The following is a 54,287-nucleotide window of genomic DNA, read 5'->3' on the forward strand; positions in this document are numbered from 1 at the left end:
GCGAGCAGGACCTGCTCAACCCGATCGGCGTGAACTGCGTACGGGCCTTCCCCGGCCGGGGCATCCGGGTGTGGGGCGCCCGCACCCTCTCCTCCGACCCGGCCTGGCGCTACCTGAACGTGCGCCGGCTGTTCAACTACCTGGAGGAGTCGATCCTCCTGGGCACCCAGTGGGTGGTCTTCGAGCCGAACGACGACCGGCTCTGGTCGAGCATCCGGCGCAACGTCACGGCGTTCCTCACCGAGGAGTGGCGCCGGGGCGCGCTGTTCGGCCGCACCGCCGAAGAGGCGTTCTACGTCAAGTGCGACCGCGACAACAACCCGCAGGAGTCCATCGACCAGGGCCGGGTCGTCTGCGAGATCGGTGTCTCCCCGGTCAAGCCCGCGGAGTTCGTGGTGTTCCGGCTGGCCCAGTTCTCCGACAGCACCAGTCTCATCGACGAGTGAGACGAGCCAGACCAGTGACCCGCGGGTCAGCAACGGAAGGTGACAGACAGTCATGGCAACGGGCGATGCTCTTTCCACCCACGTCTTCGGCGTGCAGCTCGGTGGCTACCTGGTCGAGTCGATCCAGGAGATCAGCGGACTGACCGTCGAGGAGGACGTCGTCGAGGTCAAGCAGGTCACCGCCGAGGGCAAGCAGATCATCCGCAAGCAGCCCGGCGGCCGGCAGGCAGGCGAGATCACGATCACCCGGGGACTCGACCAGAGCAGCGAGTTCACCAAGTGGATCAAGGAGACGCTGAACAACGGCGCCGTGAACACCGCGCGCCAGAACCTCACCATCGAGATCAAGGACACCGAGGGCAACACGGTCCGCCGTATCCAGCTCATGCAGGGCTGGGCCTCCAAGTGGGAGGGCCCGTCCCTGAAGGCGGGCGAGTCGGCGGCGGCCACCGAGTCCGTCACGATCGTGTTCGAGGAGATCGTCGTCGAATGAGGCGCCGTACGGTGACGGCGGGCAACCTGGACGAGATCCTCCAGCTCACGACGCCCGCCCAGGGAACCGAGCAGCCGGCGGCACCTTCTCCTGCCGCCGCGCCTGCTCCCGCCCCCGCGCCCGTCCCGCCGCCCCGGGAGGAGGGCGGGCTGCGCACCGAGTTCGAGTTCGAGCTGCCGCGCGGCTACGTCGACGAGGCGGGCACGGTGCACCGGCACGGCACGATGCGCCTGGCGACGGCCCGGGACGAGCTGCGGCCCCAGATCGACCTGCGGGTCAAGGAGAACCCGGCGTACCTGAGCGTGGTGCTGCTGAGCCAGGTGATCACCCGGCTCGGCTCCATCACCGACGTGCACGCCGGGATCGTGGAGCGGATGTACGCCACCGACGTGGCCTTCCTCCAGGACTTCTACCGCCGCGTCAACAGCGAGGGCCACACCCGGGCCGCGGTGACCTGCCCGCACTGCGAGGGCGGCTTCGAGGTCGACCTCTCGGGTGGGCGCCTGGGGGAATCGTGACGTACGCCCTTCCCCGGCTCCGGGAGGAGATCGCGTACATCGCCTACCACTTCCACTGGGCGCGTGAGGAGATCCTCGATCTGACCCACGACGAGCGGCGGCAATGGGTGGCCGAGATCGCCCGTATCAACATCCGCGTGAACGAAGGCGGCTGAGCACATGGCATGGCGGGACAGGCTGCGCCGCCGGGCCGCCGTACCGTCCGCCGCCGACGGTACGGCCGGCACTCCCGGCGCGTCCGCGGCCGGCGGCGGGAACGGCACGGGCCCGGACCACGGCGTGTCCGGCGTCCCGGCCGCCACCGTGCCCGGCGACTGGGACGGCGGCTGGCGCCGTACGGCACCGCCGGACCTCACCGTCTCCCGCGCTCCGCTCGGAGTCAGCGACGGTCTCGCCTTCCGCGCGCGCCTCGCCTCCTGGCAGAACCCGTCGTTCGACGCCGGCCTCGGCCACGCCCTGCTGCCCACGGCCCCGCCCGGCCTGGTGCGCGGCGTCGCCCGGCCCGCCACACCGCAGGCCGCCCCGGCCGGCGGCGGCCCGCTGCTGCTGCGGGCGCTGCGGCCGGCGGGCGCCGAGGTCCCCGAGGCGGCGGACGGACCGCAGGGCGGCGCACGCTCTGCCGGGGCGGCGGGCGGCTCCGGACGGCCGTCGGGCGCCCGCGCGTCCACGTCCACGTCCTCGCGCCGGGCCGCTCCGGCAGAGCGCGCGCCGTCCGTCCAGCCATCGCCCGGTCCGGCGTCGTCCGGTCCGGCCGCTCCGGTCGTACGGCCGTCCCGTGCCGGTTCCGCCGGTGCGGACGCGGACTCCGGTGCGCGGCCCGTGGTGGCGCGTCCCGGCGGCAGCGGAGCAAAGGGCCGCCAGGGCGAGGCTCCGCCCAGCCGCGGCATCACGTCCGCGGACTCTCCCGCCGTGCTGTCCGCCTCGTCCCCCGCCGTCCAGCGGGCGGCCGAGCCGGGCACCGGCCCGGTCGTCACGCCCGCGTCCGCCGGTCCCGGCCACCGGCCGCCTGCCCCCGCGATCCCGCTGGTACGACGGGTGGCGGTGGTCCCCGGCACGGTCGCCGGCGGAGCCGTGGCCCGGCCCGCCGCCGAGCGGACCGTGGCCGGACCCGGCGCCCGGCCCCCGGCCGGCAGCGGCGGGCGGACCCCGTCCGGCCCGGCCGCCCGGCAGACCGCGACGGAAACCCCGGACGCCGGCACGTCCCGCCCGGCCGTCCGGCCCCGCCCGGCAGGGCCGTCGCTGACCGTCGCCCGGCGCCCGGCACCCGTGCGCCGCGTCACCGCCCTGCGGCCCGCCGCCCCGCCCGCACCCGCCTCCGCGCCCGCCGCCACCCCGGCTCCCGGCGCGGCCCCCGACGCACCCGGCCGCCCCGCAGCGACCGCGCCCGCCGCCCCGACCGCCCCGTCCGCGCCGGCCGGGACGAGCACGCCCCCGGCCGCCCCGGCGCAGGGCGCGCCCAGCCGTGCGCCGCTCGGTGCTCCGCTGACCGAACTGCCGCCCACGGCCGTGCCGTTGGCCCAGGACGCCCCCGTGGCGCAGCGCACTCCCGCGACCGGTGCCGCGTCCGGCCCCGCGCTCCCCGTCGTCCAGCGCCGCGCCGACGATCCGGCCGGCACCTCGGGACCGCACGGCGGCGGAACGCCGGGCCCGGCGCGCGGTGCCGCGAACGGCCCGGCCGCACCGGCCCCTGCGACTCCACCGTCCGGTACCGGCCGGCGCGCCGGGGCCCGCGCGCGCGGCGGCCTGGGCGCGCCGCTGCCCGCGCTGCCGCCGACCGCCGGCCTGCCGGATGCCGCCGCGTCCGGTCCGGGCGACCGGACCGCTCCGGTACGACGCGAGGACCGGCCCTCCGGTGCCGCTCCGGCGGCGTCGCCGGCCACGGCACCTCCCGGCCGGACACCGTCCGGGCCCGCGTCCCCCGCGACGGGCGGAAACGGGCCGGACGCCCCCTTGCTGGGGACGGCCGGGGTACAGCGCCGTCTCGCGGCCGGCACCCCCGCGCCGGCGGATCCCGTGCGGCACACGGACGGCCCCGCCACGCCGCTGGTGACACCGGCCCCGGCCACCGCGTCCCGGGCAGCCGAACCGGCGCCCGCCGTCGGCACGGCGGGCGGGGCGGGCCACGCGCGGCGGCCCGGCACGGCGTCCGGCACCGGCCCGGTGCCCGGCGGACGGCCCGAGCGGGGCACCACCGCCCCGGTCCCGGTCGTCGTCGCCCGGTCCGTGGCCGGCGGCACGCCGGGGACCACGGGAACCGGCGGAACCCCGGGTGTCCGGGCCCCGGGCGCGGCCGACGCGCCCCCGCTCACCGTGACCCGCTCCGCGGCGCGCCCCGCCGCGACGGCGTCCCGCACCCTCTCGCTGCTCGCCGCGCGCCCGCTCACCCTGAGCACCCGGCTCCCGGAAGGCGCCGCACCGGCGGCCGCCCGCCCCACCCGCCCCGTGGTGGCGGCGCGCTGGCCCGGCACACCAACCGTCGCCCGCGCCACCGGTCCGGCCCGGCCGGACCCCGTCCCCGCCCCGGGCACCCCGCAGCCGGGCCCCGGGTCCGCGCACCCGGTGCCGCGCCGGTCCACGGGCGCCCCGGTGCCGCCCCACGTCCAGCGGGCCGCGGCCGCACACCCCGCGCCGGGGAGCCCGGCCGCCCCCGGACCGGGCAGCCCGAGGTCCCACGGAGCGGACACCCGGCGAGCCCCCGGCCCGGCGGACCCGGGGCCCCACGGCCCGGCAGGCCCCGTGGCCCACGCCCATGCCCCGGCAAGCCCCGTGACATACGGTCAGGCAGGTCCCGTGGCCCACGGTCACGCGGGCCCCGTCGCCCACGGCCAGACGGCCTCCGCGGCCCACGCCCCGGCGGTCCGGGAGGCGCGGGCCGCCGTGCCCGCGTCCGCGCCCTCCGTCCAGCGGGTCCCGGTCGTCCGGCCCGCCCCGCCCCGGCCGCCGGCACCCGCGTTCGGGGCGCCCGCCCCGTCCGGTGCCGTACCGGCGCGGCCGCTGCCGGTGACCGCCCCGCAGGCCCCGCCGCTCGCCGACCGCCCGCCGGTCGTGCCGGCACCGGCACCGGCGGTGACCGTGCCCGTGGTCCGGCGCACGAGCGCCGGTCCGAACGGCCGGACGGCGCCCTCGGTGCAGCGCACCGGCGCCGGTGACGCCGTACGCCCGGACACGTCGGCCGGGACCACGCCGGGCCGCAACCGCCCCCGGTCGGCGTCCGTGTCCGGTACCGCCTCCACCACCGGCAAGACCGCGGCCCGGCACACCGAACCGGCAACCGCACCGGATCCCGGTCTCGACCTGGACGACCTGGCGCGCCGTCTGCTCGACCCGGTGGCCCGGCTGCTGCGCGCCGAACTGCGGCGCGGCCGGGAACGCACGGGGCGCCCCCACGACGGGCGCCGCTGAGGCCACGCGACGGACGGGAACAGGAACCAATGAGGTCAGGGAACGGATGACGGACGGATGACGGACAGCATCTTCGCGACGAGCGTGTTCTTCCGGCTCGCGATCGGCGGCAGCGACCTGGGTGCTTTCAACACCTGCTCGGGCATGGGCGCCGAGGTCGAGATGGAGACCTACGCCGAGGGCGGCAACAACGGTTTCACCTGGCAGCTCCCGGGGCGGGTGACCTGGTCGAACATCACGCTCACCCGGCCGGTCACCGCCGACACGGCGAAGATCGGCCGCTGGCTCGACGAGACGCTGAAGCGGGTGGAACCCAAGGACGGCGAGATCGTGGCGCTGAGGCCGGACATGACCCCGATCATCAGCTGGCAGGTGGCCGGTATCGTCCCGGTGCGCTGGCAGGGGCCGTCCTTCGACCCGAGCAGCTCCGAACCGGCCGTGGAGACCCTGGAGATCGCCCACGAGGGTCTGCGCTGGTCCTGACCCGCCGTACCCGACCGCTCCCGCCCCGCACCGCCCACGACGACCGTTCCACCCCGCACCCGCCGCACGGAAAGGAGGTTCCGGCATGGCTCCAGGCGTCCGCTCCAGCCGGGCCCGGGCCCAGCTCACCCTGAAGGAGCCCCCGACCTCCGTCGGCGCCAAGCCCGGCGGCACGATCGCCCGGCTCGACCTCCAGTTCAACCCCTCCACCCTGGAGCTGCGCAAGACCACCGAGTGGCGGCGCACCCCGTCCCGGATGGCCGGGCAGTCGGCGCTGCCCGAGTTCGTCGGCAGCGGTCCGCGCGAGCTGAGCCTGGAGGTGTTCCTGGACGCCACCGCCACCCACGACAACTCCGTGGAGCAGGCGGTGGAGAAGCTGATGAAGGCGTGCGTGCCGACCCCGGCCAGCCTGGGCCGCAAGAAGCCGGCCAGCCCGTGGGTGCGGTTCGAGTGGGGCACCGCGCGGACGACCTCGTTCGACGGCGTGCTCTCCAGCCTTTCGGTGACGTACACCCTGTTCGACGTGGACGGCAAGCCGCTGCGGGCCACCTGCGCGCTGTCCATCGAGGAGGCGAGCGTCGACCCGCCGGGCCAGAACCCGACCTCCGGCGCGCGCACCGCACGCAGCACGCACACCGTGGTGGCGGGCGACAGCCTGGCCATGCTGGCCTGGCGGGAGTACGGCGACGCGACGGCCTGGCGGGTCATCGCGGAGGCGAACGGAATCGACGACCCGATGGCGCTCGTGCCCGGCACCGAACTGGTGGTGCCGGGGCTGCGGGACGCGGGCGGTGAGGAGGAGCGGTGACCACACCCGAGGCTCGGGGCGGCCGGTCGTTCGCGGCGGACCCCGTCATCGAGACGCCCGGCGAGCTTCCACCGGTCTGGGCCGCCCAGTTGGTCAGCTGCGTGGTGGACGAGAACGTGGGGCTGCCGGACACGGCACAGCTCACCTTCCGCGACCCCGACCACGAGTTCCTGCGGGCGGTCGGCATCACCATCGGCACCCCGCTGCGGGTGTCGGTGGTGACCGTGTCCGGGCAGGCCCGCGAGCGGCTGTTCAACGGCGAGGTGACGGCCCTGGAGGTGGACCGGGACCGCACCGGCTCCTTCACGGTGGTGCGCGCCTACTCCAAGGCCCACCGCCTCCAGCGGGGCCGCAAGGTGGTGGCGTACCGGAACATGACGGCCGCGGCGATCGTCCGCAAGGTGGCCGCCGGGGCCGGGCTGGCCTGCGGGACCGTGGAGGCGGCGCCGGTCACCTACCGGCAGCTGTCGCAGGCGAACGTGTCCGACTGGGACTTCCTGCAGTACCTGGCGGCCGAGAGCGGCGCCCAGGTGCGCGTCGACGACGAGGGGCTGCTCCAGTTCACCCGGCCGCGGAAGGCGTCCGGGGCGCCGGCGCCGTCGACCCCGGCCACCCGCAACCCCATGGTGCTGGAGTACGGACGGAACCTGCTGGCGCTGCGGGCCTCGCTGTCGGCCGCGGACGGCGCGTCGCAGGTCGAGGTGCGCGGCTGGGACGTCACCACGAAGCGTCCGCTGGTGGCCCGCCAGCCGTCGGTGGACAGCGACACGGTGGTGCCTGGCCTGAGCCCGGCCTTCGCCGCCCGCTTCGGCAAGGCGGTGAAACTGACCGTCACGGACACGCCGTACCGCACGCAGGCGGAGACGACGGCGGTCGCGGACGCCGTGGCCGCCCAGGTCAGCGCGGGTTTCGGCGACCTGGAGGCGGTGGCCGAGGGCAACCCGCGGCTGCGGGCGGGCAAGCCGGTGACGCTCGGCAACGTCGGGCAGGCGTTCTCGGGCAAGTACACGGCGACGGCCGTGCAGCACGTCCTGGAGCCGCACGGCGGGTACCGGACGACGGTGTGGGTGAGCGCCAGCCCGGACCGCTCGCTGGCCGGCCTGGTCACCGGTGCCAACGCGCCGAGCCGGGGACCGCGCATGCCGGGGCTGGCGATCGGCGTGGTGACGGACGTGCGGGAGCCGGGCGGCGCCGAGAGCGGCGCGGTGAGGCTGAAGTTCCCCTGGCTGGACGACACGTACACCACCGACTGGGTGCGCTCCGTGCAGTGGGGCGGCAAGGGCGGCGGCGGCGTGGTGAGCCCCGAGGTCAACGACGAGGTCCTGGTCGGCTTCGAACAGGGGCTGCTGGACAGCCCGTACGTCATCGGCGGGCTCTACAACGGCGTGGACAAGCCGTCCCCGCACGACGTGCCGCTGGTCGACCAGACCACCGGCCGGGTCAACCGCCGTTCCTTCGTGTCCCGTTCGGGGCACCGGGTGGAACTGCTGGACGCGCGGGCGCCGGGTCCGTCCGGTCTCCGGCTCCGGACCGGTGACGAGCGCCTCGAAGTCTTCCTCGACGACCGGCGGGACCGGATCGAGCTGACCGTGTACTCCGGGAAGGGACGGCAGGCCCTCACCTCCGTCCTGCTCGACCGCGACGGCATCACCCTGGACGCGGGCCGGGGCGACGTGAGCGTGTCGGGCCGCAACGTGGACATCCAGGGCCGGGTCGGGGTGAAGGTCGGCGGCCGCTCGGTGAGCGTCACCGGCAGCTCGGACGTCACCGTCGACGGCGGCCTGCTGGGCGTCCTGAAGGCCAGGCTCATCCGGATCAACTGACCCCCGCCCCCGTCCCCCGACCCGTCCGACTCCCGAGGAGCGCCCATGCCGGCCGCAGCCCGTACCGGTGACCCCACCGACCACGGCGGGGTGATCGCCACCCCGCCGCCCGGCGCCGCCGCGTCCGTGGCCCGCGTGCTGATCGGCGGCCGGCCCGCCGCCGTCGTGGGCAGCCTGCACACCTGCCCGATGCCGCCGCACGCGGCCACCGGCCCGGCCAACGTGATCCTGCCCAACCCGGCCGCCATGGTCGCGGGCGCGGTCCTCATCGGCGGGCTGCCGGCCGCGCGGGCGCGCGACCGGACCGCGTGCGGCGCGACGGTCCTGACCGGCGCCCTGAACGTCCTGATCGGAGGTGTGTGATGAGCGAGCGGTTCATCGGCCGCGGCTGGGCCTTCCCGCTGCGGGTCGGGCCGACCGGCGGCATCGCCATGGTCGAACGGGACCGGGAGATCGAGGAGGCGATCCGCCTGGTGCTCGGCACCGCGCCCGGCGAGCGCCCCATGCGCCCCGAGTTCGGCTGCGGCATCCACGACTACGTCTTCGCGCCCGGCGACGGCGCCACCGCCGGCCGGATCGCGCAGCAGGTGCGCGAGGCCCTCGAACGCTGGGAGCCGCGCATCGCCGTGGAGGACGTGGCGGTCGCCTTCGACGCCGTCGAGGACGGCACCCTCTACATCGACGTGCACTACACGGTGCGTTCCACCAACGACCGGCGCAATCTGGTCTTTCCCTTCTACACCATCCCCTCCGAGGAGGGGGCCGAGGATGTGCTCGCGGACTGATGGCCCTGCCCTCCCCGAACCTGGACGACCGGCGGTTCCAGCAACTCGTCGACGAGGCGAAGCGGTACGTGCAGCAGCGCGCCCCGGAGTGGACCGACCACAACGTCTCCGACCCCGGCGTCACCCTGATCGAGACGTTCGCCTACCTCGTGGACCAGTTGCTGTACCGGCTGAACCGCGTCCCGGACAAGAACTACACCGCCTTCCTCGACCTGCTGGGCATCCGCCTGTTCCCGCCGGCCGCGGCCGTGGCCGAGGCGGACTTCTGGCTGTCGGCGCCGCAGCCCGACACGGTGGCGCTGCCCGCGGGCACCGAGGTGACCACCACGCCCGGTGAGACCGACGAGGCCGTGGTGTTCACGACCACCGATCACCTGAACATCGTGCCCAGCGAGCTGACCCGCCTGGTGACCGCGTACCGCAGCGGCGAGCAGACCGACCGGACCGGGACGCTCGCCGAGGGCCGCGACATCCCCTGCTTCCAGGCCGCGCCGGAACCGGGCGACGCGCTGCTGTTCGGCCTGCCGACGGCGGTGCCCGGCTGTATCGTCGCCGTCCGCCTGGACAGCCGCGTGGAGGGCGTCGGCGTGGACCCGCGCCAGCCCCCGCTGGCCTGGGAGGCGTGGGACGGCGGCGGCTGGCGGGTGTGCGAGACCGGCACGGACACCACCGGCGGCCTGAACCGGCCCGGCGAGATCATCGTGTACGTGCCGGCCGGGCACACGGCGTCGGTGATCGGCGGCACCCGGGCCGGCTGGCTGCGCTGCCGCGTCACCGCACCGGAGCCGGGCCAGCCGTTCTACTCCGAGTCCCCGACGGTCCGCGAGGCGTCGGTGTTCACCGTGGGCGGCACCATGACCGTCGAGCACGCCGAGACCGTGACCGACGTACCGCTCGGCACCTCCGAGGGAGTGCCCGGGCAGACGTTCCGGCTCGGCCGCCCGCCGGTCCTCCTGGACCGCGAGCTTCCGGTCGTGGAGGTCTCCGCGGCCGAGGGCTGGCAGCGCTGGGAGCTGGTCGAGCACTTCGGCCGCTCCGGGCCCGCCGACCGGCACGTCCGGGTCGACGCCACCACCGGCGAGTTCAGCTTCCCGCCGGCGCTGCGCGAACCGGACGGCACGCTGCGCCAGTGCGGCGCCGTGCCGCCCAAGGGCGCCCAGGTGCGGGTGGCCCGCTACCGCACCGGCGGCGGCCCGGAAGGCAACGTCGCCCGCGGCGCGATCTCCGTGCTGCGCAGCTCCGTCCCGTACGTCGCCCGGGTCACCAACCGGGAGGCGGCGCGCGGCGGGGTCGCCGGGGAGACCGTCGAGAATGCCAAGCTGCGGGCACCCGAGGCGCTGCGGATGCAGGAGCGCGCGGTGACCGCCGAGGACTACGAGATCATCAGCCGGCAGGCCGCGCCCTCGGTGCGCCGGGTGCGGTGCCTGCCCGCCGCGGACGGCGCGGGCGCGGTACGGGTCCTGGTGGTGCCGGACGCGGTGGCCGACGAGGGCGACGACCGGCTCCGCTTCGAGCAGCTGATCCCCTCCGACCAGGTGCTCCAGGCGATCACCGCGAGCCTGGACGAGCGGAGGCTGATCGGCACCCGCCTGGTGGTGGAACCGCCGGTCTACCAGGGCGTCACCGTGGTGGCCCGGCTCGTGGCGGCACCGGGCGCCACCGACCGGGTGCGCGACGCGGCGCTCGCCGCGCTGTTCCGGCACCTCAACCCGCTGCACGGCGGCCCGGACGGCACCGGGTGGCCGTTCGGCCGGCCGGTGCAGTACGGCGAGGTGTTCGGCGTGCTGCAGCGCGCGGCCCGGGACGCGCTGGTGGAGGAGATCCGGCTGTTCCCCGCCGACCCGATCACCGGCCGGCGCGGCGCGCCGACGGACCGCATCGACGTGGCCCCGGGCGCGCTGGTCTTCTCCTACCAGCACCAGGTGGTCGTCACGGCGGCCGAGCCGGGAGGACGGGCATGAGCCGCGCCGCCGTACCCGGCCTGCCGAGCCGGTACCCGATCGGTGCGCAACTGCCGGCGCTGTACGCCGACGACGACTTCGCGCAGCGGTTCACCGCCGGCCTCGACACCGTCCTCGCGCCGGTGTTCACCACGCTCGACAACCTGTCCGCCTACCTCGACCCGCGGGTGACGCCGGTCGACTTCCTGGCCTGGCTGGCGTCCTGGGTGGGCGCCGCCGACGACCCGCGGTGGCCGGCGGAGCTGCGGCGCGAGGCGGTCGTGCGCGCGATGGAGCTGCACCGGTGGCGCGGCACCGCCCGCGGCCTGGTCGAGGGCCTGCGGCTCGTGCTCGGCGTGGGCGCCGAGGTGACCGGGGACGGCGGCGCCGCCTGGTCGAGCACGCCCGGCGCCGATCTGCCGCCGGCGTCGCCCGCCGGGCCCGTGGTCCGGGTGTGGCCGGAGCGCGCGGCCGAGGTGGACCCGGACAGGGTCCACGAGATCGTCCGGGCCATGTGCCCGGCGCACACCGTCTGCCGGGTGGAGATCCTGCCCGGCCCGCCCGCCGGCGAAGGGAGGTGACGTCGTGCGCGCGTGTCCCTCGTGCGGGGCGTCCAACGGTCTGACGGACGACTTCTGCGGCAACTGCGGCGCGTATCTGGGCTGGTCGGACACCAGCCCGGCCCCGGGCGCCGACTCGCCGGCTCCGGTCGCGGATTCCCCGGGCCCGGCCGCCGAGCCTCCGCCTCCTCCTCCGACACCGGCACCGTCAACTTCGGCGTCTACGTCCGCCGAGCCTCCGGTTGTGTCGGGTCCGGCCCGGACGAACTCCCGGGAAACCTCGGATACTCAGATTGTGCCGGACACCCGGGAGGCAGGGGGCGCTCGCCCCGCGGCCGACGCGGCTCCCGCCCGGCGCCGGGAGACGACGCCCCCGGCGCCCGAGGACAAGCCCGCCGGAAGGGGAACCCGCGCACCGGGAACCCCGGCCGCGCCGAAGCGCCGTGAGTCCCCGGAGTCCCGGCAGACACCGAAGCGCCGGGAGTCTCCGGAGTCCCGGCAGACACCGAAGCGCCGGGAGTCCCCGGAGTCCCGGCAGACACCGAAGCCCGCGGAATCCTCGCCGCCCCCGCGGCCTCCGAGGGCCCCCGCTCCCAAGGAACCGGCCCAGGACCGCGCGCCCTCGGTACCGCCGGTACCCCCGGCATCTCCGGCACGTCCGGTATCGCCGGCACCTCCGGTATCCGCCGTACCTCCCGTAGCGCCGGCCCCGCCGGCCTCCGCCGTACCGCCGGTCATGCCCGTCCAGCCCGCGAAGCCGGTGGCCCAGCGTCCCGTCGTACGCCCCGTGGCGGTGCCGGACGACGAGGTGACGGGCGTGCCCTGCCCCGCCTGCGGTACGGCCAACCAGCCGGGGCGCCGGTTCTGCCGGCGCTGCGCGGCGGAGCTGACCCCCGCCGAGAAGCCCGCCCCGCTGCCGTGGTGGCGGACCGTGTGGCCGCTGCGCCGCCGGGTGCGGGCGGGTTCGGGCCGGGCGGTGCGGCTCGTGGTGATCCTGGCCGTGGTGGCGGCGCTGTGCGCGGGCGGCTTCCTGCTGCTGCCGGCCGGCCGCGCCCTGTTCGAGGACACCCGGGACAAGCTGGGCAAGCCCAGGCCCGTGACGCCCACGTCCACCAGGGCGAGCGCCGCGGTGCCGGGACACCCGGCGACCAACACCACGGACGGGCTGAGCAACCACTACTGGGGCGCTCCCGCACCGGGCGCGTCGGTGACGTACACCTTCGGCAAGCCGTTCCGGCTGGTCGACCTGATCATCGTCAACGGCGCGTCCAAGACCCCGGAGGCGTACGCCCGCGAGGCCCGCGCGCTCCGGATGGACCTGGAGGTGACGACGCGGGACGGCGAGCGGCACCACAAGGACATCACGCTCAGCGACAAGCCCGGTCCGCAGACGATCGCCACCGGGATCAGCGACGTCACGGAGGTACGGCTGGTCCTGCGCTCGGCCGTGGACCTGACCGCGGGCCGTCATCTGGCCCTGGCCGAGGTGGAGTTCTTCGAACGCAGCTGAACCGGTGCCCGCGCCCGGCCCGGGTCACCGCGACGCGGGCCGGGCCGGACGACGTCCTCTTCGGCTGCTTCAGCGGAAGTCGGAACCGGGGCCGGTACCGGGGCCACGGCCGGTACCGGGGCCCGGGCCGCCCGCCGTCTCGCCGGCGGCCCGGCGGTACTCGGCGTTGATGCGCTGGGCCTCCTCCAGTTGGTCCTCCAGGATGACGATGCGGCACGCGGCCTCGATCGGGGTCCCCTGGTCGACGAGTTCGCGGGCGCGGGCGGCGATCCGCAGCTGGTAGCGGGAGTACCGGCGGTGTCCCCCCTCCGAGCGCAGCGGTGTGATCAGCCGGGCCTCGCCGATGGCCCGGAGGAAGGCCGGGGTGGTGCCGAGCATCTCGGCCGCCCGGCCCATCGTGTACGCCGGGTAGTCGTCGTCGTCCAGACGATCATTCAGGGGGTTGTCCGATGTCATGTCACCTCGCTGTGCAACGCGTCGAGGGCCCCGGTGCCGTGTGGCACCGGGGCCCTGAGGGGAATTCAACACCATCCGCCGGTCCCACTGCTGTGCCGACCCGGCACTGCCGACGGTGACCTGCGTACTTCCTGTCCAGCCGACCGCCAGTTCCTGTCTGGCGGTCCTTCTCCGACCGTGTCTACGAGCAGAAGCATACCCACACCGAGCGGAAATTCTCCACTCGTCAGATAAGTTTTCACTCTTCCGGCGGTGGAAGAAGCCTGCGACGCTGGGGTCCCGGCACCCGGCCCGGGAGGTCTCCCGCCCCGTCCGCGGGCCGGTTTACCGCCCGGCGGGAGGTTCGGGGGCCGGAAGGGCGAATAGGCTCTGCTGTCATGTCGAACCCTGATGAGCTGCTCGTCGCCATTTCCGCCGCGGTGGAGTCCGAGCGAAGCAATCAGATGGCGCTGACCGTGGTCGTCGGCGGTGCCGTCATCACCGGCCGGCTGGCTCCGGAGGCCGTCTGGCGGGAGCGGGTGGCCGAGGTCCTGAAGGACTCGGACCGCCTCGGCCCGTTCTCCGACGTCTTCGCGCGGACACCACGGGAGCACCGGACCGGACGCGGCGAGGCGCCCACGCATCTGCACTTCCACCTCGCCCGGATCCTTCAGGGCAGCCTGGGGATCCCGGAGACGGGCGGTATGTACCGGGTCGCGATCAAGGACGTCAGCGCATGGACCGTGGGCGACGTCAGCTACTTCGACCGGTGACGGGCGGGACGCCGCCCGCACCGCGTTCCCCGGCCGACGGGCCCTGACCGGACGGTGACATGGCGACGGGGCCCTGCCGACCTGGGTCGGCAGGGCCCCGAAAGGTTTCCGCGGGCGGTTGCCCGCCGTCCTCAGACGGCCACGGAACCGGCGCCGCCGAGCAGCGCGGACGCGGCCTGGAGCCGAGTGGGTCCGCCGAGCAGCGCGGGCGCCGTCTGGAGCGACGTGGCTCCGCCGAGCAGCGCGGGCGCCGTCTGGAGCGACGTGGCTCCGCCGAGCAGCGCGGACGCCGTCTGGAGCGGGGTGGAGCCGCTCACGGGCTCGGGCTCGGGCCGCTCGTGACAGGTGAAGCCGAGGCGCTTCATGGCCCGGGTGATCTCGCCGGCGGTGAAGTCACGGCGGTCCTGCCGCGTGATGACCTCGCCCACCTGCTTGACGGGGTAGCGGCGGCGGCCGATGGTCACGGACTCGCAGCCGTCCGTGAGCAGCTCGGGTCTGATGCCCTTCATCGAGGCCACGACCTCGGTCTTGGTCAGGTCGAACGGGTACCGGGCGATGACACAGCGCATGGTGCCTCACAGGGGAGAAGTGGGGGGAGGGGCACCGGCCGCCCGGGGCGGGACGGACCGGCGCGAGACGGCGAGCCGCGTACCACAACGGCGGCGATACGCCGGTACCGAGCGGCGGCGATACGCCCGTACCACGGCGGCAGCGATAGGCCCGTACCGCCGCGGCGTGCGACACGCCCGCACCGCAGCGGCTTCCAGGGCCCCTGGAAGCCCCACGGGCCCCGGTCCGGCGGTCCTACGCGGCCGACTCGTTGCCGGTCCGTCGCGGGGCCCTGCGGCCGCCTGCCGCGCCGGCGGGCCGGCCCGAGCCACCGCGGCCCCGGCGGCTCCGGGACGGCGAGGACGTGCGGCGGACGCTCTCGGCGACGGGCACGGTGATGACCACCGGGACACCGGAGGGCGCCTGGGCGCCCGTGATGCGGCTCAGCTCGGCCTCGCCCGAGCGGACCGGGGTGACCTGCGGGGTGATGCCGGCGGACGCCATCAGCCGGGTCATGCCGCGGCGCTGGTCCGGGGTCACGAGGGTGACGACGCTGCCGGACTCGCCGGCACGGGCCGTACGGCCGCCACGGTGCAGGTAGTCCTTGTGGTCGCTGGGCGGGTCCACGTTGACGACCAGGTCGAGGCTGTCGACGTGGATGCCGCGGGCCGCGACGTTGGTGGCCACCAGGACGGTGACGTGACCGTCCTTGAACTGCGCCAGCGTCCGGGTGCGCTGCGGCTGGGACCGGCCGCCGTGCAGGGCCCCGGCGCGGACACCGCTGTTCAGCAGGTGCTTGGTCAGCCGGTCCACGGCGTGCTTGGTGTCCAGGAACATGATGACCCGGCCGTCCCGCGCCGCGATCTCCGTGGTCGTGCGGTGCTTGTCCGCGTCGTGCACGTGCAGCACGTGGTGCTCCATCGTGGTGACGGCACCGGCGGACGGGTCGACGGAGTGCACCACCGGATCGGTCAGGTAGCGGCGGACCAGCAGGTCGACGTTGCGGTCCAGGGTGGCCGAGAACAGCATCCGCTGGCCATCGGGGCCCACCTGGTCGAGCAGGGCGGTGACCTGGGGCATGAAGCCCATGTCGGTCATCTGGTCGGCCTCGTCGAGCACCGTGATGCCGACGTCGACGAGCCGGCAGTCGCCGCGGTCGATGAGGTCCTTGAGCCGGCCGGGCGTGGCGACGACCACCTCGGCGCCGCTGCGCAGCGCACCGGCCTGCCTGCCGAGGGACATCCCGCCGACGACGGTGGCGAGCCGCAGGCCCACGGAGCGGGCGTAGGGAGCGAGCGCGTCGGTCACCTGCTGGGCCAGCTCGCGGGTGGGGACGAGGACCAGCGCCAGCGGCCGACGCGGCTCGGCACGCCGGCCCGCCGTACGGGCCAGGACCGCGAGGCCGAAGGCGAGGGTCTTGCCCGACCCGGTGCGGCCGCGGCCGAGCACGTCACGGCCGGCCAGCGAGTTCGGCAGGGTCGCGCCCTGGATCGGGAACGGCACGGTCACGCCTTCCCGGGCGAGCGTGCTGAGCAGGGGCGCCGGCATGTCGAGCGCGGCGAACGACTCGACCGCGGGCAACGCGGGCGTGACCGTCTTCGGCAGCGCGAACTCACCCTGCGCGGACTGCCGGTTCCCGTAGCCGCCGGAGCGGCGCGGGCCACCGGAGCGCTTCGGGGCGGAACTTCCCCCGAAACGGTCGTACGTGCGAGTGGAGCGTGTGCGATCGGTACGCGTGCGGTTCATGCAGAACCTTCCTCGATGCGGGCACGTATCAAGGAAATTCCGCAGCAGAATGAGCGGCGCAGAGAATCGCGAGAACGAGCCGGAGATATCGGGGCTGAAATGCCCCGGGAAAAGAGCGAGCTGGGGCCCGCACCCCAAGGTGCGGGCCCCAGCTGCGAAGAATGCGTCAGTGCCGGTGCGTCAGGCGGGAACGATGTTCTCGGCCGTCGGGCCCTTCTGGCCCTGCGCGATGTCGAACTTCACCTTCTGGCCTTCCAGCAGCTCACGGAAGCCCTGGGCGGCGATGTTCGAGTAGTGGGCGAAGACGTCGGGGCCGCCGCCGTCCTGCTCGATGAAGCCGAAGCCCTTTTCCGCGTTGAACCACTTCACGGTACCAGTAGCCATTTTGTTTCTCCTTCGGAGACGGTGCCAGGAAAACACCCTGTGTGTATTCCGTGTCGCCGTGATGATCTGCCGTCGGAAAAACCTTCTGGCAACCACACCTGCAACTGATGACGACACTAGCACGCCGGCACCGGCCCCGCACGGCAACTAATTCGGCGCCGCTCGGGCTCGCAGGAATATGGACGGAGCGCCGTATCGATTTCTTACACGGCGACCACAGATATTGGTTCCCGGGGGCGCGGTATTGCCGTACCGGAGTGTGCCCGCGCGGCGCTGTGACCTCCTGCGACGCCCCGTACGGCCCCGCTGCCGCCCGCGCCGGCCGCGACGGGGGACAAGCCCGCCGAAACCCGGCAAGGAGACGAAGCCCACAGGGCGTTTCGGGCGAGTCCGGCGGCGCCCCCACGCGCCCATGACGCCGCCGGAGCCGGTGTGCACGCGCGCCCGGCAGGAAACCGAAACCAGGGTTCACGGGCGCGCGGGCACGAAAAAGGCCCGGCACACGATCTCGCCTGGGCGAGGGTGCACCGGGCCGGACGAGAGTGAACCGGGCCCGACGAGGCGGTCCCCCCGGAGGGGCTGGGGGGTGTGCCGTGACCGGGTACGGCGGTCCTACAGCTTGGTCATCTTGTTGTACGGGCTCAGGATCCGCATCTGCGCCGAGCCGAAATCCACGAGAGCCGCGATTCCGTCCTCGATGCCGACGACCCGGCCGAGGCCGTACACGTCATGGTTCACCTGGTCGCCCACGGCGAAGTGCTTGGGCGCCGGTGCGACCGGGGCCTTGAAGGGGCTGGTGGCCAAGTGACGCTTCGGTGCAGCAGGCTTTGTCATGGTTCAGTATGAGCCTATCTGCGGCCCGCTTGCTGTGGCCGTGGGCACAGATCGCCACGGCGGCACCCGCGGCACGTCTCTGACCTGCGCTTACGAGATCCGGTCCGGCAAAAATCGACCGCAGATCTCCTTCGCCGACTGTATCCGACCCCCGCGCCCGGCCCGCCGGCGAACACCCCGCACCCATCCCCGACCGGCCCAACCCCACCCATTCCACCCCCGCCCCGCCCCCGGCCCCGGCGGGCCCCGAGGGTCGGAACCGGGCGAGGGGTTCGCGCCCGGCCTGTTCGCACGTCACCCGGTCGGGCTAACGCCTGTGGCCGGAACGGGTGCACCGAACGGATAGTCGAAGCAGTCGGACGTACGTCCCGCACGGCGTCCGCCGTCGAGAACGGAGCGTCCCATGACCGCACAGCCCCACGCCGGGTCCCCCTCCGGCGGTCACACCCGGAACAGTCCCTTGGCCGCCGGCGGCGCCGTCTTCGCCGGCGTGCTGTTGCTGCTGAACGGCATCCTGGCCATCCTCCAGGGCATCTCCGCGCTCGCCGCGGACGATGTCTACGCCCGGATCGACCACTACGTCTACAAGATCAACCTCACCGGCTGGGGCTGGATCCTGCTGATCCTCGGCATCATCGCCGCCCTCGTCGGCGCAGGCATACTCGCCCGCGCGACCTGGGCCCGCGTGGCCGGCATCGTGCTCGCCTCGCTGAGTCTGCTGGCCCAGTTCCTCTTCCTGCCGTACGCGCCCGTGTGGTCGCTGATCACGATGGCCATCGACGTGTTCATCATCTGGGCCCTCGCCACGTACCACCCGGAGACAGCACGGCGCTGAAGCGGCGACGCCCCCTCACCGAGGCGGGCCGGCGGCACGGTGCCGAACGCCGGGAACCGGCCGCGCTCCCCGAGGCGCGCAGCCCGCGCGCGTTCATCGAGATGTTCGCGTCGGCCACCGGCGTCACACCACGAACGCACCCTTCGCCGGGAGCGGGGCGGCGCGGTCCAGGTCCCGGAGCATGGTCAGGCCGCGGCGGGTCCCGGCCAGCACCGCGTCGTCGAGGTCGGTCACCACCAGTTCCGCCGCCCGGTCACCGGCTTCCGCCAGGGTGCGCCCGTCCGGTCCGTACACGGCGCTGCGGCCGCAGAAGTCCCACGGTCCCTGCGGGCCGACGAAGTTGGCGAACAGCACGTAGAAGGTGTTCTCCAGAGCGCGGGCCGGGAAGTACACCGAACGGCGGTGGTCGGAGTCGCCCCGGACGAACGCGCCGCCGCACAGATAGGCATCGGCGCCGGAGCGCGCCGCGGCCCGGGCGTGCTCGGGAAAGCTCGCGTCGTAGCAGATGCCCAGGGCCAGCCGCCACCCGTCCACGGTCAGCGTGCGGCTCTCGGTGCCCGGCACGAACAGCCGTCGCTCGGGCTCCTCGAGCCGGCTCTTGCGGTAGTCGGCCAGGATCCCGCCGTCTCCGCCGACGGCGATCGCCGAGATCGCCGACTTCGTACCGGCGGGGACCGGGGCACCGACGACGGCGGTCACGCCGGTGGCCCGGCACGCCTCGCGGACCGCGGTCAGCGCGGGGTCGTCCAGGGACAGCGCGCCGGCGGGCAGGTGGGCCGTGAGCCATCCGGGCTCGTACCCGGTGAGGGAGAGTTCGGGGAACTGGACGACCCGGACCCCGGCGTCCGCCGCGCGGGCGATGACCGCCGCCGCCTCGGCCGCGTTGTGCAGCGTGTCGCCCGGACGGGCGACGGTCTGCGCGACGGCGACCCGCAGCGGAGCACGCGAGGACGTTTCGGTGGGGGCTATGTACGACTCCATGATGATCATGATCGTACGGGGATACGGTCACCAAGCGGAGCAGCGCTCGGCGTGCCCGGGGTGAGCGGATCGTCAGCCGCGAACACCGTGATCAGAGGCGCGGACAGCCGCGCTTTCCGGCCGTGCTCACCGGCGACGACCACGTAGCCGTTGGCGAGCAGGCAGCCGTTGGCGGTGCCCGCGTCGCGGCGGAAGACCCCGGCCACGAACGCGGCGTGCTCGGCCCGCAGACGGTCGAACGCGGCGAAACCGGTCTCGACGACGAGCCGGCGCACGAGGTCCTCGCCGGCCATCCGCTCGACGCCCTGCCGCGTGGTCACGGCGCCGTGCGGCGGCTTGCCGCCGACGCACAGCTCCGTCACGGCCGTGACTCCGGCCTCCAGCAGCCGCGCGCTCTCCACCGCGAGAGCCGATCCCACGCACCGGCCCCGGAGTATCAGGGGCCGATCGCCGGCCGCGGGTTCACCGCCGGGGCCGCCGGAGGAGGGGACTGGCCGGCGGTCAGGCCGTCGCGGGCTGCCGGCTGGGCTGGTCGCTGCGGTCCGCCTCGTCCGCGACGAGCAGGGAGAGCAGCGAGGCCACCGTCAGCCCCTGGTCCGCCTCGGCGGGATGGCGGAGCACCTTCGTGGGGTCGATCTGGTACGTGTTCCCGCGCCCCTCCCGCGTGTGCGAGAGGTAACCGTCCCGTTCGAGGTCGGAGATGATCTTCTGAACCGCACGCTCGGTGAGCCGGCAGTACGCGGCGATGTCGCGGATCCGCGCGTTCTGGTTGTCCGCGATGGCAGCGAGGACGCGGGCGTGGTTCGTCAGGAAGGTCCAACCAGTGTGTGTCTCGGGCACTCCGTCCATGCTGCGAGTTTACCCAACCTCACTTTCACGCATCCGGAAACACGTATTACATTTCATGTATCGGCGGACGTGCCCCGGGCGTACGGGGAGGCGTGGCCGTAGACGTCGTCGACCAGACGCGGGAGCGAACCATGCACGGCCTTGCCCACGGCGGTACGACCGCGGCGCCCGGCCTCACCGGCCCTGGCGGCACGCAACGCCGTACGCCGCCCAGCCTGGTGACCGCCGCGTACGCGCCGTGCGGTAGCCGGACCCGGGTGACCGTCACGGGTGAACTCGATTTCGACTCCGCCCGCGCCCTGTGGCCCGGTCTCCAGGAGGCACTCGCCGGCGCGTCCGCCGGCCTCGACTTCGATCTCGGCGGTGTCGGCTTCTGCGACTGCGCCGGTTTCAACTTCCTGCTGGACCTGCGCAAGCAGGCCCTGGGACAGGGCAAGACCGTCGCCCTCCATGCCGTCAGCCCCGCGGTCGACAGACTGCTCACCCTCATCGGGGCCCGGGAACTGTTCACCGCGCCGCGTCCGCCCTGCACCGACGGCCCCCTTCCGGCGGACGCCCCTCCTGTGCTGCGGAGCCGGGTCAACGCCGGATGACGGGGCCCGTACGTCCGCGGTGCCGCCGAGCCGGCTGAGAGACCGCTGTCGCCCGTCACCGGTCAAAGCGGTGATCGTGCGCGTCCGGGCGGGTGTCATTAGGTGATTCGGTAGGACTTTCGCGCCTTTTGGGCGTGAACCCCTCGCCGTAGGCAGGATAGACGTCACCGTCTTGACCAGTGACGCCCCGTGTGGAACAGTCGGTCGCCCGCAGGCCGGTGACAACAGCACACGGAGGATGCGCATGATCGACAGGCGCAGTTTCGGCAAGGTCCTGGGCGTGGGCACAGGCGCGGCCGCCGCTTCACTGGCCGGCCTGCACACCGCGTCGGCCACGACGCGGAGCGCATCCAGCACGGCCGCCGCCACCCCGAGCGCATCCACCGCGCCGGCCGTTCCCGCGACCGCTCCCGGCGCGCACCCCGCCTTCCCACGGCTGAAGCAGATCAAGGCCGGACTGCTGAACGTCGGCTATGCCGAACTGGGCCCCGCCCACGGCCCCGCCGTCATCTGCCTGCACGGCTGGCCGTACGACATCCACAGCTACGCCGATGTCGCTCCGCTGCTGGCCGACGAGGGCTACCGGGTGATCGTCCCGTACCTGCGCGGTCACGGCACGACGCGTTTCCTGTCCGACCGGACGTTCCGCAACGCCCAGCAGTCGGTCATCGCGCTCGACATCGTCGCCCTGATGGACGCGCTGAAGATCGAGAAGGCCGTACTGGCCGGTTTCGACTGGGGCGCGCGCACCGCCGACATCATCGCCGCGCTCTGGCCCGGACGTTGCAAGGCCCTGGTGTCGGTGGGCGGATATCTGATCACCGATCGCGAGGCCAACCTGAAGCCGCTGGCACCGAAAGCCGAACACGCCTGGTGGTACCAGTACTACTTCGCCACCGAGCGTGGCCGGCTCGCCCTGGAGGACAAGACCCTGCGGCACGACCTGACCAGGCTCGTCTGGGACACGGTCTCCCCGTCCTGGGAATTCGAAGACGCCACCTTCGAGCGCACCGCGGCGGCCTTCGAAAACCCCGACTACGCGGCCGTCGTCATCCACAACTACCGCTGGCGGCTGAGCCTCGCGGACGGCGAGCGCGGCTACGACGGACTCGAGAAGCAGCTCGCCGCGCGCCCGGTGATCGGGGTACCCACCGTCACACTCGACGCCGGACGCGACCCCTTCACCGCTCCGGGCGACGGCACCGCGTACAGGGACCGGTTCGTCGGCGCGTACGCGCACCGAACCTTGCCGGAGACCGGCCACAACGTCCCGCAGGAGGCACCCGCAGCCTTCGCCCAGGCCGTGGTCGACGCGGACCGCCTCTGACGGCACGACGCACCCCTCGGACTCACCCACTGGACAGGTGATCCGACCGCCGTACACCGAAGGGAGTCCGGGCATGGAAATCCGGGAAGCCGGGGACGGCACCACAGCGGCACGCAGAGCGCGGTTCGGCACGTTGCCCGAGCGGGTCCGCCCGCAGGACATGGTCGAGGAGCGGCCGCCTGCGCCGAAGGACCCGGCACGCTACGCCGATGACCCCGAGGCCACCTGGAGGTCCTTCTCGTGCCTGGCCGCCGATCTGGGCCTCTGATCAGGATTCTTGCCCGGTGAACAGTCACCTGTCAGGATGGTGACGTGAACCTCGATCATGTCTTCGTCTGCGGAGACCCGGCACTCGATTTCGTCGCGACGCTGCGAGCACGCCGTTCGGCGCGCTTCGAGATGTTCGTGACGCCGGACAGGCTGAACGCCTGGTACGTGGAGTCCCGCATTGTCGACGCGGTCTCGCCCGGTCAGGAGGCCGACGTCGAGCAGGCGACCACCGTACGGGAAGCGATATACCAACTGGTCACCGCCCGCCGGCTCGGCGAGCGGTACGACGGGGCGGCGCTGACCGTGGTGAACAACGCCGCGCGGAAACCACCCGCGGTGCCGCAGCTCACTCCGGCGGGGCGGTGGACACAGGCGACACCGGAAGAAGCCCTCTCCCTGGTGGCCCGCCACGCCATCGAGCTCCTGAGCGGCCCGGACGTACCCCTGCTCAAGGAGTGCGGCAACCCGGAGTGCACCCGCACCTACATCGACCGCTCGCGCGGCATGCGCCGACAGTGGTGCGGAATGGAGTCCTGCGGCAACAAAATCAAGGCAGCCGCATACCGAGCCCGAAAGAAAACCCCGCCCACTACTGCCTGACCCAGGGGAGGAGCGGGCGTCGCGTCCGGGGGCCCGGAAGCGCGGGATGTTCCGGCCTTCCCCCGGCAACCGGGGCACACGGCCCGACCGGACCTCCGCCGGAGTCGCCTCACGCGGTACTCGTGTCTCACTCATGGGACGACCATCCCGGCCACGGCACGACAGACCGGAATAACAGAGCCAAACTCATCCCATGGAGTGGAGCGGGGGCGCTCCGGCGCGTAACTGCCCGGACAACAAACAACCCCCGGGTCTCTGACCTGGGGGTTTGTCATGGAGCGGGTGACGAGAATCGAACTCGCGCTCTCAGCTTGGGAAGCTGCGATCTCTAGCGGCCGGTACGGCCACTGACCTGGGCGAACGGCCTGGACGTGGCGTCGTCGGGGAGGGCGGCCTTCACCGTGATTCCCCGCTGTTCCCCGCTCGATCTGGTGCACTTGTGGTGCGGCCTCGACTGCGTCACAGCTAGTGGGCCCTCAGCCAATCCAGTCGGGAGGGCCCGTCGTTGCCGGCTAGGACGTCAGCCAGTCCGAAACCTCGGCCCAGCGGATCTGCTGAGCCCCGTGCATCAGTGCCAGGGCGGCGGAACTACTGAGCGCCCGGACCAGCATGCTCGCTACCGGCCTTCGCCCGCTGCTGCGCGGCTCCGGTACTGATGCGGCCGTGGCACTGGCTTGCCCCTCGTGTACAACGATCACCGTCATTCCCTCAACTGCTTCGCCTACCTGGACCAGCACCACCCGGACACTCTTGCTCATGGTCGTCCTCCTCCTCATCCGGTCGCCATCGGTACGAGGTTGACCACCGTCGGCCTTGGCGAGTTTGATCGCGGACCGACCGCGAACGCGCCCCGAACAGGGCGGCAACGGGTTTCCTGGTGATCGATGCATTGGCGGGAGGGATCCTGAGAGGATGGAGGATGAAGGTGTGAACGAGGGGGCTGCGGACTGGCAGGAGGCCGTCCGACGATTCGGCCGCCTGCTCGGCCAACTGCGTGTAGAGGCCGGACTGACCGTGCGCGAGCTAGCCACGGCCATCGGGGTCGCCGCCGCGACCGTCTCGAAGACCGAGAACGGGGGCCACGCCAGGCCACAAGACTTCTACGTCGTCAAGCAGTGGGTCACGGCCTGCGCGCAACGCGCGGACGAGCGCGGCGGATTTTCGATCCCGGTGACACTCGACTGGTGGCGCGAGAAGCACGGTCAACTAGAACGCCTGCACCAGAAATTGAGCCTGCAACCACTACGCTCCGAGGTCGCTGGTCCCACCACCCCAACGACGGGCCCCAGGCACGAGCACGATTCCCACTCGGTCCCCTTCGAGGTGTTGCATCAGAAGGCGGTGGATCACTTGGCCGACGGTTCGCCTCACGTACGCATGGCCGCTCTACGCACGCTGGGAGACCTTGGGGACATGTACCCACAGAAGCGGCAGCGCATCGTCGACGAGCTGTGTGACTACCTCCGTATTCCTCCGGATACTAGTGTCGCTGGCGAGGGCCAGGTCAGGCGCACGGCCCAGATGGTGCTGGCGGACCGGCTGCGACCTAAACGCCGTGGGGACGCGACGGCCACGAACTCCGCCTTCTGGCCAGACATGGACGTCGACCTCAAGCGGGCATATCTCTGCGACGTGTACTTCAACGGCTGTGAGTTCCGCCGCGCCGACTTCGACGAAGCACAGTTCGAAGGGGAAACCCATTTCGAAGGGGCGCGCTTCATTGGAGAGGCTAGATTCGTCGGAGCCGTGTTCCTGGGGTATGAGGTCTCTTTTAATAGGGCGCGCTTCGAGGCGATCAGTTGGTTCCGCTGGGTGGCCTTCCACGGTTACGCCTACTTCCAGGGCAGCTACTTCGGCTTCAACGCCGAGTTTTCGCGATCGCAGTTCAGCGAGAACGCCTACTTCGATCATATGACGGTACGAAACTGCGCTTGGTTCACCCACGCCGTTTTCCACGGATCCGTCACCTTCCAGCGCGCCCGGGCCGAGAGTGCGAAGTTTTGGCTCGACTCCTTCCGGGCGGGTGTCGACTTCCGGAGGGCACGGTTTGCCTCGCCACCAGAGGTCCGCGAGTGCGAGGTAGTCGGCCATGCTGAGCGGCACTGGCCCGATAATTGGGTGGAGCTGGCGGCGGAGGACGCCTGCGGATTCGTCGACTCGTGGCCGGTGGACTGGGCTGCGGTCGTTGAGAAGGCGCATGCTGAGGAAATCCGAGCTTGGTGGCAATCTCGGTCCTGACTGGTCCGTCGCCTGCAACGCCGCAGTCCAGATCTGCGACCACGGATTCGCCAGCTTCTCAGCTGTACGGCCTGACGTACCTACTTCGCCGCTGTACTGCAACGGTTCCGGAAGGGGCTTGCTAGTCAAGCATAAGTGCTGATGAGCGACGCAGATACCTGTCTCCGAGTCGTTCCTATCCACGCATGGTCCAGTACGCCGCTGCTACTCCTCGATCTCGTCGTCGGCCACGGCCTGGATAAATGCCTTCAGATCCTTCTCGTCCGGTGGCTTCCCTGCCCGTGTAGCGAAGACCCGGTAGCAACGGGACCCTTGCCAGAACCGCTTCTTCCTGAGGCTCTATGGAGGACAACACAAGACGTATGCTGCCAGGTTCTCCGCAAGCCTCAACGGGCCGACCACGGCCATCGTACGCTTCGAATAATTCATCAGTATTCTCGATGATTTCTTCCGCGGCCGCTCGGTGACTTTACGTGTTGCTTGCTGAGCTGCGTGGTGTTATGTCGATACGTGCGACTTCGATCGTGCAGCCTGTGGCCTCACTGGCCAGCGCTGCTTCGGAGTCCAGTTTGCGCCATCTTTCTTTCATCGGCGGGGTGACTGAGTCGCGGACAGCCAGAAATATTGCATGCTTGGTCTTCTGGCTCTGCATATAGATCGGCGTCTGAGTACGCAGGCCGTTCCAGAACTCTCCATGCGTCAGCTTCTTCATTTCCAGCAGGATGCGTATGTTGCCGGCGGATGTGAAGGTGAAGTCCACAGGGCCTCGGCCGGTTTCGATCTCGCGGTCGAGGATTACACCAGCCTGCTGGCAGTAGTGGTCCAGCACTCCGAGGAACAGAAGCTGCATGTTTGTTTCCGGCACAGGCTTAAGAGAGGTACGGTCTTTCCAGAAAACCCGCCAACCTCCCTTCTCTTCGACCCAGTGCTTGAAATGATTAATCGCTGAGTGGGCAAAGGCCAGCAGATCCTCGTGGCTCTGGATTTTTGTTTGACCCGCATCGGCCGCGCCTGGGACTGCTTGCCTGGCTAGGCGCTGCCAATTGACATGAAGCATCGGGTCCAAATCCACGTCGTAGGGCTCAGACCCCCGTTCCTCCACGTAATGAATCCACTCGCGAACGATCTCGGGACTTTGACGTGCGAGCGCTACAATCTCATCCTTCCTCATGTTCTCCGAGATTTTGAGATTCAGGTCGTCTCTAAGAGAAGAATCCAGAAAGTCTCCCCAGTTGTCAGATGAGAGGGTCGGGAGTTCTCGGAGGAAACGCTTTGGAAGGAGGAGGATTGGGCGGCCGCTTTCCGGGTCCACCGGCACCATGTGCTCGTCATCCATCCAGCGTGCTCGCATTTCATCAAATCTGCTATGCCTGATTTCGTGGACCTCCATGGGAACGTCGAAGGAGTGGCATACGTTCTGCGTGTACTCGATGAGTCGAGGTTTGAGCAGATTGCAGGTGATGTCAGATATGCGATCTCGATTTATCCCTGACACGAGGATTCCTAGCTCCTCGAAATGACCAACGTCTTCTATACCTCTGTTGATCGCTTGAGTCATCGCTTGTACCACCTTGGCGGCCAGACCTGGCCCCGAGCCTGAACCCGCCGCGTTCTTACTTGCGAAACCGAGCCGGAACTCCTTCGGCTCCGGAAATTCCATCAGGGTCAGAGTCCGCTTGAAATACTGATGCTGCGGGTTTAGTTTGCTCCGCGCCAACATATTGAATGCGGACTGGAAGTAATCCATAATTTCGCCGTATCCCTGGCGCCACTTCTCATCCTTGTCGGCGAAGATGAGGAAGGGGTCAACGAACAGCAGGGTGTCGTTTTCCAGTATCGGGTCGAACCAGTCGTATTCGGACTTGTACTCGATATCGAAAAGCTCGCTGAAGTACATAGCGCCCCCCTTGCTGTTGACAGCAGATGCAGTCATCCCCTGATCATGATGACGTGGACTGGCCGTCTCGCCTAGTGCGCGTCCGTCCGTGGTTTTGAGTCAAACCGGATAGCCCTGTGCCTGGCTCGCAGCCGGTGGAGCGGCTTTGGGCGGGAGCTGCTTTGGCGCGAGTGATCATGGCCCCGTAAGCTTCCGGCGCGTCGGGCAGTCTGTGGACCTGCCCGGTAAAGCACGACGTTGGGGCCATGATCTTCGAGGCTCGCGCCAAAGTGGCTGCCTAAAGCCGTGGAGCCGGCCGCCCCAGCCACGACCTACCCCTTCTCTGACATCAGGCGGCTGACTACTTGTGCGCGCGGCACGGGCGCCGGCCGGGCTGGAGCGGGGCGGAGACAGGAGCGCAGGCCCGGCCGGGGGCCGGGCCGCGCGCGGGGAGCGGAGCGAGCCGCCTTGAACCAGTAGAGAAAGTTTGAATCACGCTCGGTTGGTGGTCGCTGTGTCCGGTCGTACCGGTGCCTGCTGGCTCGTGGTGTAGAACCCTGGACATGGGGAGTGAGCGGCGGGAGCGGATGAAGGCGCTGGGTGCGCGTCTTCGTGTGCTTCGTGGAGAGTCGGGTCTGACGGGTGCCGTGTTGGCGCAACGGGCCGGCGTAGGTCAGCCGACCGTGTCCAAGATCGAGACCGGGCGCATGGTGCCGAGCCGGGACGTGCTCGACCGGCTCCTGGGCGCCCTCGGCGTGGATGAGTCGGTCTCTCGTGAGGTGCGGGAGCTGCTGGCGGGCGTCGTTGCCGCCGAGGACGACGAGCCGACCTCTGGTGACGTCGCCGAGGGCACCACCGTTGACGAAGAGGTGCGATCCGCTCAGTCGGTCCGCTCGTTCCAGTGCGTTGTTCTGCCGGCCATGTTGCAGAGCGCGGAGTACGCCCGGCACGTCTTCCAGAGCGCCCCGCGCTCGACGCCCGAGGCTGTCGGTCGGGCCGTTGCTGCCCGTGTGGATCGGCAGAGCGTGTTGTACGAGCCGGGGCGGGAGTCGGTGTTCGTGGTCACCGAGGCCGTGTTGCGGACCTGGCCGGGGAGTCCGGCGCTGATGCTCGCGCAGTTCGACCGGCTGCTGGCGGTGGAGAGTCTGAGCACGGTACAGCTCGGGGTGATTCCCTGGCGTCGGCCGGTGCCGGTGCTGCCGCGGCACGGCTTCACCTTGTGCGACCAGAGGGCGGTCGTGATCGAGACGTTCGACAGCGAACGCGTGTCCACTGACGCTGCTGAAGTGGCCGCCTACCAGGAGACCTTCGCCCACTTCGAGAGCGCTGCCATCTTCGGTCCCGAGGTGCGCGAGCTGCTGCTGCGTGTGATGAAGGAGTTCCGCGACCTGGGAGACTCCCTCACTCCTTAGAGGAATAATTCCTCTCGATGCCTGGATTGCTGCGCATCTCTAGGAATGCTCTGCCGTCGGGCTGTCTAGCCCCCTAGACGAACGGAGAGGTTCCCATGCTCACCAAGTGGTGCCGCATCTTTCCCGGCCTGCCGGAAGAGGTGCCCCATGCTCGTCACTTCGTCGCCTCCCTGCTCGCGGAAAGCGGTCCCGTGGAGGACTCTGTCCTGGTCGTGAGCGAGCTGGCGACCAACGCCCTGCGGCACACGCGGAGCGGCTTGGCCGGTGGCTGGTTCCTGGTGATCGTCGGCCTCGGCGACGATCTCGTGCGGATCGAAGTGGTCGACCAGGGTGGCGAACGCGTGCCTCACCTGTGCCATGCCACCAGTCGTGAAGAGGGAGGCCGCGGGCTGCGACTGATCGCGGCCTTTGCGAAGAACTGGGGTTACACGATCTTGCCTGACGGGCGTTCCGTCTGGGCCGAGCTGGTGCGGGCGAGCGCGTGAGCGGGCCGCGTCCGATGGGTTCAGGCGAGCGATGCGCCGGCGGTGGGGTGTGAGCCCGAAAGGTGTGCCCCGGAGGAGATCACGCTTCTATGTGATCGGCGTGCGTACCGGGCGGCGGCTGCCTCCCCTTCCGTCTAGGGCCCTAGACTCCTGGTTACTGCTAGGAGGTGAGGTCATGTCGGACGAGCTGCAACGGATCATGACGATCGATGATCCGTACCTGCTCCTGCGCGAGGTGACGACCCGCTTGGCGGATGCGCAGCAAGAGGTGACCGAGCTGGCCCGCCTCCGTCGCCGAGTGGTGCAGGACCTGCACGCGCAAGGGCTGTCGTACGCGCAGATCGCGGAGAAAGCCGGCCTGAGCCGCGGGCGGATTCACCAGATCCGGCACACCGGTCCGGCGCCGGAAGGGGCCTTCCTCGGCCGGGGTGCCGTCACCGTGGCCACACCGCTGCGGCGCGACGACGAACGTGGCCGGACCGTCGTCGCCGTGGACGACGTCAGTTCCGGCAAGAGGCTCGAAGACCTGGCGCGGTCGTATGGACTCGATGTCGCCTCGGAGCACGTTCCGGTGACCGGTGAGATCGACCTGAACCGGGACGGCCTGGTCGTGGTCTGCGGCCCCCGCATGTCCCAGGCGATGTGGGACACCTACGCCCAGGACCCGGTTCTGCGCTGGGAGCGTGCGGAAGACGGCCCCTGGACCGTGGTGGACCGGCAGACCGGCACCGTGTACCGCTCGGGACAGGACAGTGACCCGGTCCGCCCGTACGACGTCGGCTACCTCGGCCGGCTGCCGCGCCCGGACGGGAACGGCTCGCTGCTCGCGATCGCCGGCATCCACACGCAAGGCTCCCTCGGTGTCGTGCAGCTCCTCGCCAATGACCTGAACGTGGTGTGGGGCCAGGTCGGTGACCGCCGTTTCTCCACTCTGGTCGGTGTCGAATACGACCCCGAGACCAGCGAACCGCGGTCCGTGGAGCTGCTCTGCCCCCTGTACCGGCACGACGAGGAGACGGCGGCGTGAGGGTCGACCTCGCCACGCTCCCCGCCGACCCGGATCGACAGAACGAGGACTTCGCCGCCGCCACTGCCGGCGCGGCTGTGCTCCTCGACGGCGCCGGCGTCGGCGGTGCCGAGACCGGGTGCACACACGGTGTCGCCTGGTTCTCCGGGACGCTAGGCGGCCTGCTGCTCCAAGCCGTCTCCGCGTCACCCGCCCGGCCGCTCGCCGAGTGCCTGGCCGACTCGATCGACCGCGTCCGCTCGCTGCACGGCGACAGCTGTGACCTGACGTACCGGGCCAGTCCCACCAGTACGGTCGTCGCCGCACGGATCAACGGGGAAAGGCTGGAGTACCTGGTTCTGGGTGATTCCTCCTTGCTCTTGGAGGAGAAGGACGGCAGTACGACAGTCATCACCGACCGGCGACTGGACGAAGTCGGCAAGCGACTGCGCGGGCCGGTCGACGCGCTGCCCACAGGCTCACCCGAGCATTCCGCCGCGCTCGCCGATTACCGGGAGGCTTTGACCGGTCTGCGCAACCGGCCGGGCGGCTTCTGGATCGCTGGCCCCGATCCGCAGGCGGCCGAACACGCGTTGACCGGCACGGTGGCGCTTGACTCGCTGTCCACCGTGACGCTTCTGAGCGACGGTGCGACTCGGCTCGTCGATCGCTTCCAACTCGCCGACTGGGCGCAGTACTTGGACGCGCTCGCTTGCTCCGGTCCGGATGAACTGATCCGCCGCGTGCGAGAGGCCGAGAAGACCGACCCCGACGGTCGTCGCTGGCCGCGCGGGAAGACTCACGACGACGCGACCGTCCTTCACTGGGCCGTTCGGTAGCCCTGTCGCGCGGTTTCGCGGCCACGCCGTATACCCCCCTAGACAGTTGATGGGCTGTCGGCTACCCTCACTGTCAACCCCCCTAGACAGTTGGGGTGGTCGCCCCGCTGCTGTCTAGGGGGCTATTCAAGCTGTTCGGCGGCGCCGATCTCAGGGCGCCCGAAGACTCCGTGAGGTACTGACAGTGCGTGTGATCCCCGTAGACACCTCCGCCGCGACGCTGCTCGTCACCAAGCTGCCTGAGGTGAAGGTCAGGGACCGGCAGACCGGCGAGGTCGCCGTGGACCCGATGACCAATCAGCGGCTCATGACGCTGGAGCTGGTGTTCATCGCGGCTGGCGGCTCGGACATGATCAAGGTGACCATTCCCGAAGAGGGGATCGGAGACGGCCTGGTCATGGGCGCGCCGGTCATCCTGTCGGGCCTGGTCGCCCGGCCGTGGGAGAGCGAGTTCGGCGGGCGTAGCCGCCACGGCATCGCCTACCGGGCCGACGCGGTCATGGTTAACGCCCCCGTCGCAGCGCGGGGTTGATCGCCATGACTGACGCCGCCCGGGTGCTGCTGCCGGCCCTGCTCGTCATGGTCGCGCTGCTGGTGGTCCGCCGTCGCATGCCGGTGGTGTTCTGGTGGCTGCTCGGATATCCGGTCGTCGCGCTGCGGGTGCTGCTGTCGTACCGGGCGACGATGGACGCGTGCGGCCTGACGGTCCCGGCTTCCGCTGTCCGGGTCGCCACGGCCCGGGTGATCGGGCGGCAGGCGGCACCCGTCCCGCCCCGGCGGTCCTTCCCCCGGCCCAACGCATCCGGTCTCGTCATGCGGCTGCGCATGGCGACCGGGCAGGCGCCCGAGGACTTCACCGCCTCCGCCGACCGACTGCGCCATGCCTGGGGTGCCCACGCCGTCCACGTACGCCCCACGAAACCCGGCTGGCTCGAACTGCGGCTCGTCGGGTGGGACGTGCTCGCCGATGTGCGGCCCGCCCGGCGGCAGGCTTCGGCCGAGCCGCTCCGCCTGCCGCTGGCCGTGCGCGAGGACGGCGACTGGCACGTGCGCGACTTCCGCACGGTGCCGCATGAACTGATCCTCGGTGCCACGCAGTCCGGGAAGTCCGTCTACCTGCGCAACCTGCTGTGCGGCCTGGCCCGGCAGCGGGTCGTCCTCGTCGGGATCGACTGCAAATGGGGTGTCGAACTGGCACCCTTCGCACCCCGGTTGTCGGCGCTGGCCGACGACCCGGACCGGGCCAACGACCTCCTCGACGCGCTGCTGGAAGAGATGGAGGAACGCTTCCGGCTCATCGGTCTCAGCGGTGCCGACCCGGACGCTGTTCTCACCTCGGACGTGTGGGGGCTGCCGGACGCCGTGCGGCCAGTCCCGGTAGTGCTGGTCGTTGACGAGGTGGCGGAACTCTTCCTCGCCGCGAACAGGGATGACGAGAAGCGGCGAGACGCGATGGTCACCAAGCTCATCCGCCTCGCCGAGCTCGGCCGCGCGGCCGGCATCTACCTCGAAGTCTGCGGGCAGCGCTTCGGCTCGGAACTCGGCAAGGGCGCCACCATGCTGAGGGCCCAACTGACCGGCCGCGTCTGCCACCGCGTCAACGACGAAGCGTCGGCGAACATGGCCCTGGCCGACATCTCTCCCGAAGCAGCGCTGGCCGCCACATCCATTCCTGCCGACCGGCCCGGCGTCGCGGTCGTCGGCGACTCGTCCGGCGGATGGTCCCGCGTCCGGTCTCCTCTTCTCTCGCTCGATGAAGCGGCGGCCGTCTGCCGCGACACCTCGGCTCTGGTCCCTGAACTGCCCCGGCTCGACCGCTTCCGGCCCGCCCTCGCCGTCGCACCGTCCTCCTCGACCGCGGATACGCCCACCGCGCGCCCGGTAACCGAGTAGCCCCTCCCTCTACGGCCGGCGTGACCGCCTCGCGCCATGTCCCTACCCCTCCCATGCCCGAAACAGGAAGGAACCGGAGCCGATGCGTGCCCACCTGGCCCGCGTGGACGCCGTCGTTGTCCAGGCCGTCATCGCGGGGGCCCTGTCCTTCTCCCACTTGCACGACCTCGCCGCAGCAGCCGGACAGGGCGGATGGAAGGCGTGGGCCTACCCCGTCAGCGTCGACCTGCTGCTGGTCGCCGCCTGGCGCCGGATGCGCCAGTCGCAGCAAACGGGGCAGGCGGCGGGTACTCCCCGACTGTGGTTCCTGGTGGCCCTTGCCGCTTCCCTCGGCGCCAACATCGCCACCGCCGGACTCCTCGACCTGGACCACGTTCCCGCTTCGCTCCGCGTGGTGGTCGCGGGCTGGCCCGCCGTCGCCTTTTTCGGCGGCACGCTGCTGGCCCACGCACCGCACGGCCGGGAAGTGCCGGTAATCCCGGACTCGCCGTCTGCCGACCCGCACGAACAGCCCGCTGAGGCTGCCGTTGATGCTCCCGGGCCGGACGAGCAGCCAGTACCAGCCTCCGGTCCCGCCCCCGACGAGCCGGAAGCCGTCCCGGCTCCGCCGCCGCCCGGTCCCGCCGTCGCGCTCCCGCCCGCGCTCGTCCACCGCGTCCGGGCCCTGGCCGACGAACAGCGCTCGACCACCGGCCGCCCCGCCGACCCCGACGCCGTCCGCGCCCGGCTCGGCCTTCCCCCGTCCATGACCGCCTCCGTCGCCGCCCACCTGTGAGAGGAGCACCGCCATGAACCGCCGCTTCCGCAACGTCCGCCGTATCGGCCCCGTGAACGTCGCCTCCTACATCGACCGCGGCAGGCACCGCCACCTGGCCGCCTGCACCGCACCCCGCTGCGACTTCTCGGCCGAGTACGACTCCCGCGCCGCCGCCGAACTCGCCGCCCGCACCCACCGCTGCTCGGCCTGACAGGACATCACCGCATGCGCGTCCCGCTCTGGCTCGCCCTGCTCTGCGTCGCGGTCCTGGGCGTCAAGCTCATCCGCCCGCCCTGGTGGCTCGTCGCCGTGCTCCTCCTCGGCGGCTACCTGCTGACCGACAGCCTGCTGGCCCCCGTCATCGACTCCCTCGTCAAGTGACCCGTAAGGAGTACCGCCCGTGATCCGGCCGAAGATCCCCACCATGCCGCAGCCGACCGCCCCGGTCGCCATGTCCGTCGCTGTCGTGGAGCCGACCGCAGCCAGCCCGGCCACGCCACCGACGCCCGTCCATCCGGTGCCGTCCCGTCCGACCATCCAGTTGACGCCCGGCACGACGCTCGCCCTCGTCGGTGGTGGCACCGCCGTGGTCCTGGTCGTGGGTGCCGTCCTCGTCTCCATGCTGCTCGCCGTCACCGTGACCGCCACATCGGTCGCCGTATGCGCCGTCGTTCTCCGCTCTCTCCTCACCCGCCGCTGAACCAACGACTCCTTTCGTCTGCCCTGACTGTCTAGCCCCCTAGACAGTCAGGGCGGGGCCCAACACCCGCACCACAAGGAGGAACCCGCACATGCGCCCACCGGCTCCCCTTGGAGCCATCCGTCACCTGGCCACCCTCGCCCGGCACGGCGACCTCGGCTCCTACGCCCGGCAGATCCAGCGCCTCGGCGGCTGCGAGCGGCCCGTACGAATGGAGGGTCACCGGCTCGACGTCCACGCGGCCACCGGTGAGATCGTCCGGGAGATCACCGACCGCGACCTTCCGGCCGGACAGCTCCTCATCCGCTGCAACAACCGTCGCGCCACCCGGTGCCACCTGCGCGGAGACGTACCGCAAAGACACCTTCCAACTCGTCACGGCCGGCCTGAGCGGCGGCAAGGGCATCGGCCCGACGGTCGCCCGGCACCCCCGCGTCTTCGCCACCTTCACCGCGCCGTCCTTCGGCCCGGTCCACAACCGGCCGACCGGCGGCCGGTGCCGCTGCGGGCGTACGCACACCGAGGACGACCCCGCTCTGGGCACGCCGCTCGACCCGGAGCGCTACGACTACCGGGCCGCCGTCCTCTGGAACGCGCACGCCGGTGCCCTCTGGGGCCGGTTCACCACCTACCTGCGCCAGCAGATCACCTCCCGCGCGGGCCTCACCCGCACCGCGTCGCGTGACTGCGTCCGGGTGTCGTACGCCAAGGTCGCCGAGTACCAGCGGCGCGGCGCCGTCCACTTTCACGCCGTCATCCGCCTCGACGGTCCGGGAGGCGCGGAGGACGACCCGCCCGCCTGGGCCACGACCGAACTCCTCACCGACGCGATCCGCTCGGCCGCCCACCTCGCCGAGACACCCGGCCCGGTCATCGACGGCCGCGCCTACGCCTTCCGCTTCGGCGACCAGCTCGACATCCGCCCCATCCGATCGGCGGACTTCGCGGGCACCTCGGAGTTGTCCAGCCGGGCCGTGGCCGCCTACATCGCCAAGTACGCCACCAAGGGAGCCGAGACGGCCGGCACCCTAGACCGTCCCATTCGCAACCCGATCATCGACCTGATCGGCTCCGGTGTCACCGACCACGCCCGCCGGATGATCCTCACCTGCTGGCACCTCGGCGCGCTCCCCGAACTCGAAGCGCTGCGCCTGCGCAAGTGGGCCCACATGCTCGGCTTCCGCGGCCACTTCTCCACCAAGTCCCGCACCTACTCCGTCACCCTCGGCGCCCTCCGTCAGGAACGCGCCGACCACAACGAGGCCCTTGCCCGTGCCCGCGCGGCCGAAGCGGGCCACCCCTTGCCCGACCCGGACACCGTCCTCGTCCTCTCCCACTGGCGCTTCGCCGGGACCGGACTGACCACCGCAGAAGCCTGGCTCTCCACCTCTCGCGGAACCGCGACCAGCACGGAAGGGGATCTCGCAGCATGAACGACCGCTACCTGTCCGTGGACCAGGTCGCCGAACTGCTCGGCACGACCGCTCGCTTCCCCCGGCGGCTGATCGAGGAGCGGCGCATCCGGTACGTGAAGGTCGGCCGGCATGTGCGCATCCCGGAGAGTGCGGTCGAGGAGTTCATCAGGGCCCGTACGGTGGAACCGCTGAGGCGCCCTCGTACGCGCTACGGGCGGGCTGCCTGATGGCCAACAACAAGGGCAGGCGCCGCCGTTTCGGTGCGATCAGGCGGCTTCCCTCCGGCCGCTACCAGGCGCGGTATCCCGGACCGGACGGTGTGATGCGCCCGGCGCCCGAGACCTTCGCGACCATCGCCGACGCGGACGACTGGCTCGCGGAGAAGCAGACCGAGATCCGACGGGGAGAGTGGCGGGACCCGGAGGCCGGTGCGGTGAGCTTCCGGGCCTACGCCGACAAGTGGGTGGCCGAACGGGAACTGGCCCCGCTCACCCGGGACCTGTACCGCTACCTCCTCGACAAGTACCTGGCCGCCTTCGCCGACTCCGACCTGGACGAGATCACGGCGCCGCTCGTGCGTGAGCGGCGGGCCGAGCGGCTGCGGGTGACCGGGGCCAAGACCATGACGGCCAAGGCGTACCGCCTCCTGAAGGCCATCATGGAGACGGCCGTGGACGATGAGCTGATCACGCGCAATCCGTGCCGGATCAAGGGCGCAGGCAAAGAGAAGGCGGCCGAACGGCGCATTGCCACCGTGGCCCAGGTCGACGCGCTCGCCGAAGCGGTCGGGATGCGGTGGCGGCTCATGGTCTACCTCGGCGCCTACGGCCCGATGCGTCCCGAAGAACTGGCCGGCCTGCGCCGCCGCGACATCGACCTGGACAACCTGCGGATCAAGGTCCGCCTTGCCGAACCCGAGCGGACGAACGGACGACGCGTCCGGGGCGACACCAAGTCGGAGGCAGGAACCCGGACTGTGATTCTTCCCGCGTTCCTCCGCCGGGAGCTGCGCTGGCACCTGGAGTCGTACGCCGAGCCGGGGCCGGACGGGCTGATCTTCGTGGGGGAGAAGGGCGCCCCCTTCCGCCGCAGCACCTTCGGGCGGAAGTGGCGTAAGGCAAGGGAGACCGTCGGCATGCCGGAGGGCTTCCGGTTCTACGATCTCCGGCACACCGGGCACACGCTCTCCACCCGGTCTGGTGCCACCCTCAAGGACACGATGGTCCGCGCCGGGCAGTCCTCCGAGAAGGCCGCGTTGATCTACCAGCACTCCGACGAGGAGCGGCAAGAAGAGGTCGCCGCCGGCCTCGACGCCACCGTTCGGAAGGCTCGGGCGGAGGCTGTCAAGAAGACGGCCGACAAGCCTTCTGGCACGGATCTGGCACGCGGCGACTGATCGCCGGACACAACAACAAGGCCCAGGTATCTGACCTGGGCCTTAATCACAGAGCGGGTGACGAGAATCGAACTCGCGCTCTCAGCTTGGGAAGCTGATGTTCTACCATTAAACTACACCCGCGTATGTACGGACATGGTGCTCGGTGAGTCCCTTGTCCGGACGCTCGCTTACTGTACATCATCTCCGACTTCCCGTGTTCTGGGCACAGGGGATCCGGCTGCGGGTGGTGTGTAGTTGGGGCGTACCGTGGGGGGCGGAGTGCCGCCTGGAGACTCGTCTCTTTGATCCCGTAATGTGGCTTTTGGCGTCCGGGCAGAACGCCGGACGCGGCTCTTGGGGAAGGGACTTGAGGGACTTGATGGAACGCACCGTCGTCCGCTGCGCGGACGGGCACGTCTTCAGCACCGCTTCGTTCCCGATGCAGCAGGCCGGGCGGCTCGGACCCGGCCGGCTCGTGCGGTGCCCGCGGTGTGCCCGGCTCCGCAGCGCGGTGCCCGTCGTCCTGCAGAAGCAGCGATAGGGCGCGGGAGCGGTACGCCGTAGCGTGATCCCGTGATCCCGTGATCCCGTGATCCCGTGATCCCGTGATCCCGTGATCCCGTGATCCCGTGATCCCGTGATCCCGTGATCCCCGTGATTACGCGATCACGGGAGCGGCGCGGTGGCGCCCCGTTGAAGTGGCGCCGCCGGTCTCCCGGGTGCGGCAGGCGGGACGGAGGGTGGATACCCGCCGTAGCGCAGTGGTCACGGCGGGCGCGTGTGGTGGTCTTGATTGCCATGGTTCCGCGCGCCTTGCGTATCCTCGCTACGTGCTTCTCTCAGACAAGGACATCCGGGCCGAGATCGACGCCGGGCGGGTGCGGATCGATCCGTATGACGAATCCATGGTGCAGCCGTCGAGCATCGATGTACGGCTGGACCGTTACTTCCGGGTGTTCGAGAATCACCGCTACCCGCACATCGACCCCTCCGTCGAGCAGGCGGATCTGACGCGGCTGGTCGAGCCGGAAGGCGACGAGCCGTTCATCCTGCATCCCGGGGAGTTCGTGCTCGCCTCCACCTACGAGGTCATCACGCTCCCCGACGACCTGGCCTCGCGGCTGGAGGGGAAGAGTTCGCTCGGGCGGCTCGGGCTGGTCACGCACTCCACGGCCGGGTTCATCGACCCCGGCTTCAGCGGACACGTCACCCTGGAGCTGTCCAATCTCGCCACGCTCCCCATCAAGCTGTGGCCGGGCATGAAGATCGGCCAGCTGTGCATGTTCCGGCTGACCTCGCCCGCCGAGTCCCCGTACGGCAGTGAGCGCTACGGCTCCCGGTACCAGGGGCAGCGCGGGCCGACCGCCTCGCGGTCCTTCCTCAATTTCCATCGGACCCAGGTGTGAGGGCGACGACAGCATGAGCAGCGCAGACGTACGGGAGAACCTGACCTACGAGCGGTTCGGGACCGCGATCCGGGAGCTGGCGCAGACCATCGCCGACGACGGGTACGAGCCCGATGTCGTGCTGAGCATCGCCCGGGGCGGCGTGTTCGTCGCCGGCGGCCTCGCCTACGCCCTGGACTGCAAGAACATCCACCTGGTGAACGTGGAGTTCTACACGGGCGTCGGTACGACGCTGGAGATGCCGGTCATGCTCGCCCCGGTGCCGAACGTGATCGACTTCTCCGACAAGAAGGTCCTGATCACCGATGACGTCGCCGACACCGGCAAGACCCTGAAGCTGGTCCGCGACTTCTGCCTGGACACCGTCGCCGAGGTGCGCTCCGCGGTGGTCTACGAGAAGTCCCACTCCCTCGTGAAGTGCGAGTACGTCTGGAAGCGCACCGACGACTGGATCAACTTCCCGTGGAGCGTCGAGCCGCCCGTCGTTCAGCGCACCGGTCAGGTTCTCGACGCCTAGCCGTACCGCGAGCCAAGCGCGTAGGGAAAAGGGCCCCCGGCTGTGATGCCGGGGGCCCTTTCGTGTTCCGGTGGGTCAGAACGTGCCCAGCTTCACTATCGACAGCAGCGCGATCAGCTGGATCGCCGACGCGCCCAGCGCCTTCGGCCAGGGCAGGTCGTGGGAGCGGGAGACCATCAGGGTCAGCAGGGCGCCCGCGCCGAGCCAGGTGGCCCAGCCGAGGATCTGGACGAAGCCGGCGTCGCCGCCGAAGAACATGGCGACGATCAGGCGGGGCGCGTCCGTCAGGGCCGTGATCAGCATGGACAGGCCGACCGTCGGCTGCCAGGCCCCGTCGCCGCCGAGCTGGCGGGCCAGGGTGTGGGTGACCACGCCCAGGACGAACAGGCCGAGCACCATCACGACCGCCGTCAGCAGCACGATCGGGACCGCGTTGGACAGCGTCGCGCTGATCGCGTCCTGGCGGGCGCCGTCGAAACCGAAGACGGCGAGCAGGCCGTAGAGGAAGGTCACGATGAGGGCGGGCGCCCACATCGTGTAGTCCCGCATGCGCAGGAACGTGTCGTTGGGGGAGAGGACGATCCCCTTCAGCAGGTCCTTCCAGTGCAGCGGCGGGCCGAGCGGGGCGGCCGGCGCGGGGGCCGAGCCGGCGTGGTAGGTCGCGCCCTGGGTGTAGCCGGCGGCCTCGTCGAGGGAGAACGCCTGGGTGTGGCCCGGGTTGTCGGCCGCGTAGGGGTCGTGCGCACCGGGACCGGGGGCCGCGTAGCCGCCGTCGCCGAAGTACTCCGGGCCGTCGTCGGCCGGCTGCGGATAGCCGTACGGCTGTCCCTGCCCCTGGCCCTGTCCCTGCCGCGGGTACGGCGGCTGCTGCGCCGACGGGTAGCCGTACGAGGGGCCCGCGGGACCCGACGGCCCCGGACGCCCGCGTGAGGGCTGACCGTACGGCGGCTGACCGTGCGACGGCTGCCCGTAAGCCGGCTGACCGTACGACGGTCCCCCGGGCTGAGCGGGGCCGTGCCCGTGCCCGTACGACGGTCCCTGGGACGCCTGCTGTCCTTGGGGGGTGCGGTTGTCCCGGCCCCCTCGTCCGATCCTGAATCCAGCCACGTCATCGAACGTACCCGGTCCCGGCGGCCGGCGTACCCGCCCCCGTGTCCCGGGCCCGGCTTTGCGGCCGACCTGTGACATCCCCTAAGGGGCCGTCAGGCAGCGCACCCGGGGTGTCTCAGGGGCGCACCGGGGTTTGCCGGGACGCGCCGGCGGACCGGCCGGGGCGCGCTGGCGGACCGGCCGGGGCGCGGGTGGTGCGCACGGGTTGCGCGTGCGCACGGAAACGGCCGGAGAGCGCCGTGCCCGGCGGGGCATGGTCCAGGATGGGGGCATGAGCGTAGTGAAGATCAACGTGCTGACCGTGCCCGCCGAGCAGCGGGAGACGCTGGAGAAGCGGTTCGCCTCGCGGGCCCACGCGGTGGAGAACTCCGACGGTTTCGAGTGGTTCGAGCTGCTGCGGCCGGTCGAGGGCACCGACCAGTACCTCGTCTACACCCGGTGGCGGGACGAGGAGTCCTTCCAGGCGTGGATGGAGGGGCCGATGAAGGCCGCCCACCAGGGCGGCGCGTCCGGTCCCCAGGGCGGCGAAGGCGGTCACCAGGGCGGCGAGGAGCGGCCGAAGCCCGCCGCCTCCGGGTCCACCCTCTGGTCCTTCGACGTGGTCCAGCAGGCCGCCCCCAAGGGCGCCTGAGTCCCCACACCGGGCCCGGCCACGGGCCCGGCGGGTGGGCTGGTGCCGGCCCGCACCGGCCCGCCCCACGGGCGGTACGGGCCCGGCCCGCACCGAGCCCCTACCGTCCCGCCCACGGGCCCGCGGGCCCGGCCCGCACCGTGGGCCCGCACCGAGCCCCTACCGGCCTGCCCACGGGCCCACGCACCGGCCCCGCACCAGCCCACACCGGCCCCCGCACCAGCCGGAATCGCCCCCCGCACCAGCCCCGTACCAGCCGGAATCGCCCCCCGCACCCGCCCGACACACCACGACGCCCCCTGCCTCTACGAAGCAGGGGGCGTCGTCGTACGGGGGCCGCTGTCGCCCCGCCGGCGGTTACTTCACCGGTTCCGGCTCCGGCGCGCTCTCCGACTCCGCCTCGCCCGCCGGGTCGACCGGCGTCCTGACGGAGTCGAGCAGGAGCTGGGCCACGTCGACCACCTGGATGGACTCCTTGGCCTTGCCGTCGTTCTTCTTGCCGTTGACCGAGTCGGTGAGCATGACGAGGCAGAACGGGCAGGCGGTGGAGACGATGTCGGGGTTGAGGGAGAGGGCCTCGTCGACACGCTCGTTGTTGATGCGCTTGCCGATCCGTTCCTCCATCCACATCCGGGCACCGCCGGCGCCGCAGCAGAAGCCGCGCTCCTTGTGGCGGTGCATCTCCTCGTTCCGCAGGCCCGGGACCTTGCCGATGATCTCGCGCGGAGGCGTGTAGATCTTGTTGTGACGGCCCAGGTAGCAGGGGTCGTGGTAGGTGATGATGCCCTCGACCGGGGTGACCGGGACCAGCTTGCCCTCGTCCACCAGGTGCTGGAGCAGCTGGGTGTGGTGGATGACCTCGTAGTCGCCGCCGAGCTGCGGGTACTCGTTGCCGAGGGTGTTCAGGCAGTGCGGGCAGGTCGCGACGATCTTCTTCGCGGACTTCGGCTTCCTGCTCGCCGGGTCCACCTCGCCGTCCTCGTCGAGGGACTCGCCGAAGGCCGTGTTCAGCGCGGCGACGTTCTCCATGCCCAGTTCCTGGAACAGGGGCTCGTTGCCCAGGCGGCGGGCGGAGTCACCGGTGCACTTCTCGTCGCCGCCCATGATCGCGAACTTGACGCCCGCGATGTGCAGCAGCTCGGCGAAGGCCTTGGTGGTCTTCTTGGCGCGGTCCTCCAGGGCGCCGGCGCAGCCGACCCAGTACAGGTACTCGACCTCGCTCAGGTCCTCGATGTCCTTGCCGACGACCGGGACGTCGAAGTCGACCTCCTTGGTCCACTCCAGGCGCTGCTTCTTGGCCAGGCCCCAGGGGTTGCCCTTCTTCTCCAGGTTCTTGAGCATCGTGCCCGCCTCGGAGGGGAACGCGGACTCGATCATGACCTGGTAGCGGCGCATGTCGACGATGTGGTCGACGTGCTCGATGTCCACCGGGCACTGCTCGACGCAGGCGCCGCAGGTGGTGCAGGACCACAGCACGTCCGGGTCGATGACGCCGTTCTCCTCGGCGGTGCCGACCAGCGGGCGCCCGGCTTCGGCGAGCGCGGCGGCGGGCACTGCGGCCAGCTGCTCCGCGGAGGCCTTCTCCTCGCCCTCCATGGTCTTGCCGCCGCCGGCCAGCAGGTACGGCGCCTTGGCGTGCGCGTGGTCGCGCAGGGACATGATCAGCAGCTTCGGGGAGAGCGGCTTGCCGGTGTTCCAGGCGGGGCACTGCGACTGGCAGCGGCCGCACTCGGTGCAGGTGGAGAAGTCCAGCAGGCCCTTCCAGGAGAACTGCTCGACCTGGGAGACACCGAAGACGTCGTCGTCGCCCGGGTCGGTGAAGTCGATCGCCTTGCCGCCGCTCGTCATCGGCAGCAGCGCGCCGAGGGAGGTCTCACCGGTGGCGTTGCGCTTGAACCAGATGTTCGGGAACGCCAGGAACCGGTGCCAGGCCACACCCATGTCGGTCTTCAGCGAGACCGTGATCATCCAGATGAAGCTGGTCGCGATCTTCAGGCCGGCGAAGAAGTAGGTCAGGTTCTGGAGCGTGGAGAGGTCCATGTCCCGCAGCCAGGCGACGACCGGGTACGAGATGAAGAACGAGGCCTCGTAGCCGTCGACGTGGTGCTGGGCGCCTTCGAGGGCGTGCAGCATGAAGATGCAGACGCCGACGATGAGGATGACAGCCTCGACGAAGTACGCCTGGCCGAAGTTGGAGCCGGCGAAGCGGGACTTGCGGCCCGGCTTGCGCGGGTGGCTCAGTTGGCGGATGCCGATCAGGACGAGGATGCCGAGCACCGTCATGGTGCCGATGAACTCGACGTAGACGTTGTACGGCGTCCACTCGCCGAGGACCGGCAGGAGCCACTCCGCCTTGAACAACTGCCCGAACGCGTTGACGATCGTCAGCAGCAGCGTGAAGAAGCCCACCGCGACGAACCAGTGCGCCACACCCACGATGCCCCAGCGGTTCATCCGGGTGTGGCCGAGGAACTCCTTGACCACGGTGACGGTGCGCTGTGCGGGATCATTGGTCCGCGCGCCGGCCGGCACCGGCTGGCCCAGCCGCATGTGGTGGTAGATCCGGAGGACGGCGCGGCCGAACAGTGCCACGCCGACCACGATCAGGACCAGCGACACGATGATCGCGGCGAGTTGCATTGGGGCTCCTGAGGCGGCCTCGCTCTGAGACGAGCTGTCCGAGCTGATCGACATTACTAAGCGGTAACTTATGTAGTCCGTCTGAGACTACCCTTATCTTCCGCCGGGATGCAGCAGAGCGCGGGGTGATCTGGGTCGCCGCCCGGCAATCAGATCGTGTTATTCGTACCGAATTGATACTTTCGCCCCTACCTTAGAGCCGTGCTCTACGGGATCGCCGCCGCCACCGCCGCCCTGCTCCTCACCGCCGTGCTCGCGGCGGCGCTCCGGGCGCCCGCCCTGCGGGCCGGCATCCTCGACCGGCGCCGGCAGCGCCCTATGCCGCTCCTCGGCGGGTTCGCGGTCGTGGCCGTCACCTGCCTGGTCGCCGGGGTCGGGCAGTGGAGCCGGGTGGCGCCGCTCGGGGAAGGGGTCGGGACCCTGCTGGTGGCCGCCGCCGCGGTCGCCGCGCTGGGCCTGGTCGCCGACGTGTGGCGGCTGCGCGCGCGGGTGCTCGTCGCCGGTACGGCCGTGGCGGCGGCCTGGGTGGTGCCGTACGACGACACGGGCCTGCCGGGCGGGCTGCTGGCCGTCGGCTGGATCGTCCTGTCCTCGCTCGCCTTCAAGGGGCTCGACCACGCCGACGGGCTGGCCGGGACGGTGGGCGTGGTCACCGCCTTCGGGGTGGGCGCCTGCGCCGCGGCGGAGGTGATGGACGGGCTGGCCGTGCTGCTGAGCGTGGTCGCCGCCGCCCTCACCGGCTTCCTGATGCACAACTGGCATCCCGCGCGGATCGGCCTCGGTGCGTGCGGCTCGCTCTTCACCGGGTTCGTGCTGTCCTCCGCCGTCGTCTTCACGCGCGCGGGGTACGCGCTCGGGCCGAGCGCGGCGGTGGTGTTCTGCCTCGGCGCGGTCGCCGTCGCCGACGCGCTGCTGGTGGTCCTCGCCCGGAGCACGGCCCGGCGCCCGCTGCTCAGGCGCGGCCCGGACCACCTCGGGCACCGGCTGCGCCGGCTCGGGCTCACCACCCAGGGGTCGGTCGTGCTGCTGGGGGCCGGGTCCTTTTCGTCCGTGCTCGTCGGGGTACTGGTGCACGCGGGGTGGACGGGGGACGAGGCCGCGCTCTGGGTGGCCGGCGCGATGGTCCTGGGCGTGTTCGTGCTCGTACTCCTTCGCACGCCCGTCCAACAGCATCCCCGGCATACGACGTCCACGCAGGTCAGCGGCCACTTGCGCGTAAGGAACGGATAGGACTTGAGCCTGGCTGGCTCAGGTCTGTTGACCCAACGGTTCTCCTCAGGCACACTTGAGCCTGTTCCACTCAAGTCAGCTGGAGGAATCAACCATGGCACGTGCGGTCGGCATCGACCTGGGCACGACTAACTCCGTCGTCAGCGTTCTGGAGGGCGGCGAGCCCACCGTCATCACCAACGCCGAGGGTGCCAGGACCACGCCGTCCGTCGTCGCCTTCGCCAAGAACGGCGAGGTGCTGGTCGGCGAGGTCGCCAAGCGCCAGGCGGTCACGAACGTGGACCGGACCATCCGCTCGGTGAAGCGCCACATGGGCACCGACTGGAAGATCGCGCTGGACGGGAAGGACTTCAACCCGCAGCAGATCTCCGCGTTCATCCTGCAGAAGCTGAAGCGGGACGCCGAGGCCTACCTGGGCGAGAAGGTCACGGACGCGGTCATCACCGTCCCGGCCTACTTCAACGACTCCGAGCGCCAGGCGACGAAGGAGGCCGGCGAGATCGCCGGTCTGAACGTCCTGCGCATCGTCAACGAGCCGACCGCGGCGGCGCTCGCGTACGGCCTCGACAAGGACGACCAGACGATCCTCGTCTTCGACCTCGGCGGCGGCACCTTCGACGTGTCCCTGCTGGAGATCGGCGACGGCGTCGTCGAGGTGAAGGCCACCAACGGCGACAACCACCTCGGTGGTGACGACTGGGACCAGCGCGTCGTCGACTACCTGGTCAAGCAGTTCCAGTCCGGTCACGGCGTGGACCTGTCCAAGGACAAGATGGCCCTCCAGCGCCTCCGCGAGGCCGCCGAGAAGGCCAAGATCGAGCTGTCGTCCTCCACGGAGACCTCGATCAACCTGCCGTACATCACGGCCTCCGCCGAGGGCCCGCTGCACCTGGACGAGAAGCTCACCCGCGCCCAGTTCCAGCAGCTGACGGCCGACCTGCTGGAGCGCTGCAAGACGCCGTTCCACAACGTCATCAAGGACGCCGGCATCTCCATCAACGAGATCGACCACGTCGTCCTCGTCGGTGGCTCCACCCGTATGCCCGCCGTCGCCGAACTGGTCAAGGAACTGACCGGCGGCAAGGAGGCCAACAAGGGTGTGAACCCGGACGAGGTCGTCGCCATCGGCGCCTCGCTCCAGGCCGGTGTCCTCAAGGGCGAGGTCAAGGACGTCCTGCTGCTCGACGTCACCCCGCTGTCCCTCGGCATCGAGACCAAGGGCGGCATCATGACCAAGCTGATCGAGCGCAACACCACGATCCCGACCAAGCGCTCGGAGATCTTCACCACGGCCGAGGACAACCAGCCGTCGGTGCAGATCCAGGTCTACCAGGGCGAGCGCGAGATCGCGGCGTACAACAAGAAGCTGGGCATGTTCGAGCTGACCGGTCTGCCGCCGGCGCCGCGCGGCGTCCCGCAGATCGAGGTCTCCTTCGACATCGACGCCAACGGCATCATGCACGTCACGGCGAAGGACCTCGGCACCGGCAAGGAGCAGAAGATGACCGTCACCGGCGGCTCCTCGCTGCCGAAGGACGAGGTCGACCGCATGCGCGAGGAGGCCGAGCGGTACGCGGAGGAGGACCACAAGCGCCGCGAGGCCGCCGAGACCCGCAACCAGGGCGAGCAGCTCGTCTACCAGACCGAGAAGTTCCTCAAGGACAACGAGGACAAGGTCCCGGGCGAGGTGAAGACCGAGGTGGAGTCCGCCGTCGCCGAGCTGAAGGAGAAGCTCAAGGGCGAGGACACCGCCGAGATCCGCACCGCCACCGAGAAGGTCGCGGCCGTCTCGCAGAAGCTGGGCCAGGCCATGTACGCCGACGCCCAGGGCGCGCAGGCCGCCGGCGGTGCCGCCACCGGTGAGGCCAAGGCCGACGACGACGTCGTGGACGCCGAGATCGTGGACGACGAGCGCAAGGACGGTGCCGCGTGACGGAGGAGACCCCGGGCTTCGAGGAGAAGCCCGACGTCCCCTCCGGCGCCACCTCCGACGACGCCGAGCCGAAGGCCGCCACCCCCTCCGCGGAGGAGGCGGCGGCCCCGGCCGGGGACGCACCCGAAGAGAACGCCGGCCTGGTGGCCCAGCTGGACCAGGTGCGCACCGCGCTGGGCGAGCGCACCGCGGACCTCCAGCGGCTGCAGGCCGAGTACCAGAACTACCGCCGCCGCGTCGAGCGGGACCGCGCCGCGGTCAAGGAGATCGCTGTCGCGAACCTCCTGACCGAGCTGCTGCCCGTGCTCGACGACATCGGCCGCGCGCGCGAACACGGCGAACTGGTCGGCGGCTTCAAGTCGGTGGCCGAATCGCTGGAGACCGTCGCGGCCAAGCTGGGCCTGCAGCAGTTCGGCAAGGAGGGCGAGCCCTTCGACCCGACGATCCACGAGGCCCTGATGCACAGTTACGCGCCGGACGTCACCGAGACGACCTGCGTGGCGATCCTCCAGCCGGGGTATCGCATCGGCGAGCGCACCATCCGCCCCGCGCGGGTGGCCGTCGCCGAGCCGCAGCCCGGCGCGCAGACCGTCAAGGCGGAGGAGGCCGAGGAGAACGCGGCGGCCGACGACAAGGAGAACGGTGGCCCGGAGGAGGGCTGACGTCATCACCGGCAGGAAGGAGGGACGTCGGGGATGAGCACCAAGGACTTCATCGAGAAGGACTACTACAAGGTCCTCGGCGTCCCCAAGGACGCCACCGAGGCCGAGATCAAGAAGGCGTACCGGAAGCTGGCGCGCGAGTTCCACCCGGACGCCAACAAGGGCAACACCAAGGCGGAGGAGCGCTTCAAGGAGATCTCCGAGGCGAACGACGTCCTCGGCGACCCCAAGAAGCGCAAGGAGTACGACGAGGCGCGCGCGCTGTTCGGCAACGGCGGCTTCCGCCCCGGACCGGGCGCGGCCGGCGGCGGCTCCTTCAACTTCGACCTGGGCGACCTCTTCGGGGGCGCCGCCCAGGGCGGAGGCTTCGGCGGCGGCATCGGTGACGTCTTCGGGGGCCTGTTCAACCGCGGCGGCGCCACGGGCACGCGGACCCAGCCCCGGCGCGGCCAGGACGTCGAGTCCGAGGTCACGCTGAGCTTCACGGAGGCCATCGAGGGCGCCACGGTGCCGCTGCGGATGTCCTCCCAGGCGCCCTGCAAGGCCTGTTCGGGCACCGGCGACAAGAACGGCACGCCGCGCGTGTGCCCGACCTGCGTCGGCACCGGGCAGGTCGCCCGGGGCTCCGGCGGCGGCTTCTCGCTGACCGATCCCTGCCCCGACTGCAAGGGCCGCGGTCTGATCGCCGAGCACCCGTGCCTGGAGTGCAAGGGCAGCGGGCGCGCCAAGTCGTCGCGGACCATGCAGGTCCGCATCCCGGCAGGGGTGACCGACGGCCAGCGCATCCGGCTGCGCGGCAAGGGCGCGCCCGGCGAGCGGGGCGGCCCGGCCGGCGATCTGTACGTGGTGGTGCACGTCGGGGAGCACCCGGTGTTCGGCCGCAAGGGCGACAACCTCACCGTCACCGTGCCGGTGACGTTCGCCGAGGCCGCGCTCGGCGGCGAGGTGCGGGTGCCGACCCTCGGCGGCCCGGCCGTCACCCTGAAGCTGCCCCCCGGCACCCCGAACGGCCGTACGATGCGGGCCCGGGGCAAGGGCGCGGTCCGCAAGGACGGCACCCGCGGCGATCTGCTGGTCACCGTCGAGGTGCGGGTGCCCGCGGACCTGTCGGGGAAGGCTCGTGACGCGCTGGAGGCGTATCGCGAGGCGACCGCGGGGGAGGACCCGCGGGCGGAGCTGTTCGAGGCCGCGAAGGGAGCTTGAGAGGATGGACGGCCGTCGTCCCCGTCAGCGCGGGGGTTTCTCGCCGTACGAACTGACCGATGAGACCCCGGTCTACGTCATCTCGGTGGCGGCCCAGCTCTCCGGCCTCCACCCGCAGACGCTGCGCCAGTACGACCGCCTGGGCCTGGTCTCCCCGGACCGCACTGCGGGCCGGGGCCGGCGCTACTCGGCCCGTGACATCGAACTGCTCCGCCAGGTGCAGCAGTTGTCGCAGGACGAGGGCATCAACCTGGCCGGCATCAAGCGGATCATCGAACTGGAGAACCAGGTCGCCGCGCTCCAGTCCCGGGTCGTGGAGCTGGAGGCGGCCCTGGACGGCGCGGCGGCGGCGATGCGGCAGCGCGAGGCCGCGGTGCACGCCTCCTACCGGCGCGACCTGGTGCCGTACCAGGAGGTCCAGCAGACCAGCGCGCTGGTGGTGTGGCGGCCGAAGCGGCAGCAGCAGGACTGACCGACGCGCGCGGCGCGGTACGACGAGGGGCCCGGAGACCGGGCCCCTCTCGGTTTTCCGGGGTGTCCCGGTCAGGCCGCCGGGGTCACCGGGCCGCCGGCGGAGGCGGGTTCGGTGCCGTCCTCGGAGGCCGGTTCGGTGCCGTCCTCGGCCGGGGGCGTGCCCAGCTCGGTGGCGACCACCACGTCGGCCTCGCCGGTCTGCCGGTAGCGGGAGTTCCAGGCGTCGTCGACGGCCTCCACGAAGAAGCAGCGCTCCTCGCCGTCCGGCGTCGTCTGGTACCGGTAGGAGGTCTGGTCGGGCATCAGCCAGGCGTCCTGGTAGGCGGAGCAGACCCGGTCCTCGCCGTCGCTCAGGATGCGGCCCGCGTAGACGGAGTACCGGTGCAGGTCGGGCGCCGGGTTCGGGTCCCAGGCCAGCTCGAAGCCGTAGTCGGTCGCAGTGACCGTCAGTCCGGTGACGGGGGGCGGCGGGGTGTCGTCCCGGCGCGTGCCGTCGAGAGCGGCGGACCGGGCGGACTCGTTGCCCGCCGCGTCCACCGCGGTCACCCGGTAGAAGTACGTGGTGCGCACCGCCGCCGTGGCGTCCCGGTAGGAGGTGTCCGTGGCGGTGCCGAGGCGGGTGTAGGTGCCGTTCGCGCTCGTCGCCCGGTACACCCGGTAGGAGACCGCGCCGGGCTGGACGCTCCAGCCGAGGCGGAGGCCGTTCTGCTCGGAGGCGTCGGTGATCTCCAGACCGGCGGGGGCGCCGGGCGCGGTCCGGTCGGCGGTGGTGACGGGCAGGTCCGCGGTGCCCGTGGACTCGTTGCCGGCCTTGTCGTAGGCGCGGACCTCGTAGTAGTACGTCTCGCCGGTCACCGGCAGGGTGCTGTCGGTGTAGCTGGTGGCGGTGGTCCTCACCAGCGGCGCGGCCTCGTACGGGGAGCCCTTCAGCCGCCGGTAGACGCGGTAGCCGGCGAGGTCCATCTCCTTGCTCTTCGACCAGGAGACCTTGGCCCGGCCGGTCGCCGCGTCGTAGGTCACCGAGGCCCCGGCGGGCACCAGGGGCTTGACCTTGTCCACGTCGGCCGTGGTGCGGGGCGTGTAGGCGAAGGAGACGTTCGCGGCGCCGGTCCAGTTCACGAAGTCCACGCGGAGCGTGTGCTTGCCGGACGGGATGGTGACGTTGACGGTCTTCGTCTGGGTGGTCGACACGTTCTTCCACAGGTCGACCTTGCGGGTGCCGTCCAGGTACACCCGGATGCCGTCCTGGGCGGAGACCGGCAGCGCGAAGGGGCCGCCGGAACCGAAGTCGCGGGTCACGGTCCAGCGGACGCCGAAGTTGTCCTTCGGCAGGCCCGTGGCCGGGGCGCCGGTGCCCCACTTCTCGGCGACGGCGCTGTCGCAGTCGGTCTTCTTCGGCGTGCCGGAGAACGAGGTGTTCGCGTAGAACTGCCGCTGGTAGACGGGTGAGGCGCAGCTCACGGCGGCGGACGCGGACGGGCTGACGGCGCTCAGCAGGGCGCCGGAGGCGGCGAGCACGACGGCCGTGGCGGTCGCACGTCTGGCTGGGTTCATTCGTTCCTCTGATCGAATCGGAGCGCGGCTCGGGGCCGCCGGAGATCACGACTCGTGGCGAACCGGGTTGGTTGTACGGATCTTTGCCGTCCCGTGAACTCCCTTTGGATGGACGGGCCGTAAAGAGCCGTTGAAGGAGGTTTCGCGCAATCTCCACAAGTGCAGCCCAGCGTGGTGTTGCGCACTCGTTAAGTGATTCTCCTTGACGCCGGGTGTGGGCTCCGCGTTGTCTTTTCAGACACCTGGGTCGTATAGCAGCACCCACGTCCGGAACACACCTGAAGTGAGCTTCGCATGCGTCGTATCGCCATAGCCGTGGCCGCGTCCACGATGACCCTCTCGCTCGCCGGCTGTGGGGTGCTGAACGCGACGGGGGACGGCGCGAGCGCGAGCCCGACCAAGGGCAACGACATCACCGTGGGGCTGCTGCTGCCCGAGAAGGCGAACACCCGTTACAACAAGTTCGACTATCCGATCATCGAGCGGAAGGTCGCCGAACTCACCAAGAAGCACGGCAAGGTCGAGTACGCCAACGCCGACGCGAGCGCCACCCGGCAGGCCCGGCAGTTGCAGGACATGATCGACGGCAAGGTCGACGTCATCCTGCTCGACGCGGTGGACGCGCACGCCATCGTCGGCGAGGTGCGGAAGGCCAAGGACGCGGGCATCCCGGTCATCGCCTACGACCGGCTCGCCGAGGGTCCGATCGACGCCTACGTCTCCTTCGACAACGAACTGGTCGGCGAGGTGCAGGGCCGCACCCTGCTGGAGGCCCTCGGCGCCGGCGCCGGCCCCTCCGCCAAGGTCGTCATGATGAACGGCTCGCCCACCGACCCCAACGCCAAGCAGTTCAAGCAGGGCGCGCTCTCCGAGCTGAACGGCAAGGTGGCGATCGCCCAGAGCTTCGACACCACGGGCTGGAAGCCGGAGAACGCCGAGGCCAACATGGCCAAGGCGATCGCCGCGCTCGGCAAGGACGGCATCGCCGGTGTGTACGCGGCCAACGACGGCATGGCGGGCGGTGTCATCAAGGCGCTGAAGGCGGCCGGCGTCACCCAACTGCCCCCGGTCACCGGCCAGGACGCCGAACTCCCCGCGGTGCAGCGGATCGTGGGCGGCGAGCAGTACATGAGCGTCTACAAGTCCTACCCGGACGAGGCCGAGACCGCCGCGCAGATCGCCGTCACCAAGGTGCAGGGCAAGGACATCCAGTTCGACGCCCTCACCCAGGACCGGGTGGACAGCCCCACCGCCAAGGACATCCCGTCGAAGCTGGTCCAGGTGAGCGCGCTGACCAAGGGCACCATCAAGGACACGGTCGTCGCGGACGGCATCTACTCGGTGGACGACATCTGCACCGCCAAGTACAAGGCGGCCTGCGCCGCGATCGGCCTGAAGTAACCGCCGCGCCGCCCCGGCGCCACCGCAGCTTGTTGCAAGGTGAAGGACGGAGCATCGCCAAAACCCGGACACAGCAGGTCTTTTCCATCGCCGCCACCGGATGAGCCGTGTTGCGGACCCGGTCGCCGCCGCGCATAGTTGCGCTGCGGAAGTGGCAGCACACCGGGGGTGGAATGGGCGATGACCGGGCGCGGGGCGGAGGAGCACCCTCACGGTGCCGACCGGCTGTGTGAGGCCGGCGATCGGGTGTACTCCCGTGCCGTGCGCCGGGGACGGGTGCCGCGCGCGGACGCCGGGCCCGTGCCCTGCCTGCTGGAGCTGGCCCTGCTGCACCCCGACCCCGACGACATGGACTGGCTGGTGCCGACCTCCCCGCAGGAGGTCATGACCCGGCTGCTGCGCGGCGTCTACGAGGAGGTCAGCGCGAGCCAGCGCCGGGTGGGCTCGGCGGTGGCCGCCTTCGAGTGGTACGCGGGCCTGGGCCGGCAGCCGGACACCCCGGCGGCACCGGCCGAGGGCAGCGCGATCCGCGTCCTGGACGGGCTCGCCCGCATCCAGGCCGCGATGGACGAGGCGACCGAGGCGTGCACCACCGAGGTGCTCACCGTGCAGCCCGGCGGCATCCGGCGGGAGGCCGAACTCACCGAGGGACTGCACCGGGCGCTGGCGCTGCGCGGCCGGGGCGTGCGCATGCGCGACCTCTACACGCACGTGGCGCGGCACGGGCAGGGCCTGCTCACCTATCTGGAGCTGATGGGCGACACGGTGGAGGCCCGGACCCTGGACGAGGTCATCGACCGGCTGATCCTGTTCGACCGCACGGTGGCCTTCATCCCCGCCAACACCGACCGCACGATGGCGCTGGAGCTGCGCCATCCGGCGCTGGTCGAGTATCTGGTGACGGTCTTCGAGCGCCTGTGGCGGCTGGCCATCCCGCTGACGGCACCGCTGCCCGACACCGGCATCGAGGGCATCTCGCACCGCGAGCAGTCCATCGCCGCGCTGCTGGCGGAGGGCCATCAGGACGCGGTGATCGCCGAGCGCCTGGGCATCAGCGTCCGCACCTGCCGCGCCCACATCGCCCGGCTGTCGGAGACGCTGGGCGCGGCCAGCCGTACCCAGCTCGGCGTCAGGATCGCCCAGGTGGGCCTGGACGGCCACCGGCCGGCCCGGCCGGCCACCGCGCTCACCGCGCCGGACCAGGACCCGCCTGCCGGGCGCTGAGCGGCCCCCGGCGCCCGCGCCCGCGGCGGCCGCCGCCCGGCCGTCCCCGGCTCAGTGGTCCCGCTCCAGGATGCCGGACTGCGCGATGAGGAAGCCGAGCTGGGCGCGGCTGCCGCTGCCGAGGGAGGTGGCCAGCTTGGCGATGTGGGCCCGGCAGGTGCGGACGTTCATCCCGAGGCGGCGCGCGATGGCCTCGTCCACATGGCCCTCGACCAGCAGCTTGGCGATGGAGTGCTGGACCTCGGTGATGCCGTCGGGGGCGGTCTCGTACGGGGCGCCGGCGCTGAGCGGGACGGCGCGGGCCCACATGAACTCGAAGACCTTGATCAGATAGCGGACGAGCCCCGGGTGGCGGAGTTCGAGCGCGACCTCGCCGTCGTCCCGGGTCGGGATGAAGGCCACGGTCTCGTCGCAGATGATCAGCCGCTCGACCAGTTCGTCGATGGTGCGGTACTCCACCTTGCCGTCGGCGAACTGGGCCACGTAGGCGAGCGTCTCGGGGCTGTAGCGGGCCGGGTGCTGGTAGAGGGTGCGGATGCGGCAGCCCCGCTCGATCAGCGGCCGGTCGCGCTCCAGCGCCTTGGCGAGGGTGTGTTCCAGGCGCCTGCGGCTCGGCTGCACGGTGAGCATCTCGGTCTGGCACTGGGCGGTGGCCAGATCGAGCGCCGCGTTGATCCGGTCCAGGCCCTCCAGCACGGTGATGGAGTGCGTGGTCGCGGTCGGCTGGGCACTGATGTGCATGAACGGCTCGAATGCGTCGGCGAGTTCGACGGACTCCCGGCGGCGCTGCGTGATCTCCCGCTCGATCGGGTTCAGCCGCTGCGCCAGCGCGATCGACGGGGGCACCGGGCGCAGCCAGTTCGGGTCGTCGGGGTCGGGATGAAGGAGGGCGAACTCCATCAGACACGGCGCCGGTTCCACGTCCGCACGAGCTATACGTCCCGTCCGGAGAGCGTTCCCGTAGAGTCGGCTCCCTTCCTCGCACAGGTCGGTCAGCCCGTGGGGATGTGTCCGTTTAATCTCGTTTATCGCCAAATCTCCACCCCCCAGGGTCCTGAACGTGCAGGAACATGATGCATCGATTGTGTGGCCATGACGTGCCGGAATGGGCCATCGTCGTATCCGGACGGGGGAGAGGTGACCTTCACATGAGGACGAAGCCGACTATGCATAAGACAATGCTTCGCTCGGCGCTTGTCGCCGCCTTCTCCGCCGCCTTGGCCTTCGGCGCACTGACCGGTCATGCGGAGGCGAAGGATGCTGTCGCGCAGGACAGCAGTTGGCGCGTACAGGCCGCTGCCGGCGCCGGTGCCGGCGACAGCAGCTGGGTGATCGCGGCAGCCGGGACCCCGGGCGACA

Annotated in this window: 57 protein-coding genes, 1 tRNA gene and 2 pseudogenes (2 of these 60 only partly in view); 45 read left to right on the plus strand and 15 right to left on the minus strand. The window is 71.1% G+C overall.

Annotated features, from left to right (window positions below):
* The 13 genes from ACZ4SV_RS16830 to ACZ4SV_RS16890 form a co-directional block, all read left to right on the plus strand.
* Positions 1 to 446: the end of a phage tail sheath family protein gene (locus ACZ4SV_RS16830; protein WP_365879726.1), read on the plus strand. 1,114 nt of this gene lie to the left of the window's left edge; 446 of the gene's 1,560 nt are visible here — the last part of the coding sequence; its start codon lies beyond the left edge, outside the window; its stop codon occupies positions 444 to 446.
* 52 nt (positions 447 to 498) lie between these two features.
* Positions 499 to 939, plus strand: coding sequence for a phage tail protein (locus ACZ4SV_RS16835; protein ID WP_365879724.1), 441 nt, complete (start codon positions 499 to 501; stop codon positions 937 to 939).
* Positions 936 to 1,457, plus strand: a complete 522-nt coding sequence (locus tag ACZ4SV_RS16840; protein WP_365879722.1) for a hypothetical protein — start codon at positions 936 to 938, stop codon at positions 1,455 to 1,457. Before ACZ4SV_RS16835 ends, ACZ4SV_RS16840 begins: the two co-directional genes overlap by 4 nt.
* A complete protein-coding gene (locus tag ACZ4SV_RS16845) occupies positions 1,454 to 1,612 on the plus strand; it encodes a DUF6760 family protein (protein ID WP_365879720.1) in 159 nt (52 codons plus the stop codon). The genes ACZ4SV_RS16840 and ACZ4SV_RS16845 overlap by 4 nt, the downstream gene beginning before the upstream one ends.
* A gap of 4 nt (positions 1,613 to 1,616) precedes the next feature.
* Positions 1,617 to 4,859: a hypothetical protein gene (locus ACZ4SV_RS16850; protein ID WP_468005059.1), complete on the plus strand. Its 3,243-nt coding sequence runs from the start codon at positions 1,617 to 1,619 to the stop codon at positions 4,857 to 4,859.
* Positions 4,860 to 4,916: 57 nt separating this feature from the next.
* Positions 4,917 to 5,342 carry a phage tail protein gene (locus ACZ4SV_RS16855; protein WP_365880517.1) on the plus strand — a complete coding sequence of 142 codons (426 nt, stop codon included), beginning with the start codon at positions 4,917 to 4,919 and terminating at the stop codon, positions 5,340 to 5,342.
* Positions 5,343 to 5,427: 85 nt separating this feature from the next.
* Positions 5,428 to 6,150, plus strand: coding sequence for a CIS tube protein (locus ACZ4SV_RS16860; RefSeq protein ID WP_365880519.1), 723 nt, complete (start codon positions 5,428 to 5,430; stop codon positions 6,148 to 6,150).
* Positions 6,147 to 7,973, plus strand: coding sequence for a VgrG-related protein (locus ACZ4SV_RS16865; RefSeq protein WP_468005062.1), 1,827 nt, complete (start codon positions 6,147 to 6,149; stop codon positions 7,971 to 7,973). Before ACZ4SV_RS16860 ends, ACZ4SV_RS16865 begins: the two co-directional genes overlap by 4 nt.
* Positions 7,974 to 8,018: 45 nt before the next feature.
* The gene (locus tag ACZ4SV_RS16870) at positions 8,019 to 8,336 is read left to right on the plus strand and encodes a PAAR domain-containing protein (RefSeq protein WP_365880523.1); all 318 of its coding nucleotides are present in this window, start codon (positions 8,019 to 8,021) and stop codon (positions 8,334 to 8,336) included.
* Complete coding sequence (locus ACZ4SV_RS16875) at positions 8,336 to 8,758, plus strand: GPW/gp25 family protein (protein ID WP_365880525.1); 423 nt, start codon at positions 8,336 to 8,338, stop codon at positions 8,756 to 8,758. The genes ACZ4SV_RS16870 and ACZ4SV_RS16875 overlap by 1 nt, the downstream gene beginning before the upstream one ends.
* On the plus strand, positions 8,758 to 10,719 hold the full coding sequence (locus ACZ4SV_RS16880; protein ID WP_468005064.1) for a putative baseplate assembly protein: 1,962 nt from the start codon (positions 8,758 to 8,760) through the stop codon (positions 10,717 to 10,719). Before ACZ4SV_RS16875 ends, ACZ4SV_RS16880 begins: the two co-directional genes overlap by 1 nt.
* On the plus strand, positions 10,716 to 11,279 hold the full coding sequence (locus tag ACZ4SV_RS16885; protein WP_397936351.1) for a phage tail protein: 564 nt from the start codon (positions 10,716 to 10,718) through the stop codon (positions 11,277 to 11,279). The genes ACZ4SV_RS16880 and ACZ4SV_RS16885 overlap by 4 nt, the downstream gene beginning before the upstream one ends.
* A 715-nt stretch (positions 11,280 to 11,994) precedes the next feature.
* Positions 11,995 to 12,768, plus strand: a complete 774-nt coding sequence (locus ACZ4SV_RS16890; RefSeq protein WP_468005066.1) for an NADase-type glycan-binding domain-containing protein — start codon at positions 11,995 to 11,997, stop codon at positions 12,766 to 12,768.
* 69 nt (positions 12,769 to 12,837) lie between these two features.
* On the opposite strand, the gene ACZ4SV_RS16895 is transcribed toward ACZ4SV_RS16890, so the two are convergent.
* Positions 12,838 to 13,224 carry a MerR family transcriptional regulator gene (locus ACZ4SV_RS16895; RefSeq protein WP_468005068.1) on the minus strand — a complete coding sequence of 129 codons (387 nt, stop codon included), beginning with the start codon at positions 13,222 to 13,224 and terminating at the stop codon, positions 12,838 to 12,840.
* A gap of 377 nt (positions 13,225 to 13,601) precedes the next feature.
* On the opposite strand from ACZ4SV_RS16895, the gene ACZ4SV_RS16900 reads away from it, so the two are divergent.
* Positions 13,602 to 13,976, plus strand: a complete 375-nt coding sequence (locus tag ACZ4SV_RS16900; RefSeq protein WP_365880535.1) for a hypothetical protein — start codon at positions 13,602 to 13,604, stop codon at positions 13,974 to 13,976.
* A 263-nt stretch (positions 13,977 to 14,239) separates the two neighbouring features.
* Here the strand turns inward: ACZ4SV_RS16900 and ACZ4SV_RS16905 are convergent.
* The 4 genes and pseudogenes from ACZ4SV_RS16905 to ACZ4SV_RS16920 form a co-directional block, all read right to left on the minus strand.
* Positions 14,240 to 14,545, minus strand: a pseudogene (locus ACZ4SV_RS16905) (SCO5918 family protein); the annotation flags it as partial.
* Between the two features lie 235 nt (positions 14,546 to 14,780).
* Positions 14,781 to 16,271: a DEAD/DEAH box helicase gene (locus ACZ4SV_RS16910; RefSeq protein WP_468005070.1), complete on the minus strand. Its 1,491-nt coding sequence runs from the start codon at positions 16,269 to 16,271 to the stop codon at positions 14,781 to 14,783.
* Between the two features lie 180 nt (positions 16,272 to 16,451).
* The gene (locus ACZ4SV_RS16915; RefSeq protein WP_058943069.1) at positions 16,452 to 16,655 is read right to left on the minus strand and encodes a cold-shock protein; all 204 of its coding nucleotides are present in this window, start codon (positions 16,653 to 16,655) and stop codon (positions 16,452 to 16,454) included.
* Positions 16,656 to 17,267: 612 nt separating this feature from the next.
* Complete coding sequence (locus ACZ4SV_RS16920; protein WP_365883974.1) at positions 17,268 to 17,489, minus strand: hypothetical protein; 222 nt, start codon at positions 17,487 to 17,489, stop codon at positions 17,268 to 17,270.
* A gap of 403 nt (positions 17,490 to 17,892) precedes the next feature.
* Here ACZ4SV_RS16920 and ACZ4SV_RS16925 point away from each other — a divergent pair, with 403 nt between their 5' ends.
* Complete coding sequence (locus tag ACZ4SV_RS16925) at positions 17,893 to 18,324, plus strand: DUF7144 family membrane protein (protein WP_468005073.1); 432 nt, start codon at positions 17,893 to 17,895, stop codon at positions 18,322 to 18,324.
* Positions 18,325 to 18,447: 123 nt separating this feature from the next.
* On the opposite strand, the gene ACZ4SV_RS16930 is transcribed toward ACZ4SV_RS16925, so the two are convergent.
* From ACZ4SV_RS16930 to ACZ4SV_RS16940, 3 genes are all read right to left on the minus strand, one after another.
* Complete coding sequence (locus ACZ4SV_RS16930) at positions 18,448 to 19,305, minus strand: carbon-nitrogen hydrolase family protein (protein WP_468005075.1); 858 nt, start codon at positions 19,303 to 19,305, stop codon at positions 18,448 to 18,450.
* 5 nt (positions 19,306 to 19,310) lie between these two features.
* Complete coding sequence (locus tag ACZ4SV_RS16935; protein WP_468005077.1) at positions 19,311 to 19,724, minus strand: hypothetical protein; 414 nt, start codon at positions 19,722 to 19,724, stop codon at positions 19,311 to 19,313.
* Positions 19,725 to 19,806: 82 nt separating this feature from the next.
* Positions 19,807 to 20,154, minus strand: a complete 348-nt coding sequence (locus ACZ4SV_RS16940) for a helix-turn-helix transcriptional regulator (protein WP_365882612.1) — start codon at positions 20,152 to 20,154, stop codon at positions 19,807 to 19,809.
* A 131-nt stretch (positions 20,155 to 20,285) separates the two neighbouring features.
* On the opposite strand from ACZ4SV_RS16940, the gene ACZ4SV_RS16945 reads away from it, so the two are divergent.
* The 4 genes from ACZ4SV_RS16945 (at position 20,286) to ACZ4SV_RS16960 (ending at position 22,944) form a co-directional block, all read left to right on the plus strand.
* Positions 20,286 to 20,747 (plus strand): STAS domain-containing protein, encoded by a 462-nt coding sequence (locus tag ACZ4SV_RS16945; RefSeq protein ID WP_468005080.1) that lies wholly within the window; start codon positions 20,286 to 20,288, stop codon positions 20,745 to 20,747.
* A 244-nt stretch (positions 20,748 to 20,991) separates the two neighbouring features.
* Positions 20,992 to 22,074 (plus strand): alpha/beta fold hydrolase, encoded by a 1,083-nt coding sequence (locus tag ACZ4SV_RS16950; protein WP_468005082.1) that lies wholly within the window; start codon positions 20,992 to 20,994, stop codon positions 22,072 to 22,074.
* Between the two features lie 73 nt (positions 22,075 to 22,147).
* Positions 22,148 to 22,342 carry a hypothetical protein gene (locus tag ACZ4SV_RS16955; RefSeq protein ID WP_468005084.1) on the plus strand — a complete coding sequence of 65 codons (195 nt, stop codon included), beginning with the start codon at positions 22,148 to 22,150 and terminating at the stop codon, positions 22,340 to 22,342.
* A gap of 44 nt (positions 22,343 to 22,386) precedes the next feature.
* On the plus strand, positions 22,387 to 22,944 hold the full coding sequence (locus tag ACZ4SV_RS16960; RefSeq protein WP_468005086.1) for a CGNR zinc finger domain-containing protein: 558 nt from the start codon (positions 22,387 to 22,389) through the stop codon (positions 22,942 to 22,944).
* A 512-nt stretch (positions 22,945 to 23,456) separates the two neighbouring features.
* Here ACZ4SV_RS16960 and ACZ4SV_RS16965 read toward each other — a convergent pair.
* Positions 23,457 to 23,702 carry a hypothetical protein gene (locus ACZ4SV_RS16965; RefSeq protein WP_468005088.1) on the minus strand — a complete coding sequence of 82 codons (246 nt, stop codon included), beginning with the start codon at positions 23,700 to 23,702 and terminating at the stop codon, positions 23,457 to 23,459.
* A 154-nt stretch (positions 23,703 to 23,856) separates the two neighbouring features.
* Between ACZ4SV_RS16965 and ACZ4SV_RS16970 the strand changes: the two genes are divergently transcribed.
* Positions 23,857 to 25,182, plus strand: coding sequence for a pentapeptide repeat-containing protein (locus tag ACZ4SV_RS16970; RefSeq protein ID WP_468005090.1), 1,326 nt, complete (start codon positions 23,857 to 23,859; stop codon positions 25,180 to 25,182).
* Between the two features lie 469 nt (positions 25,183 to 25,651).
* Here ACZ4SV_RS16970 and ACZ4SV_RS16975 read toward each other — a convergent pair whose 3' ends face one another.
* Positions 25,652 to 27,115, minus strand: coding sequence for a hypothetical protein (locus ACZ4SV_RS16975; RefSeq protein ID WP_468005092.1), 1,464 nt, complete (start codon positions 27,113 to 27,115; stop codon positions 25,652 to 25,654).
* Between the two features lie 506 nt (positions 27,116 to 27,621).
* Between ACZ4SV_RS16975 and ACZ4SV_RS16980 the strand changes: the two genes are divergently transcribed.
* The 13 genes and pseudogenes from ACZ4SV_RS16980 (at position 27,622) to ACZ4SV_RS17040 (ending at position 36,961) form a co-directional block, all read left to right on the plus strand.
* Positions 27,622 to 28,470, plus strand: coding sequence for a helix-turn-helix domain-containing protein (locus tag ACZ4SV_RS16980; RefSeq protein WP_468005094.1), 849 nt, complete (start codon positions 27,622 to 27,624; stop codon positions 28,468 to 28,470).
* Positions 28,471 to 28,565: 95 nt separating this feature from the next.
* Positions 28,566 to 28,955, plus strand: a complete 390-nt coding sequence (locus tag ACZ4SV_RS16985; protein WP_468005096.1) for an ATP-binding protein — start codon at positions 28,566 to 28,568, stop codon at positions 28,953 to 28,955.
* A gap of 175 nt (positions 28,956 to 29,130) precedes the next feature.
* Complete coding sequence (locus ACZ4SV_RS16990) at positions 29,131 to 29,982, plus strand: sigma factor-like helix-turn-helix DNA-binding protein (protein ID WP_468005098.1); 852 nt, start codon at positions 29,131 to 29,133, stop codon at positions 29,980 to 29,982.
* Positions 29,979 to 30,800, plus strand: a complete 822-nt coding sequence (locus tag ACZ4SV_RS16995) for an integrase (RefSeq protein WP_468005100.1) — start codon at positions 29,979 to 29,981, stop codon at positions 30,798 to 30,800. The genes ACZ4SV_RS16990 and ACZ4SV_RS16995 overlap by 4 nt, the downstream gene beginning before the upstream one ends.
* A 184-nt stretch (positions 30,801 to 30,984) precedes the next feature.
* A complete protein-coding gene (locus tag ACZ4SV_RS17000; RefSeq protein WP_468005102.1) occupies positions 30,985 to 31,332 on the plus strand; it encodes an SCO3933 family regulatory protein in 348 nt (115 codons plus the stop codon).
* 5 nt (positions 31,333 to 31,337) lie between these two features.
* Complete coding sequence (locus tag ACZ4SV_RS17005) at positions 31,338 to 32,693, plus strand: FtsK/SpoIIIE domain-containing protein (protein WP_468005104.1); 1,356 nt, start codon at positions 31,338 to 31,340, stop codon at positions 32,691 to 32,693.
* 82 nt (positions 32,694 to 32,775) lie between these two features.
* Positions 32,776 to 33,468: a DUF2637 domain-containing protein gene (locus tag ACZ4SV_RS17010; protein WP_468005106.1), complete on the plus strand. Its 693-nt coding sequence runs from the start codon at positions 32,776 to 32,778 to the stop codon at positions 33,466 to 33,468.
* Between the two features lie 13 nt (positions 33,469 to 33,481).
* Positions 33,482 to 33,661: a mobile element transfer protein gene (locus tag ACZ4SV_RS17015; protein ID WP_030734401.1), complete on the plus strand. Its 180-nt coding sequence runs from the start codon at positions 33,482 to 33,484 to the stop codon at positions 33,659 to 33,661.
* Between the two features lie 14 nt (positions 33,662 to 33,675).
* Entirely contained in the window at positions 33,676 to 33,831 is a 156-nt protein-coding gene (locus ACZ4SV_RS17020; protein WP_365946786.1) for a hypothetical protein, read from the plus strand.
* 19 nt (positions 33,832 to 33,850) lie between these two features.
* Positions 33,851 to 34,150, plus strand: a complete 300-nt coding sequence (locus ACZ4SV_RS17025; RefSeq protein WP_468005109.1) for a SpdD-like protein — start codon at positions 33,851 to 33,853, stop codon at positions 34,148 to 34,150.
* 91 nt (positions 34,151 to 34,241) lie between these two features.
* Positions 34,242 to 35,583 (plus strand): annotated as a pseudogene (locus ACZ4SV_RS17030) (replication initiator).
* Complete coding sequence (locus ACZ4SV_RS17035) at positions 35,580 to 35,792, plus strand: excisionase family DNA-binding protein (protein WP_181797371.1); 213 nt, start codon at positions 35,580 to 35,582, stop codon at positions 35,790 to 35,792. Before ACZ4SV_RS17030 ends, ACZ4SV_RS17035 begins: the two are co-directional and overlap by 4 nt.
* The gene (locus tag ACZ4SV_RS17040) at positions 35,792 to 36,961 is read left to right on the plus strand and encodes a tyrosine-type recombinase/integrase (protein ID WP_468005111.1); all 1,170 of its coding nucleotides are present in this window, start codon (positions 35,792 to 35,794) and stop codon (positions 36,959 to 36,961) included. The genes ACZ4SV_RS17035 and ACZ4SV_RS17040 overlap by 1 nt, the downstream gene beginning before the upstream one ends.
* Before the next feature lie 52 nt (positions 36,962 to 37,013).
* Here ACZ4SV_RS17040 and ACZ4SV_RS17045 read toward each other — a convergent pair.
* Positions 37,014 to 37,084, minus strand: a tRNA-Gly gene (locus ACZ4SV_RS17045).
* A 238-nt stretch (positions 37,085 to 37,322) separates the two neighbouring features.
* Between ACZ4SV_RS17045 and ACZ4SV_RS17050 the strand changes: the two genes are divergently transcribed.
* From ACZ4SV_RS17050 to ACZ4SV_RS17060, 3 genes are all read left to right on the plus strand, one after another.
* The gene (locus tag ACZ4SV_RS17050; protein ID WP_365882597.1) at positions 37,323 to 37,484 is read left to right on the plus strand and encodes a hypothetical protein; all 162 of its coding nucleotides are present in this window, start codon (positions 37,323 to 37,325) and stop codon (positions 37,482 to 37,484) included.
* A gap of 289 nt (positions 37,485 to 37,773) precedes the next feature.
* A complete protein-coding gene (gene dcd / locus ACZ4SV_RS17055) occupies positions 37,774 to 38,349 on the plus strand; it encodes a dCTP deaminase (protein ID WP_318202246.1) in 576 nt (191 codons plus the stop codon).
* Positions 38,350 to 38,362: 13 nt separating this feature from the next.
* Entirely contained in the window at positions 38,363 to 38,866 is a 504-nt protein-coding gene (locus ACZ4SV_RS17060) for a phosphoribosyltransferase (protein ID WP_365882595.1), read from the plus strand.
* A 75-nt stretch (positions 38,867 to 38,941) separates the two neighbouring features.
* Here the strand turns inward: ACZ4SV_RS17060 and ACZ4SV_RS17065 are convergent, their stop codons facing one another.
* Positions 38,942 to 40,054, minus strand: a complete 1,113-nt coding sequence (locus tag ACZ4SV_RS17065; protein WP_468005114.1) for a Yip1 family protein — start codon at positions 40,052 to 40,054, stop codon at positions 38,942 to 38,944.
* 193 nt (positions 40,055 to 40,247) lie between these two features.
* On the opposite strand from ACZ4SV_RS17065, the gene ACZ4SV_RS17070 reads away from it, so the two are divergent.
* Entirely contained in the window at positions 40,248 to 40,607 is a 360-nt protein-coding gene (locus ACZ4SV_RS17070; protein ID WP_468005116.1) for an antibiotic biosynthesis monooxygenase family protein, read from the plus strand.
* 357 nt (positions 40,608 to 40,964) lie between these two features.
* Here ACZ4SV_RS17070 and ACZ4SV_RS17075 read toward each other — a convergent pair whose 3' ends face one another.
* The gene (locus ACZ4SV_RS17075; protein ID WP_468005118.1) at positions 40,965 to 43,247 is read right to left on the minus strand and encodes a (Fe-S)-binding protein; all 2,283 of its coding nucleotides are present in this window, start codon (positions 43,245 to 43,247) and stop codon (positions 40,965 to 40,967) included.
* Positions 43,248 to 43,448: 201 nt separating this feature from the next.
* On the opposite strand from ACZ4SV_RS17075, the gene ACZ4SV_RS17080 reads away from it, so the two are divergent.
* The 5 genes from ACZ4SV_RS17080 to ACZ4SV_RS17100 all read left to right on the plus strand — a co-directional run bounded on the left by ACZ4SV_RS17080 (position 43,449) and on the right by ACZ4SV_RS17100 (position 48,747).
* The gene (locus tag ACZ4SV_RS17080) at positions 43,449 to 44,477 is read left to right on the plus strand and encodes an MraY family glycosyltransferase (RefSeq protein ID WP_397947928.1); all 1,029 of its coding nucleotides are present in this window, start codon (positions 43,449 to 43,451) and stop codon (positions 44,475 to 44,477) included.
* A 94-nt stretch (positions 44,478 to 44,571) separates the two neighbouring features.
* Positions 44,572 to 46,410, plus strand: a complete 1,839-nt coding sequence (gene dnaK, locus ACZ4SV_RS17085; RefSeq protein ID WP_365875514.1) for a molecular chaperone DnaK — start codon at positions 44,572 to 44,574, stop codon at positions 46,408 to 46,410.
* Positions 46,407 to 47,072: a nucleotide exchange factor GrpE gene (gene grpE / locus ACZ4SV_RS17090; protein ID WP_397936299.1), complete on the plus strand. Its 666-nt coding sequence runs from the start codon at positions 46,407 to 46,409 to the stop codon at positions 47,070 to 47,072. The genes dnaK and grpE overlap by 4 nt, the downstream gene beginning before the upstream one ends.
* Positions 47,073 to 47,105: 33 nt before the next feature.
* On the plus strand, positions 47,106 to 48,275 hold the full coding sequence (dnaJ, locus tag ACZ4SV_RS17095) for a molecular chaperone DnaJ (RefSeq protein WP_468005121.1): 1,170 nt from the start codon (positions 47,106 to 47,108) through the stop codon (positions 48,273 to 48,275).
* A 4-nt stretch (positions 48,276 to 48,279) separates the two neighbouring features.
* Positions 48,280 to 48,747 carry a heat shock protein transcriptional repressor HspR gene (locus ACZ4SV_RS17100; protein WP_365875520.1) on the plus strand — a complete coding sequence of 156 codons (468 nt, stop codon included), beginning with the start codon at positions 48,280 to 48,282 and terminating at the stop codon, positions 48,745 to 48,747.
* A gap of 71 nt (positions 48,748 to 48,818) precedes the next feature.
* On the opposite strand, the gene ACZ4SV_RS17105 is transcribed toward ACZ4SV_RS17100, so the two are convergent.
* Complete coding sequence (locus tag ACZ4SV_RS17105; protein WP_468005123.1) at positions 48,819 to 50,303, minus strand: PA14 domain-containing protein; 1,485 nt, start codon at positions 50,301 to 50,303, stop codon at positions 48,819 to 48,821.
* Between the two features lie 294 nt (positions 50,304 to 50,597).
* Between ACZ4SV_RS17105 and ACZ4SV_RS17110 the strand changes: the two genes are divergently transcribed.
* Both ACZ4SV_RS17110 and ACZ4SV_RS17115 read left to right on the plus strand, forming a co-directional pair.
* Positions 50,598 to 51,704: a sugar ABC transporter substrate-binding protein gene (locus tag ACZ4SV_RS17110; RefSeq protein WP_468005125.1), complete on the plus strand. Its 1,107-nt coding sequence runs from the start codon at positions 50,598 to 50,600 to the stop codon at positions 51,702 to 51,704.
* Between the two features lie 180 nt (positions 51,705 to 51,884).
* Positions 51,885 to 52,928 (plus strand): helix-turn-helix transcriptional regulator, encoded by a 1,044-nt coding sequence (locus ACZ4SV_RS17115; RefSeq protein ID WP_468005127.1) that lies wholly within the window; start codon positions 51,885 to 51,887, stop codon positions 52,926 to 52,928.
* Positions 52,929 to 52,979: 51 nt separating this feature from the next.
* Here the strand turns inward: ACZ4SV_RS17115 and ACZ4SV_RS17120 are convergent, their stop codons facing one another.
* Positions 52,980 to 53,924 (minus strand): helix-turn-helix transcriptional regulator, encoded by a 945-nt coding sequence (locus tag ACZ4SV_RS17120; protein ID WP_365875551.1) that lies wholly within the window; start codon positions 53,922 to 53,924, stop codon positions 52,980 to 52,982.
* Positions 53,925 to 54,106: 182 nt separating this feature from the next.
* Here ACZ4SV_RS17120 and ACZ4SV_RS17125 point away from each other — a divergent pair, with 182 nt between their 5' ends.
* Positions 54,107 to 54,287 carry the 5' portion of a hypothetical protein gene (locus ACZ4SV_RS17125; RefSeq protein WP_468005129.1) on the plus strand. 71 nt of this gene lie beyond the right edge of the window, so only the first 181 of its 252 coding nucleotides appear in the window; its start codon is at positions 54,107 to 54,109; its stop codon lies beyond the right edge, outside the window.

It is taken from the genome of Streptomyces sp. NPDC027672, from assembly GCF_055566335.1.

Excerpts from the sequence above, each read along its gene's own strand:
- ACZ4SV_RS16925 (WP_468005073.1), top strand. The coding sequence starts at position 17,893 with ATGACCGCACAGCCCCACGCCGGGTCCCCCTCCGGCGGTCACACCCGG.
- ACZ4SV_RS16885 (WP_397936351.1), top strand. The coding sequence starts at position 10,716 with ATGAGCCGCGCCGCCGTACCCGGCCTGCCGAGCCGGTACCCGATCGGT.
- ACZ4SV_RS16860 (WP_365880519.1), top strand. The coding sequence starts at position 5,428 with ATGGCTCCAGGCGTCCGCTCCAGCCGGGCCCGGGCCCAGCTCACCCTG.
- ACZ4SV_RS17105 (WP_468005123.1), bottom strand. The coding sequence starts at position 50,303 with ATGAACCCAGCCAGACGTGCGACCGCCACGGCCGTCGTGCTCGCCGCC.
- ACZ4SV_RS17110 (WP_468005125.1), top strand. The coding sequence starts at position 50,598 with ATGCGTCGTATCGCCATAGCCGTGGCCGCGTCCACGATGACCCTCTCG.
- ACZ4SV_RS16955 (WP_468005084.1), top strand. The coding sequence starts at position 22,148 with ATGGAAATCCGGGAAGCCGGGGACGGCACCACAGCGGCACGCAGAGCG.
- ACZ4SV_RS16920 (WP_365883974.1), bottom strand. The coding sequence starts at position 17,489 with ATGACAAAGCCTGCTGCACCGAAGCGTCACTTGGCCACCAGCCCCTTC.
- ACZ4SV_RS16900 (WP_365880535.1), top strand. The coding sequence starts at position 13,602 with ATGTCGAACCCTGATGAGCTGCTCGTCGCCATTTCCGCCGCGGTGGAG.
- ACZ4SV_RS16990 (WP_468005098.1), top strand. The coding sequence starts at position 29,131 with ATGTCGGACGAGCTGCAACGGATCATGACGATCGATGATCCGTACCTG.
- ACZ4SV_RS16950 (WP_468005082.1), top strand. The coding sequence starts at position 20,992 with ATGATCGACAGGCGCAGTTTCGGCAAGGTCCTGGGCGTGGGCACAGGC.
- ACZ4SV_RS16915 (WP_058943069.1), bottom strand. The coding sequence starts at position 16,655 with ATGGCTACTGGTACCGTGAAGTGGTTCAACGCGGAAAAGGGCTTCGGC.
- ACZ4SV_RS17005 (WP_468005104.1), top strand. The coding sequence starts at position 31,338 with ATGACTGACGCCGCCCGGGTGCTGCTGCCGGCCCTGCTCGTCATGGTC.
- ACZ4SV_RS16985 (WP_468005096.1), top strand. The coding sequence starts at position 28,566 with ATGCTCACCAAGTGGTGCCGCATCTTTCCCGGCCTGCCGGAAGAGGTG.
- ACZ4SV_RS16930 (WP_468005075.1), bottom strand. The coding sequence starts at position 19,305 with ATGGAGTCGTACATAGCCCCCACCGAAACGTCCTCGCGTGCTCCGCTG.
- ACZ4SV_RS17100 (WP_365875520.1), top strand. The coding sequence starts at position 48,280 with ATGGACGGCCGTCGTCCCCGTCAGCGCGGGGGTTTCTCGCCGTACGAA.
- ACZ4SV_RS16880 (WP_468005064.1), top strand. The coding sequence starts at position 8,758 with ATGGCCCTGCCCTCCCCGAACCTGGACGACCGGCGGTTCCAGCAACTC.
- ACZ4SV_RS16965 (WP_468005088.1), bottom strand. The coding sequence starts at position 23,702 with ATGAGCAAGAGTGTCCGGGTGGTGCTGGTCCAGGTAGGCGAAGCAGTT.
- ACZ4SV_RS17115 (WP_468005127.1), top strand. The coding sequence starts at position 51,885 with ATGACCGGGCGCGGGGCGGAGGAGCACCCTCACGGTGCCGACCGGCTG.
- ACZ4SV_RS16940 (WP_365882612.1), bottom strand. The coding sequence starts at position 20,154 with ATGGACGGAGTGCCCGAGACACACACTGGTTGGACCTTCCTGACGAAC.
- ACZ4SV_RS16850 (WP_468005059.1), top strand. The coding sequence starts at position 1,617 with ATGGCATGGCGGGACAGGCTGCGCCGCCGGGCCGCCGTACCGTCCGCC.
- ACZ4SV_RS16970 (WP_468005090.1), top strand. The coding sequence starts at position 23,857 with ATGGAGGATGAAGGTGTGAACGAGGGGGCTGCGGACTGGCAGGAGGCC.
- ACZ4SV_RS17070 (WP_468005116.1), top strand. The coding sequence starts at position 40,248 with ATGAGCGTAGTGAAGATCAACGTGCTGACCGTGCCCGCCGAGCAGCGG.
- ACZ4SV_RS17020 (WP_365946786.1), top strand. The coding sequence starts at position 33,676 with ATGCGCGTCCCGCTCTGGCTCGCCCTGCTCTGCGTCGCGGTCCTGGGC.
- ACZ4SV_RS17050 (WP_365882597.1), top strand. The coding sequence starts at position 37,323 with ATGGAACGCACCGTCGTCCGCTGCGCGGACGGGCACGTCTTCAGCACC.
- dnaK (WP_365875514.1), top strand. The coding sequence starts at position 44,572 with ATGGCACGTGCGGTCGGCATCGACCTGGGCACGACTAACTCCGTCGTC.
- ACZ4SV_RS16890 (WP_468005066.1), top strand. The coding sequence starts at position 11,995 with ATGCCCGTCCAGCCCGCGAAGCCGGTGGCCCAGCGTCCCGTCGTACGC.
- ACZ4SV_RS16875 (WP_365880525.1), top strand. The coding sequence starts at position 8,336 with ATGAGCGAGCGGTTCATCGGCCGCGGCTGGGCCTTCCCGCTGCGGGTC.
- ACZ4SV_RS16870 (WP_365880523.1), top strand. The coding sequence starts at position 8,019 with ATGCCGGCCGCAGCCCGTACCGGTGACCCCACCGACCACGGCGGGGTG.
- ACZ4SV_RS16975 (WP_468005092.1), bottom strand. The coding sequence starts at position 27,115 with ATGACTGCATCTGCTGTCAACAGCAAGGGGGGCGCTATGTACTTCAGC.
- ACZ4SV_RS16835 (WP_365879724.1), top strand. The coding sequence starts at position 499 with ATGGCAACGGGCGATGCTCTTTCCACCCACGTCTTCGGCGTGCAGCTC.
- ACZ4SV_RS17035 (WP_181797371.1), top strand. The coding sequence starts at position 35,580 with ATGAACGACCGCTACCTGTCCGTGGACCAGGTCGCCGAACTGCTCGGC.
- ACZ4SV_RS16980 (WP_468005094.1), top strand. The coding sequence starts at position 27,622 with ATGGGGAGTGAGCGGCGGGAGCGGATGAAGGCGCTGGGTGCGCGTCTT.
- ACZ4SV_RS16855 (WP_365880517.1), top strand. The coding sequence starts at position 4,917 with ATGACGGACAGCATCTTCGCGACGAGCGTGTTCTTCCGGCTCGCGATC.
- ACZ4SV_RS17075 (WP_468005118.1), bottom strand. The coding sequence starts at position 43,247 with ATGCAACTCGCCGCGATCATCGTGTCGCTGGTCCTGATCGTGGTCGGC.
- ACZ4SV_RS16840 (WP_365879722.1), top strand. The coding sequence starts at position 936 with ATGAGGCGCCGTACGGTGACGGCGGGCAACCTGGACGAGATCCTCCAG.
- ACZ4SV_RS17015 (WP_030734401.1), top strand. The coding sequence starts at position 33,482 with ATGAACCGCCGCTTCCGCAACGTCCGCCGTATCGGCCCCGTGAACGTC.
- ACZ4SV_RS17040 (WP_468005111.1), top strand. The coding sequence starts at position 35,792 with ATGGCCAACAACAAGGGCAGGCGCCGCCGTTTCGGTGCGATCAGGCGG.
- ACZ4SV_RS16910 (WP_468005070.1), bottom strand. The coding sequence starts at position 16,271 with ATGAACCGCACGCGTACCGATCGCACACGCTCCACTCGCACGTACGAC.
- ACZ4SV_RS16895 (WP_468005068.1), bottom strand. The coding sequence starts at position 13,224 with ATGACATCGGACAACCCCCTGAATGATCGTCTGGACGACGACGACTAC.
- ACZ4SV_RS17065 (WP_468005114.1), bottom strand. The coding sequence starts at position 40,054 with ATGTCACAGGTCGGCCGCAAAGCCGGGCCCGGGACACGGGGGCGGGTA.
- dnaJ (WP_468005121.1), top strand. The coding sequence starts at position 47,106 with ATGAGCACCAAGGACTTCATCGAGAAGGACTACTACAAGGTCCTCGGC.
- ACZ4SV_RS17060 (WP_365882595.1), top strand. The coding sequence starts at position 38,363 with ATGAGCAGCGCAGACGTACGGGAGAACCTGACCTACGAGCGGTTCGGG.
- ACZ4SV_RS16945 (WP_468005080.1), top strand. The coding sequence starts at position 20,286 with ATGCACGGCCTTGCCCACGGCGGTACGACCGCGGCGCCCGGCCTCACC.
- ACZ4SV_RS17010 (WP_468005106.1), top strand. The coding sequence starts at position 32,776 with ATGCGTGCCCACCTGGCCCGCGTGGACGCCGTCGTTGTCCAGGCCGTC.